55 protein-coding genes (2 of these 55 only partly in view) are annotated in these 57,671 nt (G+C 64.6%); 21 read left to right on the top strand and 34 right to left on the bottom strand.

Annotated elements, in window-relative coordinates; genetic code table 11:
• Positions 1–392, top strand: partial view of a P-loop NTPase gene (locus tag IE92_RS0110830; protein WP_030148516.1) — the end only. Its footprint begins 793 nt before the window's first position; the window shows 392 of its 1,185 coding nt (coding positions 794–1,185); the start codon falls outside the window, past its left edge; the stop codon is at positions 390–392.
• A gap of 110 nt (positions 393–502) precedes the next feature.
• A complete protein-coding gene (locus IE92_RS16725; protein WP_043321542.1) occupies positions 503–3,328 on the top strand; it encodes a hypothetical protein in 2,826 nt (941 codons plus the stop codon).
• Here the strand turns inward: IE92_RS16725 and IE92_RS18960 are convergent.
• Positions 3,325–3,960: a twin-arginine translocase TatA/TatE family subunit gene (locus IE92_RS18960; protein WP_245601259.1), complete on the bottom strand. Its 636-nt coding sequence runs from the start codon at positions 3,958–3,960 to the stop codon at positions 3,325–3,327. The two genes, IE92_RS16725 and IE92_RS18960, sit on opposite strands and share 4 nt — an antisense overlap.
• A gap of 87 nt (positions 3,961–4,047) precedes the next feature.
• Here IE92_RS18960 and IE92_RS0110815 point away from each other — a divergent pair, with 87 nt between their 5' ends.
• Positions 4,048–4,677 carry an O-methyltransferase gene (locus tag IE92_RS0110815; protein WP_030148514.1) on the top strand — a complete coding sequence of 210 codons (630 nt, stop codon included), beginning with the start codon at positions 4,048–4,050 and terminating at the stop codon, positions 4,675–4,677.
• Between the two features lie 113 nt (positions 4,678–4,790).
• Here the strand turns inward: IE92_RS0110815 and IE92_RS0110810 are convergent, their stop codons facing one another.
• The 6 genes from IE92_RS0110810 to dapE all read right to left on the bottom strand — a co-directional run bounded on the left by IE92_RS0110810 (position 4,791) and on the right by dapE (position 11,852).
• Positions 4,791–5,897, bottom strand: a complete 1,107-nt coding sequence (locus IE92_RS0110810; protein ID WP_030148513.1) for a substrate-binding domain-containing protein — start codon at positions 5,895–5,897, stop codon at positions 4,791–4,793.
• A gap of 45 nt (positions 5,898–5,942) precedes the next feature.
• On the bottom strand, positions 5,943–7,199 hold the full coding sequence (gene mmsB, locus IE92_RS0110805) for a multiple monosaccharide ABC transporter permease (protein WP_156027540.1): 1,257 nt from the start codon (positions 7,197–7,199) through the stop codon (positions 5,943–5,945).
• Positions 7,200–7,204: 5 nt separating this feature from the next.
• Positions 7,205–8,755, bottom strand: a complete 1,551-nt coding sequence (gene mmsA / locus IE92_RS0110800; protein ID WP_030148511.1) for a multiple monosaccharide ABC transporter ATP-binding protein — start codon at positions 8,753–8,755, stop codon at positions 7,205–7,207.
• A gap of 196 nt (positions 8,756–8,951) precedes the next feature.
• Positions 8,952–10,007 carry a LacI family DNA-binding transcriptional regulator gene (locus IE92_RS0110795; protein WP_051701595.1) on the bottom strand — a complete coding sequence of 352 codons (1,056 nt, stop codon included), beginning with the start codon at positions 10,005–10,007 and terminating at the stop codon, positions 8,952–8,954.
• A gap of 249 nt (positions 10,008–10,256) precedes the next feature.
• Positions 10,257–10,430, bottom strand: coding sequence for a DUF3117 domain-containing protein (locus tag IE92_RS17855; protein WP_081863887.1), 174 nt, complete (start codon positions 10,428–10,430; stop codon positions 10,257–10,259).
• A 321-nt stretch (positions 10,431–10,751) separates the two neighbouring features.
• Entirely contained in the window at positions 10,752–11,852 is a 1,101-nt protein-coding gene (gene dapE, locus IE92_RS0110785; RefSeq protein ID WP_030148509.1) for a succinyl-diaminopimelate desuccinylase, read from the bottom strand.
• 135 nt (positions 11,853–11,987) lie between these two features.
• Here dapE and dapD point away from each other — a divergent pair, with 135 nt between their 5' ends.
• Both dapD and IE92_RS0110775 read left to right on the top strand, forming a co-directional pair.
• Positions 11,988–12,953 carry a 2,3,4,5-tetrahydropyridine-2,6-dicarboxylate N-succinyltransferase gene (dapD, locus tag IE92_RS0110780; RefSeq protein WP_030148508.1) on the top strand — a complete coding sequence of 322 codons (966 nt, stop codon included), beginning with the start codon at positions 11,988–11,990 and terminating at the stop codon, positions 12,951–12,953.
• 181 nt (positions 12,954–13,134) lie between these two features.
• A complete protein-coding gene (locus IE92_RS0110775) occupies positions 13,135–13,884 on the top strand; it encodes a CYTH domain-containing protein (protein WP_030148507.1) in 750 nt (249 codons plus the stop codon).
• 12 nt (positions 13,885–13,896) lie between these two features.
• Here the strand turns inward: IE92_RS0110775 and IE92_RS0110770 are convergent, their stop codons facing one another.
• The 11 genes from IE92_RS0110770 to IE92_RS0110715 form a co-directional block, all read right to left on the bottom strand.
• Complete coding sequence (locus IE92_RS0110770) at positions 13,897–15,036, bottom strand: hypothetical protein (RefSeq protein ID WP_030148506.1); 1,140 nt, start codon at positions 15,034–15,036, stop codon at positions 13,897–13,899.
• Between the two features lie 76 nt (positions 15,037–15,112).
• A complete protein-coding gene (locus IE92_RS0110765; protein ID WP_030148505.1) occupies positions 15,113–16,156 on the bottom strand; it encodes a hypothetical protein in 1,044 nt (347 codons plus the stop codon).
• Between the two features lie 82 nt (positions 16,157–16,238).
• Positions 16,239–16,628: a hypothetical protein gene (locus tag IE92_RS18360; RefSeq protein WP_030149618.1), complete on the bottom strand. Its 390-nt coding sequence runs from the start codon at positions 16,626–16,628 to the stop codon at positions 16,239–16,241.
• Positions 16,629–17,074: 446 nt separating this feature from the next.
• Positions 17,075–17,785, bottom strand: coding sequence for a hypothetical protein (locus IE92_RS0110750; RefSeq protein ID WP_156027509.1), 711 nt, complete (start codon positions 17,783–17,785; stop codon positions 17,075–17,077).
• A gap of 123 nt (positions 17,786–17,908) precedes the next feature.
• Positions 17,909–19,042: a hypothetical protein gene (locus IE92_RS0110745; RefSeq protein WP_156027508.1), complete on the bottom strand. Its 1,134-nt coding sequence runs from the start codon at positions 19,040–19,042 to the stop codon at positions 17,909–17,911.
• On the bottom strand, positions 19,039–19,332 hold the full coding sequence (locus tag IE92_RS0110740; protein ID WP_030148501.1) for a hypothetical protein: 294 nt from the start codon (positions 19,330–19,332) through the stop codon (positions 19,039–19,041). The genes IE92_RS0110745 and IE92_RS0110740 overlap by 4 nt, the downstream gene beginning before the upstream one ends.
• On the bottom strand, positions 19,329–19,685 hold the full coding sequence (locus tag IE92_RS0110735; protein WP_245601258.1) for an SAV_915 family protein: 357 nt from the start codon (positions 19,683–19,685) through the stop codon (positions 19,329–19,331). The genes IE92_RS0110740 and IE92_RS0110735 overlap by 4 nt, the downstream gene beginning before the upstream one ends.
• A 287-nt stretch (positions 19,686–19,972) precedes the next feature.
• The gene (locus IE92_RS0110730) at positions 19,973–21,280 is read right to left on the bottom strand and encodes a citrate synthase (RefSeq protein ID WP_030148499.1); all 1,308 of its coding nucleotides are present in this window, start codon (positions 21,278–21,280) and stop codon (positions 19,973–19,975) included.
• Between the two features lie 183 nt (positions 21,281–21,463).
• Positions 21,464–22,594, bottom strand: coding sequence for a succinyldiaminopimelate transaminase (gene dapC / locus IE92_RS0110725; RefSeq protein WP_030148498.1), 1,131 nt, complete (start codon positions 22,592–22,594; stop codon positions 21,464–21,466).
• Between the two features lie 2 nt (positions 22,595–22,596).
• Entirely contained in the window at positions 22,597–22,917 is a 321-nt protein-coding gene (fdxA, locus tag IE92_RS0110720; protein WP_030148497.1) for a ferredoxin, read from the bottom strand.
• Between the two features lie 40 nt (positions 22,918–22,957).
• On the bottom strand, positions 22,958–23,473 hold the full coding sequence (locus tag IE92_RS0110715; protein WP_156027507.1) for a DUF6113 family protein: 516 nt from the start codon (positions 23,471–23,473) through the stop codon (positions 22,958–22,960).
• A gap of 201 nt (positions 23,474–23,674) precedes the next feature.
• Between IE92_RS0110715 and efeU the strand changes: the two genes are divergently transcribed.
• The 8 genes from efeU to IE92_RS0110675 all read left to right on the top strand — a co-directional run bounded on the left by efeU (position 23,675) and on the right by IE92_RS0110675 (position 31,428).
• The gene (gene efeU, locus IE92_RS0110710; protein ID WP_030148495.1) at positions 23,675–24,544 is read left to right on the top strand and encodes an iron uptake transporter permease EfeU; all 870 of its coding nucleotides are present in this window, start codon (positions 23,675–23,677) and stop codon (positions 24,542–24,544) included.
• Positions 24,541–25,737, top strand: a complete 1,197-nt coding sequence (gene efeO / locus IE92_RS0110705) for an iron uptake system protein EfeO (RefSeq protein WP_030148494.1) — start codon at positions 24,541–24,543, stop codon at positions 25,735–25,737. Before efeU ends, efeO begins: the two co-directional genes overlap by 4 nt.
• Positions 25,738–25,769: 32 nt before the next feature.
• Positions 25,770–27,059, top strand: coding sequence for an iron uptake transporter deferrochelatase/peroxidase subunit (gene efeB / locus IE92_RS0110700; RefSeq protein ID WP_051701776.1), 1,290 nt, complete (start codon positions 25,770–25,772; stop codon positions 27,057–27,059).
• Between the two features lie 102 nt (positions 27,060–27,161).
• Positions 27,162–28,061, top strand: a complete 900-nt coding sequence (locus IE92_RS0110695) for an aminoglycoside phosphotransferase family protein (RefSeq protein ID WP_030148492.1) — start codon at positions 27,162–27,164, stop codon at positions 28,059–28,061.
• Positions 28,062–28,207: 146 nt separating this feature from the next.
• A complete protein-coding gene (locus IE92_RS0110690) occupies positions 28,208–28,873 on the top strand; it encodes a SipW-dependent-type signal peptide-containing protein (protein ID WP_030149620.1) in 666 nt (221 codons plus the stop codon).
• A gap of 11 nt (positions 28,874–28,884) precedes the next feature.
• A complete protein-coding gene (locus IE92_RS0110685; protein WP_051701597.1) occupies positions 28,885–29,505 on the top strand; it encodes a SipW-dependent-type signal peptide-containing protein in 621 nt (206 codons plus the stop codon).
• A 4-nt stretch (positions 29,506–29,509) separates the two neighbouring features.
• Entirely contained in the window at positions 29,510–30,853 is a 1,344-nt protein-coding gene (locus tag IE92_RS18765; RefSeq protein WP_211250777.1) for a S24/S26 family peptidase, read from the top strand.
• Complete coding sequence (locus IE92_RS0110675; RefSeq protein ID WP_030148488.1) at positions 30,850–31,428, top strand: hypothetical protein; 579 nt, start codon at positions 30,850–30,852, stop codon at positions 31,426–31,428. Before IE92_RS18765 ends, IE92_RS0110675 begins: the two co-directional genes overlap by 4 nt.
• Positions 31,429–31,488: 60 nt before the next feature.
• Here IE92_RS0110675 and typA read toward each other — a convergent pair whose 3' ends face one another.
• From typA to IE92_RS0110630, 9 genes are all read right to left on the bottom strand, one after another.
• The gene (gene typA, locus IE92_RS0110670; protein WP_030148487.1) at positions 31,489–33,405 is read right to left on the bottom strand and encodes a translational GTPase TypA; all 1,917 of its coding nucleotides are present in this window, start codon (positions 33,403–33,405) and stop codon (positions 31,489–31,491) included.
• Between the two features lie 183 nt (positions 33,406–33,588).
• The gene (locus IE92_RS0110665; RefSeq protein ID WP_030148486.1) at positions 33,589–35,256 is read right to left on the bottom strand and encodes an ABC transporter family substrate-binding protein; all 1,668 of its coding nucleotides are present in this window, start codon (positions 35,254–35,256) and stop codon (positions 33,589–33,591) included.
• 31 nt (positions 35,257–35,287) lie between these two features.
• Entirely contained in the window at positions 35,288–37,951 is a 2,664-nt protein-coding gene (nikE, locus tag IE92_RS17370; RefSeq protein WP_051701598.1) for a nickel ABC transporter ATP-binding protein NikE, read from the bottom strand.
• 13 nt (positions 37,952–37,964) lie between these two features.
• Positions 37,965–38,951: an ABC transporter permease gene (locus IE92_RS0110655; RefSeq protein WP_030148484.1), complete on the bottom strand. Its 987-nt coding sequence runs from the start codon at positions 38,949–38,951 to the stop codon at positions 37,965–37,967.
• A gap of 170 nt (positions 38,952–39,121) precedes the next feature.
• The gene (locus tag IE92_RS0110650; RefSeq protein WP_030148483.1) at positions 39,122–39,679 is read right to left on the bottom strand and encodes a hypothetical protein; all 558 of its coding nucleotides are present in this window, start codon (positions 39,677–39,679) and stop codon (positions 39,122–39,124) included.
• A 105-nt stretch (positions 39,680–39,784) separates the two neighbouring features.
• Positions 39,785–41,503, bottom strand: coding sequence for a dipeptide ABC transporter ATP-binding protein (locus IE92_RS0110645; RefSeq protein ID WP_030148482.1), 1,719 nt, complete (start codon positions 41,501–41,503; stop codon positions 39,785–39,787).
• Positions 41,500–42,456 carry an ABC transporter permease gene (locus IE92_RS0110640; RefSeq protein ID WP_030148481.1) on the bottom strand — a complete coding sequence of 319 codons (957 nt, stop codon included), beginning with the start codon at positions 42,454–42,456 and terminating at the stop codon, positions 41,500–41,502. Before IE92_RS0110640 ends, IE92_RS0110645 begins: the two co-directional genes overlap by 4 nt.
• Entirely contained in the window at positions 42,446–43,375 is a 930-nt protein-coding gene (locus IE92_RS0110635; RefSeq protein ID WP_030148480.1) for an ABC transporter permease, read from the bottom strand. The genes IE92_RS0110640 and IE92_RS0110635 overlap by 11 nt, the downstream gene beginning before the upstream one ends.
• A gap of 210 nt (positions 43,376–43,585) precedes the next feature.
• On the bottom strand, positions 43,586–45,202 hold the full coding sequence (locus tag IE92_RS0110630) for a peptide ABC transporter substrate-binding protein (RefSeq protein ID WP_030148479.1): 1,617 nt from the start codon (positions 45,200–45,202) through the stop codon (positions 43,586–43,588).
• A 252-nt stretch (positions 45,203–45,454) separates the two neighbouring features.
• On the opposite strand from IE92_RS0110630, the gene IE92_RS0110625 reads away from it, so the two are divergent.
• From IE92_RS0110625 to IE92_RS18355, 6 genes are all read left to right on the top strand, one after another.
• Positions 45,455–46,255 (top strand): CPBP family intramembrane glutamic endopeptidase, encoded by an 801-nt coding sequence (locus IE92_RS0110625; protein ID WP_030148478.1) that lies wholly within the window; start codon positions 45,455–45,457, stop codon positions 46,253–46,255.
• 50 nt (positions 46,256–46,305) lie between these two features.
• The gene (locus tag IE92_RS17365) at positions 46,306–46,581 is read left to right on the top strand and encodes a hypothetical protein (RefSeq protein ID WP_030148477.1); all 276 of its coding nucleotides are present in this window, start codon (positions 46,306–46,308) and stop codon (positions 46,579–46,581) included.
• Positions 46,582–46,627: 46 nt separating this feature from the next.
• Positions 46,628–46,969: a hypothetical protein gene (locus IE92_RS0110615; RefSeq protein ID WP_030148476.1), complete on the top strand. Its 342-nt coding sequence runs from the start codon at positions 46,628–46,630 to the stop codon at positions 46,967–46,969.
• Positions 46,970–47,824: 855 nt separating this feature from the next.
• Positions 47,825–48,364, top strand: coding sequence for a hypothetical protein (locus IE92_RS0110610; RefSeq protein ID WP_030148475.1), 540 nt, complete (start codon positions 47,825–47,827; stop codon positions 48,362–48,364).
• Between the two features lie 152 nt (positions 48,365–48,516).
• A complete protein-coding gene (locus IE92_RS0110605) occupies positions 48,517–49,203 on the top strand; it encodes an NUDIX hydrolase (protein ID WP_051701599.1) in 687 nt (228 codons plus the stop codon).
• A 288-nt stretch (positions 49,204–49,491) separates the two neighbouring features.
• Positions 49,492–49,929, top strand: coding sequence for a hypothetical protein (locus tag IE92_RS18355; protein ID WP_156027506.1), 438 nt, complete (start codon positions 49,492–49,494; stop codon positions 49,927–49,929).
• Between the two features lie 73 nt (positions 49,930–50,002).
• On the opposite strand, the gene IE92_RS0110600 is transcribed toward IE92_RS18355, so the two are convergent.
• The 5 genes from IE92_RS0110600 to IE92_RS0110580 form a co-directional block, all read right to left on the bottom strand.
• The gene (locus IE92_RS0110600) at positions 50,003–50,797 is read right to left on the bottom strand and encodes an ABC transporter ATP-binding protein (protein WP_030148473.1); all 795 of its coding nucleotides are present in this window, start codon (positions 50,795–50,797) and stop codon (positions 50,003–50,005) included.
• Complete coding sequence (locus IE92_RS0110595; protein WP_081863889.1) at positions 50,790–51,851, bottom strand: ABC transporter ATP-binding protein; 1,062 nt, start codon at positions 51,849–51,851, stop codon at positions 50,790–50,792. The genes IE92_RS0110600 and IE92_RS0110595 overlap by 8 nt, the downstream gene beginning before the upstream one ends.
• Entirely contained in the window at positions 51,848–52,732 is an 885-nt protein-coding gene (locus IE92_RS0110590; protein ID WP_030148471.1) for an ABC transporter permease, read from the bottom strand. The genes IE92_RS0110595 and IE92_RS0110590 overlap by 4 nt, the downstream gene beginning before the upstream one ends.
• Positions 52,729–53,739, bottom strand: coding sequence for an ABC transporter permease (locus IE92_RS0110585; protein ID WP_245601257.1), 1,011 nt, complete (start codon positions 53,737–53,739; stop codon positions 52,729–52,731). Before IE92_RS0110585 ends, IE92_RS0110590 begins: the two co-directional genes overlap by 4 nt.
• Before the next feature lie 61 nt (positions 53,740–53,800).
• Entirely contained in the window at positions 53,801–55,375 is a 1,575-nt protein-coding gene (locus tag IE92_RS0110580) for an ABC transporter substrate-binding protein (protein ID WP_030148469.1), read from the bottom strand.
• Positions 55,376–55,546: 171 nt separating this feature from the next.
• Between IE92_RS0110580 and IE92_RS0110575 the strand changes: the two genes are divergently transcribed.
• Complete coding sequence (locus IE92_RS0110575; protein WP_030148468.1) at positions 55,547–56,116, top strand: Lrp/AsnC family transcriptional regulator; 570 nt, start codon at positions 55,547–55,549, stop codon at positions 56,114–56,116.
• Between the two features lie 93 nt (positions 56,117–56,209).
• On the opposite strand, the gene IE92_RS0110570 is transcribed toward IE92_RS0110575, so the two are convergent.
• Together IE92_RS0110570 and IE92_RS18350 are read right to left on the bottom strand one after the other, a co-directional pair.
• A complete protein-coding gene (locus IE92_RS0110570) occupies positions 56,210–56,602 on the bottom strand; it encodes an avidin-fold protein (RefSeq protein WP_211250776.1) in 393 nt (130 codons plus the stop codon).
• Positions 56,603–56,741: 139 nt separating this feature from the next.
• Positions 56,742–57,014, bottom strand: a complete 273-nt coding sequence (locus tag IE92_RS18350; protein WP_156027505.1) for a hypothetical protein — start codon at positions 57,012–57,014, stop codon at positions 56,742–56,744.
• A gap of 334 nt (positions 57,015–57,348) precedes the next feature.
• Here IE92_RS18350 and IE92_RS0110560 point away from each other — a divergent pair, with 334 nt between their 5' ends.
• Positions 57,349–57,671 carry the 5' portion of a GrpB family protein gene (locus IE92_RS0110560; protein WP_030148465.1) on the top strand. The gene runs 232 nt beyond the window's last position, so only the first 323 of its 555 coding nucleotides appear in the window; its start codon is at positions 57,349–57,351; its stop codon lies off the right edge, out of view.

The following is a 57,671-nucleotide window of genomic DNA, read 5'->3' as shown; positions in this document are numbered from 1 at the left end:
AGGTTGTCGTGGTGACCACCCCGCAACTGGCCGCCGCCGAGGTGGCCGAACGCTCGGGCACCCTGGCCGTGCAGACCGGGCAGCGCATCGCCGGCGTGATCGAAAACATGGCCGGGCTTGTGCAGCCCGATGGCACCATGCTGGACCTGTTTGGCAGCGGCGGCGGTGACCTGGTGGCCGAGCGGCTCTCAACCGTGGCCAAACGCCCGGTTCCGGTGCTCGCCTCGGTGCCGTTGAGCGTCGAGCTGCGTACCGGCGGGGACGCCGGCGTACCGGTGGTCCTATCGGATCCCGAGAACGCGGCGAGCATCGCGATTTTGAAGGCCGCCGACACCCTGCTGACCGGCGGGCGCAGCCTGGCCGGCGTCAAACTCGGCCTCAGCCCGCGCTAGGCTCGGGCCGGTAACCCCGGCAATCTGCGCCGGGATCTTCCCTCACCCCGGCCCAAACCCGTATCGTGGTGTCGTTACGGCTTGGTGTCGTGAAGTTTTGGGAGGATCCAATGGTGGAATCGGCGCGGTTTGAGGCCCTGATCGAGGAGATCGATCGCACGCAGGTCGGTGTGGAGGAACGCAACCTGATCGAGCAGGCCGTGCGCCTGGCCGAGGAGTTGGGTGCGGATGAGCTTGCCTATCGGGCGCGGGTCCGGCTCACCGCCTCCGCGTATATGACACACGATATGGATGCGATGCTTGCCTCGTTCGCCTGGTGCGCGGGCCAGCATGCGGCCGATCCGCAGCGCTTCCCCGCGCTGCTCGGCGATAATCCCCACGCTCCCGGGCTCAACCTTCTGCTGCAGTACAACTGGGCCGCCAAGGTGCTCACCTGGATTCCCGCGATCGCGCTGGCCGAGGTGTACCGCTGCCTGGATGAGATGGCCGAGCGGTATGCCCGCGCCGGCATGAGCCCCCGAACCGCGGTGTTTGCGCGTTTCCGGGTCGCCTATCACGTGGGTGACCTTGCCGCCGCCGATACGCTGCGCCACGAACGGCACCGCTATCCGGTTGAGCCCGAAACCGGGTGTGCCAAGTGTCAGACCGCCGAGGAGGGGTACTTCCTGCACCTCGCCGGGGATCAGGCCGGGGCGGTCGCCCTGTTCGAAGACTCCCTGGAGGATCACGACTGCTCGCTTGAGTACGAAAAGGCACGAATCCTGCTGCCGCTGGTGCTCAACGGAGAGGCCGAGCGAGCCCGCGCCATCCATCTGGAATCGATCCGCTCGCTCATGCGCTCCCCCGATCTGCTGGAACTGCTGCCGTTTGAACTGGTGTTCTGCGCGGTCACCGGAAATGCCGAGCGCGGACTGGCCCTACTAGAACGCGCGCTGGAGACGATCGTCCCGGATCCGCTGAACCAGGACCAGCACTTCGCGCTGGCCACCGCGATCGCCCTCCTGCTGGAGACCCTGAGCGCCGAGGGGCACGGTGCCGTCCGGGTCCGCGGTGCCCAGAATTCGGCCCTGGCGGTGCTCTGGGGTGCCGAGCTGAGCGGCGAGGATACCCGGGCCGATGCGCTGGCCGCCCGCCTCTGGGCGCGCGCGGAAGACATTGCCGCGGTGTTTGACGCGCGCAACGGCAATGCGTTTTTTGCCCGCCGGCTGGAACAGACCCGGGCGCTGTGTGGATCCGATTTCCCGGCGCCGATCCGCACCACCGGGCGATATGAGCCCGCGCCGCCGGCAGTACCCGCCGACCCCGACACCGCCGAGCGGGCGCGGGCGGCGGCCGAGTTCCTGGCGCTCACCGGCGGTCCCGCGGATGCGGCGAGCGCGGTTGAACACGCCCTGGACCTCACCCCGGACGACCTCCCCGCCCGCCTCTTCCTGACCTCCCTCCTGATCTCGATGTACCGAGACCTGGGCCAGGGCGAGCGGGCTCGGGCCATCCTCGAAGCGCGCGTCGATGAGCTGCGTCTGGCGGGCCTTATCGAGCACGCCAAGAACGAGGAGCGGATGGGGATGCTTCAGTTTGGCGCGGCAACCCTCGAAGACGTGACGCTGCTCCGCTCCGAGGCCGATGACCTGCGCGCCGTCGGTGCGCCCGCCGCGGTCCGCGCGCACGCGCTCACCTCCCTGGCCCACGTGCTGGATCGGGCGGACAACCTCGAGGAGGCGCGTGACCTGGCCGCCGAGGCATACGCGCTGGCGGTTGAGGACCCCACCCCCTATGGGTTTCACCCCTCGCTCGGTCTCCACCTGGCCATATTGGAGCGTCGACTGGACCGAGGCGAGCAGGCCCTGGCCCTCCTGGACACGCTGCTTTCCGAGCCGAGCTCGGGCTTTGTCCGCGCCCACACACTCTTCCAACGCGCCACGCTGCACGCCGAGCGCGGGGAAACCGAGGAGGCCCTGCGCGATGGTGAGGCGTTCCTCGCCCAGGTCACCGGGGGCGCGGATCGCGGTATCGAGATCACCGCGCTGGACTTCACCGCCCAGATGCTCAGCACGCTCGACCGCGACGCCGAGGCCGCAGCGCGCACCGCGTATGCGATCGACCTGGCCCGCCGGTCCGAGGATGACCGGCTGATCTCGCTCCACCTGAGTCTCGGCCGCTATCAAAACTGGGCCGGGGCCGCCGAAACCGCGGTGGAAACCCTGGACACGGCCTACCGGATGACCGGGGAGGATGAGCCGCTGCTGGATGCCGAGATCCTGGTCACCCTGGGCGATGCGGCCGCGAGCGCCGAGCAGTTCTCGCTCGCCTATGGGGCGTGGTCCCAGGTGATGGACATCGCCGATCACGTGGAGACCCCCGAGGCCGCCGCGGTGGGAACACGGGCGGGTCTCGCGCTGGGGGCTCTGCTGATGCGGATGGAGGATGAGGAGGCGGTCGAGCGGTTGGAGCGCGCCGCCGCCTGGGCCCGCACGCAGGAAGACCTGGGCCCGATCCTGGAAACCCGGCACCGACTGGGCCTCGCCCGCGCCCGGTTTGGCGATCCCGCCGGGGTGAGCGAGCTGGAGGCCCTGCGCGCGGAAATCCCCGATGGGACCTGGCTGGCCGCCGATGTGACCGACTCGATATCCCGCGCGCTCACGGCGCTGGATCGTGCCGCCGAGGCGCTCCCGCATGCCCGGGCCGCCGGGGCCGCCTATGCGCTAGCCGAGGATCCCGGTGCCGCGGTGGCGAGCGGAGTACACGAGGCACGCATTCTGGTGCGCCTGGATCGCACGGACGAGGCGCTGGAGAGGTACCGCACGCTCGGCGACTCGGTCCCGGCCGAGGCCCCCATCAGAGCACAGATCGTCGAGGAGTGGGCCCAGCTCCTGGAATCGCTCAATCGCCACGCTGACGCCCACACGCTGCGCGCCCGGGAGGCCGGAGGGAACTAGGTCGCGTCGGGGTCGAACGGGGCATTGAGGACGGGCTCGCCGGCCATGATTGCGCGCAGTCTCGCGGTCGCGTCGGCGCTGATCTGCGGGCCCGAGGAGTAGCCACCCGAAGAGTGGCCACCCGAGGCGTGACCACCAGACGAGTAGCCACCCGCCGAGAAGCTGCCCGCTGCGGCCGAGCCGGGGGCTCCGGCACCCGAAGACGCCGCGCCCGCCCCGGAGGACGCACGGTTTGCCGCCGAAGTCGAGGGGTTTGACGCACCCGCCGACGCGGCAAAACCGGCGCTCGCACCGGCCCCCATCGCCGAGGATGCAGAGGAACCGGGGGACGCAGAGGACCCAGCCGAGGCGGAGGCACCCGGCGAATCCGACATCTCATCGGTCAGAGCCTCGCGGATGATGCGGCGCGGATCGTACTGACGCGGGTCGAGCTTTTTCCAGTCGACCTCGTTGTACTCCTCGCCCATATCATCCTTCAGCCGGTCCTTGGCACCGGTGGCCATCTCGCGCAGCGAGCGCACCAGACGGGCCAGCTGCGAGGCCAGCTGCGGCAGACGTTCGGGACCCAGCAGGAACGCCGCAAGCACGCCGATGATCAGCAGCTTGTTGAACGATAACCCGAGGTCAAACACCCCTTCAGCTTACCGCGCCGCGTCGCACTCCGCGCACCCACTCTCCCCTGTAAAGTAGGGGACATCGTTTCCATGGGAGGGAGCCACGTGTCCGAACAGGATTCCAATTGGAAGTACGCCGACGACATCGTTATCGAGTCCGAGGCCATCGGGCGCGCACGCTCGCAGTCGCTTGAGTTTGGGTTGACCCCGGTCTCCCCCGCGCTCGGCGCTCAGCTCGCCGTGTTCGCCGCGGCCAGCCGCGCCGCCAACATCATCGAAATCGGTACCGGTGCCGGCGTTTCGGGACTGTGGTTGCTGGAGGGTTCGGCCACGTCGGTGCTCACCACAATCGATCACGAGCCCGAGCACCTCGCCGCCGCCAAGCAGGCCTTCGCCGACGCCGGCATCCCCTCCTCGCGCCTGCGCCTGATCGGCGGTCCGGCACTCGACGTCCTCACCCGGATGAACGAGAACAGCTACGACATCGTGCTGGTCGACGCCGATCCCGCCCAGGTCATCGAAACCGTCGAGCATGCGCTGCGCCTGGTGCGTCCCGGCGGCACCGTCCTGGTCCCGCATGCCCTGTGGCAGGGACACGTGGCCGACCCCGCCAAGCGCGATGACATCACCACCGCCTTCCGCACCCTGGTGGAGGAGATCGCCGCATCCAGCGCCGTGGTCAGCGCCCTCTCCCCCGCGGGCGACGGTCTGCTGCAGCTCACCATTCGCGCCTAATCGCACACAAAAAAGAGGACCGGCCAGATGGGCCGGTCCTCTTTTTTGTGCCGATACACGCCACAGCGGGCGGGATCCGAAGATCCCGCCCGCTGCGTGTTCGCTACTCGGTGTTACTTGGTGAGCGGTGCGAGGGTGGGGTCGTTGGCGTAGGCCTCGGCCGCGTTGGCCTTGGTCACGATGACCGGGGGCAGCAGGTAAGCGGGAACGATCTTCTTACCGTTGTCGTAGTCCTTGTCATTGTTCGTGGTGACCTTCTTGCCCTCCTGGAGCTCCTTGGTCATCTCGATGGCCTGCTTGACCAGGTTGCGGGTGTCCTTGTTGATGGTCGAGTACTGCTCGCCCGCCATGATGGACTTGACCGACTCCACCTCGGAGTCCTGACCGGTCACAACCGGGATCGGCTTACCGGCGGCCTTGGCCGAGGCGATGATCGCACGGGCCAGGGTGTCGTTCGGGGACAGCACGCCATCCAGCTCGTTGCTGGCGTAGTTCGCCGCGAGCAGCGAGTCCATGCGGTTCTGAGCGTTCTCTGCCTTCCAACCGGCGGTGGCGGTCTGCTTGATGTCGGTCTGACCCGAGACAACCTTCAGGGTGCCGTCGTCGATCTTGGGCTGCAGGACCGACATGGCGCCGTCGAAGAAGACCTTCGAGTTGGCGTCATCTGAGGAACCCGAGAACAGCTCGACGTTGTACGGGCCGTCGGCCTTCTTGGCCTTCATGCCGTCCAGCAGGGCCTCACCCTGCAGCTCGCCCACCTTGAAGTTGTCGTAGGCCACGTAGTAGTCCACGTCCTCGGTGTTGAGGATCAGGCGGTCGTAGGCGATGACGGTGACGCCGGCGTCCTTCGCGGCCTTCACCTGCGGGCCGAGCTGGCTACCATCGGCGGCACCGATGATGATGACCTTGGCACCCTTGGTGACCATCGACTGGATCTGAGCCTGCTGGTCCTGAACGGTGGTCGAGGCTCCGGCGTACTGGACGTCGGACTTGAATCCGGCGTCCTTCAGGCCGTTGGTGAAGAGGTCACCGGCGAGAACCCAGTTCTCACTGGTCTTGCTCGGCAGTGCAACACCGATCAGGGAGTCCTTCGCGAAGCCGGCAGCGTCGCCGCTCGAGGAGGATCCGGGGGTGCCTGCGTCACGGCTGGAGCAGCCGGCGAGGGTGAGTGCCGCAGCAGCCGCGATGGCGACGGTGGCAAGTGCAGTCTTGCGGAACATAGCTTTCTCTTTCTGTTTTGTGATTGTGGTGATGCGAGGAAAAATTTAGGACTTGTTGACCGGGATACCCAGCTCGTCACCCGACTTGTTGCGGCGGGCGGTGAGGGCACCGATCACGGAGAATCGACCGCTGTTCTTGTTGATCACGTCGATCGCGACGGCGGCGAGGAGCACCAGACCCTTGATCATGAGCACCTTGTCGGAACCCACGCCCAGCAGCTGCAGACCGTTGTTCAGGAAGGCCATGACCAGACCACCGATGATCGAACCCGGAACGGTTCCGATACCGCCGGCCACCGCGGCACCACCGATGAAGACGGCGGCAATGGCGTCCAGCTCCCAGTTGATACCGTCCTGCGGACCCGAGGCTCCGGCGCGGGCGATGTAGAGCATGCCGGCCAGCGAGGCGAGCATCGACATGTTCATCATGACCAGGAAGTTGATGCGCTTGGCCTTGACACCGGACAGCTCGGCCGCCCGCTTGTTCCCACCCACCGCGTAGATGTGACGACCGACGATGGTGCGACGCGTCACGAACGAGTAGATCAGGACCAGCAGCACCAGGATGATGCCGGAGTTGGGGAAGCTGGTGCCCACCCGGCCGCCGGCGAACATGAAGGTTGCGAAGGCGATGATCGCGATCAGCAGCACCAGGCGCAGGATGGCGACCCAGATCGGCGCGAGCTCGGCACCGGTGCGGACGGCGGTACGACGGGCGCGAACCTCGCGCCAGATGACCGCGGCGATGGCGATGATCCCCAGCAGCAGGGTCAGGTTGTTGTAGCCGGTGTCCGGACCCACCTCGGGCAGGTAGCCCGAGAGCAGGGCCTGGTAGCCGTCGGGGACGGGAACCGAGTCGGCGTTACCCACGAACTGGTTGAGTCCGCGGAACAGCATCATGCCGGCGAGGGTCACGATGAAGGCGGGGATCCCCACGTAGGCGACCCAGAAACCCTGCCAGGCACCGATGATCAGGCCGAGCACCAGGCCGGCCACGATGGCCAGGCCCCAGGGGACGTGGAAGTCATTCATCAGCTTGGCCACGATGATGCCGGTGAAGGCAGCGATCGAACCGACCGACAGGTCGATGTGACCGGCGATGATCACCATCACCATACCGATGGCCAGAATCAGAATGTAGGAGTTCTGCTGCACCACGTTGATGAGGTTCGTGGGCGAGATTGTCAGCCCGTCGGTCAGCCCGTTGAAGAGCAGAATAATGATGACGAGGCTGACCAGAATGCCGAGCTGACGCAGGCTGGAGGTGTTGCCATTTCCGAAGATTTTCTTCAGATCCTTGATGCCGCTCATGCTGCATTCGCTTTCTTTTGGGTGGCGGTCATGCTCTTCATGAGCAGTTCGGGGTCGGCGTTTTCGGCCGTGAATTCGTTGGTGATGGCACCCTCGAAGATCGTGTAGATCCGGTCGGAGAGGCCGAGGAGTTCGGGGAGTTCGGAGGAGATCAGGATGATGCCCTTACCCTGGGCGGCGAGCTGCTGAATGATCGTGTAGATCTCAAACTTGGCGCCGACGTCGATGCCTCGGGTGGGCTCATCCAGGATCAGGATGTCCGGGTCGGTGAACATCCACTTGGCCAGCACCACCTTCTGCTGGTTTCCACCGGAGAGGGTTTCCACGCCCCGGTCGATGCTCGAGGTCTTAATCCGCAGCTTGCCGCGGTAGTCCTCGCTGACGGTGCGCTCCTCATCCTCGTTGACCACACCGGCGGAGGAAATCTTGCCGAGCTTGGCCGAGACGATGGAGCGCTTGATGTCGTCCAACAGGTTGAGACCGAGGGCCTTGCGGTCCTCGCTCACATAGGCGATGCCGTGCTTGATCGCGTCGGCCACCGACTTGATCTGGATCTCCTTGCCATCCTTGATGATGGTGCCCGAGATGAAGTTGCCGTACGAGCGCCCAAAGACGCTCATCGCCAGCTCCGTGCGTCCGGCACCCACGAGCCCGGCGAGGCCCACGACCTCGCCGCGGCGCACGTGCAGGGTCTCGCCCTTGCACACCAGGCGCTCGCTCGAGGTGGGGTGCTGCACGGTCCAGTCGTGAATCTCAAAGAAATTCTCCCCCACGGTCGCGATGCGATCGGGGAAGCGGGACTGCAGGCTGCGTCCCACCATGCCGCGGATGATCCGGTCCTCATCCACCGCACCCTCGTCCACCCGGAGGGTTTCGATGGCGTGGCCGTCACGGATGATGGTGATCGAGTCGGCGATCTGGGCGATCTCGTTGAGCTTGTGAGAGATGATGATCGAGGAGATTCCGCGTCCCTGCAGGCCCTTGATGAGGTCGAGCAGGTGCTGCGAGTCGGTCTCGTTCAGCGCCGCGGTAGGCTCATCCAGGATCAGCAGCTTGACCTGCTTGGCGAGCGCCTTGGCGATCTCCACCAGCTGCTGTTTGCCCACACCGATGTCCTTGATCTTGGTGTCGGGATCCTCGCTGAGGCCCACGCGGGCGAGCAGTTCGATCGCGTCCAGCCGGGTCTTTTCCCAGTCGATCGCTCCGCGCTTGGTGACCTCGTTGCCCAGGAAGATGTTCTCGGCAATGGAGAGCTCGGGGATCAGGGCGAGTTCCTGGTGGATGATGACGATTCCGGCGGCCTCACTGGCGCGAATGTCGCGGAAGCGCTGAACCTCGTTCTGGTAGACGATGTCCCCGCTGTAGCTTCCAATCGGGTACACCCCCGACAGAACCTTCATGAGGGTCGACTTCCCGGCACCGTTCTCGCCGCAGATGGCGTGAACCTCGCCGGCGCGCACCGCCAGGTTGACCTCGGAGAGGGCAAGAACACCGGGGAATTCCTTGGTGATGTTCACCATCTCGAGGATGTTGGGCTTAGCGGCCATCGGGGAACACCTCCCGGATTCGGGTCGGTGCGATGATGACAGTGAGCATGGCTCCCTTTCGCTGGACAACGTTGTCACTCCCACTCTCGGGTGGGGCTTTTGGTCCAAATGTGACCGTTCACATTTGGTATGAATAAATTAGGCCTAACCCGGTAAGGATGTCAATCTCGGAGAGATAACGATTCTTCTGGGAGGCCTACTCTGGCGAGTTTTCGCGGTTTTTCTCCGGCCAGTTCTGGCGTGTCGGAACCCGAGCGGAGGACTCGCGAACGAGCAGCGGCGCCGGCAAAATCACCGACCGCGCACCCTCCCCCTCGAGCTGCGCGATCACCTCCTGGACCATCCGCCGACCCACGGCGGCAAAATCCTGTCGCACCGTAGTCAGCGGCGGGAAGAAGTGACCGGCATCGGGGACGTCGTCAAACCCCACCACGCTCACATCCTCGGGAACCCGCACCCCGGCCTCCCGAAACGCGTGAATGAGCCCCAGCGCCACCTGGTCGTTGAGCGCAAACACCGCGGTGAACGGGTCCCCGCGCAGCAGCTCCTTGCCCGCCTGGTAACCAAAACTCGCCGTGTGCTCGCCGAGGATCGGCGGATGCATACGCAGCTCGGCCTCCCCGATCGCCGCCAAAAATCCCTGCATCCGCTCATCGGCTTCGATCCAGTTCTGCGGCCCGCCCACGTGCAGGATCTCGGTGTGGCCGAGCTCGATCAGGTGCTGAACCGCCTGATAGGAACCCTGGTACTGGTTGACGGCCACGTTGAACGCCCCGGGTCGATCCAGCGAGTCCGCCACAAACAGCGGCACGCCGGGGGCGGCCGCGGCCACGGTGGACACCAGCTTGGCCTGGGGCGCGATCACCACGATGGCCTCGACCCCCTGGGCGAGCAGGCGCTCGATATCATCCTCGACTCCCAGGCCGATCCCCATTGCGGTGACCAGCGCCAGGCGATACCCGTTGGCGTTGGCGGCCTGTTCCATCGCGATCATGATGGCCTGCGGACCGTACAGCGCGGTCGAGTGGGTGGATAACACCCCGATCATGCGGGTGCGCTGGCTGGCCAGCACCCGCGCCGCCTGGTTGGGCCGATACCCGATTTCCTCGATCGCGGCGAGCACCGCAAGCCGGGTTTTATCCCGGATCTTGGGTGAGTTGTTGAGCACCCGGGACACGGTTTGGTGGGACACCCCCGCGGCCGCCGCGACATCGCGGATATTGGGTGCCCGACCGGCAGGTCGTGCGTTCACTAAGACTCCTCAGAGCGGTGCGGGAAAGCGGCGATGCCACCCGCAAAAAGAATTCCGGGCCTCACAAGGCGAGCTGTGGCCTTCCCGGGAGCAGGGCCGAGTCGGCTCGGCGCGGCTACCTTCCACACGATACAACACGTGTGCACACACGCCACGAACTTTATTGACGACACGGTCGAATCGTTTCGAGGGGACAGACAAATCCGCCCCGGCATCTGAAGCAGATGCCGGGGCGGTTGGTGGGGTGGCCTATGCGGGCGCAACAACCCCCGAGAGTACCTGGTGAAGTTCCTTCGCCTCTTCGTCGTTCACGGAGACCACGAGTCGTCCGCCCCCCTCAAGTGGGACACGCACGATGATCAGGCGCCCTTCCTTCACGGCCTCCATCGGTCCGTCCCCAGTCCTGGGCTTCATCGCTGCCATTCGGTTCCCCTTCCGTGGTTTCCTGTTCCCATTATCAGCTATTTGGGGTGTCCGTGGAAATCCAAGGCGACTTATGACGCGGTAGGTAACCCGACATAACGGACATGGAATGCACCCCTCTCGCACCGCTCGCTGTGCAACCGAGGCGGGATGAAGCGGATTCTGATCGGGCATTTCCCTCGGCGCATCCGAAGCCAGGGGCAAACCCGGAAGCATTCAAATTGCGTCAGGAAATCGGCCCATTGTTAATATCACCGGTACCGCAAAAACCACCCGATTGGGACCGTTTCCCACCCCGGGCCGTCGCCTCGGAGGTGGTTTTTAGTAGGCTTCGGGGGTGTTCAGCCAGGTCCGCAGACCCCGCTCACAGTCCTCGATTTCCGCCACCGCGACGCGCTCATCATCGGCGTGGGCACGCAGCGGATCGCCGGGTCCGTAGTTCACCGCGGGGATGCCCAGGGCGGAGAATCGGGCCACATCCGTCCAACCGTACTTGGGCAGCGCGGGCACACCCAGGGCGGTCAGGAAGCGCTTCGCAAGCGGCGCATCGAGCCCCGGACGGGCACCCTCGGCGCGGTCCACCACGGTGATATCCCACTCACCAAACAGCTCGGTGAGGTGGGCGATGGCCTCATCGGCCGACTTATTCGGGGCGAATCGGTAGTTGATGTGCACCATGCACTCGTCGGGAATCACGTTGCCGGCGATGCCGCCGGTGATCCCCACGGCGTTCAGGCCCTCGCGATAGACCAAACCTTCGACCTCGATCTGAGCGGGACGATAGGCGGCGAGCTTTTCCAGGATCGGGGCGGCCGCGTGGATCGCGTTCTCCCCCACCCAGGCACGCGCCGAGTGCGCGCGCAGTCCGCGGGTACGCACCTCGATCCGCACGGTTCCGTTGCATCCACCCTCCACCTCGGCGCGGGTCGGTTCGCCGAGGATCGCAAAGTCGCCCTCAAACAGATCGGGGCGAGCCTCGGCTAGCAGGCGTAGGCCGTTGAGGTCGCTGGAAACCTCCTCGTTGTCGTACCACATCCAGGTAATATCCACCGCGGGATCGGTCAGCTCGGCGGCGAGCGCCACCTGCACGGCCACGCCCCCCTTCATGTCCACGGTGCCGCGCCCGATCAGGTGGTCGATTCCGTCCACGAGCTCGCGACGGATCGGCAGGTTGTTGTTGATCGGGACGGTGTCCACATGCCCGGCGATGATCACCCGCTGGGCGCGGCCCAGGTTGGTGCGCGCGGTCAGGGTGTTGCCGTGACGGATCAGTTCCAGGTGGTCAAATCCCTCGAGGGTTGCCACCAGACGATCCACCAGGCGGGCCTCGGCACCGGACACCGAGGCTTCATCACAGATCTCACGGGTGAGCTCCACGGTTCCGGCGGACAGGTCAAACGGGAGGGCGGTAGGCGCGGACATACCTCCGAGTCTAGGGCGTGTACGGGGCCCGGTCTGCCCGGATATCGGTGTGGATATCGCCGAAAACCGCGAATTCGCAAGCATGTGCATCGCCACACGCGCGCCAAGATCCCGTGAATTCGCTAGCCTTACACCATGAGTGCAACTGATTCCGCCGCGACCCCCACCAATGCCTGGGGCTATGGCCTCGCGACCATCACCGACGCCGGTACCGTCCTGGACACCTGGTACCCCGCACCCGAGCTGGGCACCCTGCCCGAGGGCCGCGAACGCTGGTTCACCCCCGCCGAGATCGAAGACCTGACCGGACCGGACGAGCGCCGCGGCGTGCGCCTGGAGGCCGTGACCGTGGAGATCACGCTGTCCGAGGCCCCCGCCAGCACGAGCGACGCCTACCTGCGTCTGCACCTGCTCAGCCACCTCAAGGTGGCCCCCAACACCATCAACCTCGACGGGATCTTTGCCTTCCTGCCGAACGTGATGTGGACCACCGGCGGCCCGGTGGAGCCCGAATTCTTCGACGCCAACCGTCCCCGCCTGACCCGCGCGGGCATCAGCCCGGTGGGCCTGGACAAGTTCCCCCGCCTGCTGGACTACGTGAGCCCCGCCGGCGTGCGTATCGCCGATGCCTCGCGCGTCCGCCTCGGTGCCCACCTCGCCCCGGGCACCACCGTGATGCACGAGGGCTTCGTAAACTTCAACGCCGGCACCGTGGGGACCTCGATGGTTGAGGGCCGCATCTCCCAGGGTGTGGTGGTGGGCAACGGCTCGGATATCGGTGGCGGTGCCTCGATCATGGGCACCCTCTCTGGCGGCGGAACCCAGCGCATCACCATCGGCGAGCGCTCGCTGCTGGGTGCCAACTCGGGTATCGGCATCTCGATCGGCGATGACTGCGTGGTGGAGGCGGGCCTGTACGTGACCGCCGGCACCAAGGTCACCCTGCTGGACGGCGACCGTGCCGAACCCCGCCGGGTCAAGGCCGCCGAGCTCTCCGGGGTGGCCAACCTGCTGTTCCGTCGCAACTCGCTGACCGGTGGCGTGGAGGTCCTGCCGCGCTCGGGTGTGGGCATCGTCCTGAACGCCGCGCTGCACGCGTAGGCAGCATTCACAACCGGCCGGGGCGATTCGCTCCGGCCGGTTGTGCGTTTCTCCATCGGTCTCGCGCCGCCCGGCCGGTTGTGCGTTTCTCCACCGGTCTCGCGCCGCCCGGCCAGTTTGTGTGTGAGCTCGCGTCGGTTCGTCCTTGGTGCGGCGCGATGTTTCCCGGCACACTGGAGCCATGACTGCTTCTGGTGCCCGCGAGATCGAACGCAAGTATGACGTCCCGGATGCGGCGGTGCTGCCGGATCTGACCGCCGCGGTCCCCGGGTTGGTGGCCGATGCCCCGCACACGTTTGAGCTGGCGGCGACCTACCTGGACACCGCGGACGGGGACCTGGCCCGCGCCCGCACCGCGCTGCGTCGCCGCGAGGGTGGGCACGATGCCGGCTGGCACATCAAGGCCGACACCCCGCAGGGTCGATTCGAGACTCAGTGGCCGCTGGATGAGCCGATCGCTCCCGGTTCCCCGAACGGCGCCGCCCCGGCCACGGCCGAAGCTGCCGCGGGATCCGAGCCTGATGGATCCACCGGGCTCGGCGGATTGCCCGAAGCCGAGGGTGCGGTCGCGATTCCCGCGGCAATCCGCACCGAGCTGGCTACCCGACTGGGCCTGGCGGACGCGGTATTTGCGCCGATTGCGGTCCTGCGCACCACCCGCACCACCGTGACCCTGCGCGACACCGACGGCAGTGTTCGGGTCGAGATCGCCGATGACACGGTGATCGCCCACGACGTTTCCGCCGATATCACCCGCACCTGGCGTGAGTGGGAGGCCGAGTTCCTACCGCTGCCCGGTGCCACCGCCAATGACGAGGCCGCCGACGCCGAGGCGAACGCCCTGCTCGGGGCGGTCGAGGCACGCCTGGCACGGGCCGGAGCGGTCACCGCCTCCTCACACTCGAAGATCGCCCGCGCGCTGGGCCGCTAGCCGACCCGGGCGCTAGCCCGGCCGATGCTCGGTCGCGGTGATGCTTGTGCCAATCGTGCCCAGGCTCCACGCGCGCGGCGTCGCCACGGTCCAGCTGAAGGACAGCGCCACCGCCGCGACGAGAACCGTCATCGCAAGCACGCTGAGCACCGCTCCGGAGCGATGGAGCAGCAGCGCACCCACCAGGCAGAGAACCGCCGCGGCCAGGAGGGTCGTGATCGGAATCCGCGGAATCTGGTCGGCTGTCAGCGGCTGACTGTCGAATGACATTGCGCCCATCACCCCCTCCGACAGACGCGGCATGGCGAGGATCCATCCGACGATCAGCAACGGAATGGACAGCAGAATCAGGATAATGGTCGCCGCACGCCGGGCGGTGAGTGGGCGTCGGCGAAGATCAAATCCGCGCCATCCCGAATACACCCAGGCGGCAACCAGAAACGCCAATGCCAGGACCCCCGCGATCGCGTATCCAGGCAGAGACATCAGCCCACCCAAGACCGAAAACATCACGCCCCCGGCCAGGTAGTTGGCCACCATGCGATCCGACACCGGGCCCGGGCCGGCGTTCCCCTGGAGCGTGACAACGATCCAGGCAAAAACGAGGAACGGGGCCAGCCAGTTAAAGAGCACCCGCAGCCGATGCACCCACAGAGTCGGTCGCTTCGGGGGCCACCACAGCAGGACCGCCGCGAGCGCGACCAGGATCACCATGACCCCGGTGAGCATCGTCACGGCCATCAGATCCTCGGTGAATTGGTACTCATTCGCCACGATCGGTCGGGAGTCAAGCAGCCGTGTTACCGCCTCGATGGCCGGCAGCACAAGAAAGGGGACAATCAGCGCGGTGCCCACAACCAGGGTGGCGGCGACAACCAGCGGCGCATTCGAATACGACCAGCGTCGGACCCCCTCGGCAACACACGTGGTGACCACCGCACCGGCCATGACGTAGAGGAACATCACATGGAGTACGCCCGCCTTGGTGGAGCTCGCTCCCGAGAGCTCGGGCACCACAAAACCCAGCGCGAGAATAAGGATGCCCGTCCCGAAGCCGAGCATGGTCAGTCGGGTTCCCGGCCAGTGACGCTCCTGGGGAACGGGGGCGGTCCAGCGGGGTTTCGAGTGGAGGACCGGAGAGTCTTGCGTCATCCCCAGAGCGTATCCATCGGGTGCGAAAACCGGTTCCGGCACACGAGCGTTCTCGGGTAATCGTTATCTGGTTCGCCTAGCGAATCCACGCCGCGGCGAGGGCACACAGGACGATCACCGCGGTGGCGATGAGCAGATTAACGGTGGGCCGAGTGCGCCGTATCGCCCAGGCAATCAGGGCATAAACCAGTGCCGCTCCCGCAAACACGGTGATCGCCAGGCTGGGGATCTGATCGGGGCTCGGCACCCTGGGCAGCGGCAGCCCGAAGCCGAGTGTGGCGATCCGATCGTGGGCGAGTAGCCAGGCGATTCCTGCCACCAGGAGGGTCGCCACGCTCAGCGCATACGCCGCCCGGCGGGTTCCGGGTTGGGTGCGAAAGCGAATATCCGGGGCGTCACGATTGGCGATAATGTGGGCGCTGGCGCGCAGGCCGATCCCGAGGTAGAGGGCAAACACGTATCCGGCAACACCCGCCCACCCGGCTTCGAGCATGAGAATGAGCAGCTGGATCACGGCAAAGTCGCCGAGCACAAACGGGGTGTCTCCCACGGACAGGATCATCCATGACGGTACCCCGACCCCGATCACCAGCAGCACGGGAATGGCGATGCGCCAGGCGAGATAGCGGCGGGCCGTGGGTTCGCGGTCGGGTCGACACAGCACCCACGCCATGACGATCCACACGATCAGCGCGCCGCCCCCAACCACAACCGTGGGCCAGCTATTCGACGGGGGCTCCTCCTGCCCGGCCGGGGGAAACAGCGTCTGGGTGGCCGCCTCGATGGTGCTGAGGGTCAGGATCGGGGCCCCGACCGACAGCCCCAGCAGGATCGCGGCAAGCATCACGAGTCGGCGATGGGTATTGCTGAGCCGCCGAATCGTATTGGTGCAGTGTGCCACCACTATCGATCCCAGCAGAATCACCAGGGCGCTCATGCCGACGCCGAACTGGGTGATGACATCGCTCCCGGCGAGCTGGGGCACCCCGAGACCCAGCGCGATGATGACCGTACCGGCGACGGATCCGATCAGGGTCAGACGCACCCCACGCCAGCGTCGCTGGAGCGCGCGATGGTCCCGGACGGACTCCGGGGTGATCGAAACAGTGGGTTCGGCCATGCGCCGAGCGTACAGCACCGCTCCCGGCGGACCGCAACCCCTCCCCCCAAGAAATTCCGGTTTCACGGTCAAATTACAACGCTCACCTTTCCTCGTCGGGGAATGGATCGCTTCTGGTGCGTCGCCCACCCACCGCGGCCAATGCACGCATCGGATCGTTGAGCAGGTACCGCTGTTCAGCATGATCACGGAAATAGATGATGATTTCGGCGACCGTCACCGGATCCGAGGCCAACTGTGATTGTCCACGGTAGTACGTGGTTCCTTCGGCATCGCAAAGTGTCAGTACCCGGGCACGCTTTACTAGGCCTACTGAAACCTCCCGCAGGTCCTCCCACCGGATCACCATCACCTCGGCGCGCTGAGGCTCTCTCCAACGCAGCCCGACGGATGATATCTCCAGTCCACGAGGACCAGCACCCAGCAGACGCCGAAGCAGATAGATCAGCAGGCCACCGCCAGTTCCGATCATGATGATCCCTGGACGAAACCGCCTGAACGGTACTACGGTCCCCCCGGTCGAGTCTGAAAGATCGGTTCCATTCCGGGAGTCATCCAGCTCGCACAAAGCACCATGCCGTACCCGATCACCGCGACCAGGCTCAAAGAGAGGAGGATTCGCGGCACACGTTGCGGGGAGAACTCAAGTGTGCCCGTATCTCTCACCCGAACCGAGCCGGGGCGGATCCTCACTGCCGCGACCAATGGTCCTGCGCCGCTCAATAGCCCAACACAAAAGACCATCGCGTACGCAAGCTGGTAGCTTACATAACTCGTCATGAGCACCCCGGACAGCCCAAAACCGCAAACCATCAACATCCACACGAGGATCAGAACGACTCGTGGCCGTGTGCGTTGATACTCCTGACTCGGCGCTACGGCCGATCGGCCGAATGCACAACTGCGCTCCATGTTTGCCTATGGGTTCCGTGCGTCAATGATCGGCGAGGGCGAACGAGATTCTCGGATTTCGACAACCGCTCGAAGTGCGGTGATCGGATCAACCAGGAGTTCGCGCTGGGACGGATGTCGCCGAAAGTACTCGATGATTTCTGCCACCGTCTCCGGGTCCGAGCCAAACGACATCGGGTACAACGCATGATGCGATCCCGACATCTCCCCAAGCCACAGCTGCCGCGCGCCTCGTTCGGCCCCCAGAGTGACCGATTCTAGATCCTTCCACGAAACACGTTTTTTGCCCCAGCCCCCGGTCCACATCACGCCATCAGCATCGAGGGTGAGTCCATGAGCGACAAAGAGGCGAGGAACCTGGTTCGCCAAGAAAACAAGTCCACCAACGATCAGAATCACCCCACCGCCTCGGCGTCCGACCGGCCCCACCAGGGCCACGGTGCTGGACGAGACCCAGGTGTAAATCACGATTGCGCCAGCCAAAATCAAAAACAGTCCCGCACCAATCGAATACACCAGGATTATTTTCTGCGGGGTAAATCGCAGGGGCCTTCCTGAGGCCACCCTCAAAACTCCCCGGTGTGGTTGGGTAATCCAATAGAGCACCCAGACGAAGCTCAGTCCTATCCCCACCACGGTGCAGAAGATCATGGCACGTAAGTGCACATCACGAGCAGTCAGGACAAGCATGCAGAAGACCGCGAGCAGGAGAACCATACCGCTGATCCTGAGACCCAATCGCGGTTTCGTTTTGAGATACGCGTCAGTGGCGACGACCGTTTCATGCCGGGTCGTCACACGTAGTTTCATAGCGCGACCAATGGAACACCGCGACCATTGCTAACCGAACACATAACCAAAATCTCCACTATCGATCGCTTCCCTCACATCAAGCGGAACATTTCCTTCCCACGCAACCCTCGCCAAATGTCCCCCTGCGACTGCGACCCCAGAAACAATCACTGCAACTACCCATCCTGCAGGGCCCGAGATTAGTGCCCCCGCGGCCAGGCCTGAGGCAAGTCCCCCGGCAAACGCCGCTGCCTCCGAAGATATTGAGCCGCCTGCACCTACCACCGCAAACCCGACCACCACATCGATAGCTGGCCCGGCCAACGGGATGACTTTGGTACCCACGCGGATTTTTTGGAGTTCGGCGCGGAGCGCGCTGCTTCTAATCCCGAGGTCCTGCTTCGAGAGTCCCTTGATAGTGGCACGTCGAGCAGGGTTATTTGAGCGTGCACGGGCGTTGAAGGTTTTGTAGTTTTCCGTTGCGATTCGTGCTTCCTCCGCATAAATCGGTTCATAGGAACTCCACCGACGCTGGGTATCGTCGAGATAGAACCCTCGGACAAATTCGTTGCCGAGCTGAAGTTTCGCGTAGGCGTCGGCGAGGGGTTTGAACTCCTCCAAACGGGCAATGAACCCGCCCAAGTGCTCGGCAATCCACACGTCCAGATCCGAATGCCAGACCTCGACATCGGTCTCGATCTTTCGATACCTGGCTATCGCGATTTGATACATTTCGGACGTCATGGGGACCAGGCACTCGCCGTTTGGACCTACCTCCGTGTATGCCGGTGTTGGCGTACCTGCCGGGGCGATGAATTGTCTCGGGGCCAGGGGCGGTGCAATACTGTTGCCCGCCACAACCAAGTAGCTCTCGAGAGCGTCACTCGCCCAATCGGCAAACTTGTCACGTCCCCGTTCGAGTCGGCGTGCATATGCTCGAATTGCCGAGGCCGCATCGGCGACATAGTTATCAACCGGATCGATGCCCTGCGCGATCACCGCGGCCGCCTGCCGAAAGGCATCCCCGCCCTCGCCCTGCCAATAGTCCAGCGAGTCGATTGACATGTTCAGTAAGCCGTTATGGAGCGTATTAACGGCATTGTTGAGCCCGGGATCAAGCCAATCGGCCAGGGTATACAGCGCCGCGCTATCACCCGGGATCGTCAAATCAATACCCATCATTCGGTCCAGTCTGCGGCAAACCGGTTGAGCGAATCGACGATGTCTTCCTCGGTCCGCATCACGTCATCGAGTGCGGCAGTGGCTACGGCGGTGAGGCCCACCGCGGCGGCGGCACTCATCCGGGCGGCCTCGCTGATGAATTCAACGATTGAAGCGATCTCCTCGGTCGCAGCACCGGCGTCCCCTCCACCGGGAAGTTTATCCCGCGCATCCAGCACGTCCTCGGCGAGGATGCGCGGTTTTTTCAGTACCTCCCCCATGGATTCGCGGTCCGCCTGAATCATCGTCATCGTAGCTTCCCTTCTGCGCGCAGGTGAGCCCCGATAGCCGGGTCAAAACTCACCACATCAAAGGGAAAGGCCTCCTTGATTTCCCCCAGCCGATCCGTCTGAACCACGATCCACGGTTGTTCGGGACCGCACTGTGAGGCGAGGCGATCAAGTGCGGTGAACGCCAGAAGTGCCCGCTTACCGTCACCGTGTGGACGGACCTCCACAAACTGGCGACCCAGCTCATCGATGCGGATCGGGAGATACAGCATCGGCGGAATGATCGTGTCTCGTTGCACGGGCACGCCGTTGACTGCCTCGTAGGGCGATCTTCGCCCTCGAAGAAGCCCCTCACCGATTCGTTGTCCAGACATGGGGACAACGATAGGTGCCGAGCTCACACATGGCCATCCCCCTGTCACCAGCGTGTTGGCCTGTGTCGCATTGAATATGAAACACCGACGGCTCCCGCACGCAACAACGCCACCCTCAACAGAGGGTGGCGTTGTGGTGCGCGGGCTCGTTAGCGCTGCGGCAGATCCCGCTCCGGCTCGCCGATTGTCGGAGCAAGCACAGTACTGCTGCGGCCTCGTTAGCGCTGCGGCAGATCGCGCTCAGGCTCGCCGATTGTCGGAGCAAGCACAGTACTGCTGCGGCCTCGTTAGCGCTGCGGCAGGTCGCGCTCGGGCTCGCCGATGTACAACTGCTGCGGCCGCCCGATCTTGTTCTGCGGGTCGAGGTTCATCTCGCGCCAGTGGGCGATCCAACCGGGCAGACGGCCGATCGCGAAGAGCACGGTGAACATGCGGGTCGGGAAGCCCATGGCCTTGTAGATCACGCCAGTGTAGAAGTCGACGTTGGGGTACAGGCGACGCTCCTTGAAGTAGTCGTCCTCGAGGGCCAGCTGCTCCAGCTCCATGGCCAGATCCAGCATCGGATCCTTGACACCGAGGGCCTGGAGGACCTCGGTGGCGCTCTCCTTAACCAGCTTGGCGCGCGGGTCGTAGTTCTTGTAGACGCGGTGTCCGAAGCCCATGAGCTTGACGCCGTCTTCCTTGTTCTTGACCCGCTCGACGAAGCGCTTCACGCCCTCGCCGGAGTCCTGAATGCGTCCCAGCATCTCCAGCACGGCCTCGTTGGCCCCGCCGTGCAGCGGACCCGAGAGGGCGTTGATGCCCGCCGAGATCGAGGCGTACAGGTTGGCCCCGGTCGAACCGACCAGGCGCACGGTCGAGGTCGAGGCGTTCTGCTCGTGATCCGCGTGCAGGATCAGCAGGCGATCGAGCGCGGTGGAGAGCACCGGGTTGATCTCGTAGTCCTCGGCCATGTTGCCGAAGTTGAGCTTGAGGAAGTTGTCCACGAAGCTCAGCTTGTTATCCGGGTACAGGAATGCCTGCCCCAGCGACTTCTTGTGTGCGTAGGCGGCGATCACCGGAAGCTTGGCCAGCAGTCGGATCGTGGTCAGCTCGACGTGCTCGGGATCGTGCGGATCGGCACCGGACTCGTAGTAGGTCGACAGGGCCGAGAGGGCGCTGGAGATCACCGACATCGGGTGTGCGGTGTGCGGCAGGGCCGAGAAGAAACGCTTGAGGTCCTCATGCAGCAGGGTGTGACGGCGAATCCGCTCGTCAAACTCGCCCAGCTGGTCGGCGGTGGGCAGCTCGCCGTAGATCAGCAGCCACGCCACCTCAAGGTAGGTGGATCCGGCAGCCAGCTGCTCGATCGGGTAACCGCGGTAGCGCAGGATGCCCTCGTCACCATCGATATAGGTGATCTTCGACTTGGTTGCGGCGGTGTTCACAAAGCCGTAGTCCAGCGCGGTCAGCCCGGTCTGGCGAGTCAGCGATGACACATCCAGACTGCTCGCGCCCTGGGTTGCGCCCAGGATCGGGAATTCGGCGCTGCCGCCCGCAAAGGTGAGGGTAGCTTTCTGCCCGGCAAGATCGTTGTGCGCTCCGTTGTCGCCCACGGTGCCTCCTTGGTTGATTTTCGCTCGTGGCCACCTGCGCAGTCGTCTACGCTGGCGGCCCGGGGTACGGCACTCGGGGTAGAGGCCTCATTTGGGGAAGGTTCGCTCCCATCCTAATCGGGTATTGAGATGGAAATTACGCCATCTCAATGTTCGGCTGGGATTCCCCGTTATTTTTTCCGGCTACGCCGCCGGAGTTTGGTTCCCCTCGGTCAAACGTGCACGCAGCCGGGTTGCGGCGCGAGCAATGTCCGCATCACTCGCGGTCAGCGAGAGACGGACGTGCTGAGGGGAAAAATCTCCGTAGAAGTGTCCGGGCCCCGCCATGATACCGAGTTCGGCCAGGTGACCGAGTGATTCCAATGCTGGCTTACCCTCTGTTACCCAAAGGTAAAGACCCGCTTCACTTCCCTCGAGGGTGAATCCGGCGGCCTCGAATGCGGGCAGCAGCACCGCGCGGCGGGCGCGGTAGATGTCGCGCTGCGCGGCCACGTGCGCGTCGTCGCCGAGGGCCACGGTCATCGCGTGCTGAAGAGGCGCGGGCACGATCAGCCCGGCATGCTTGCGCACGGTCACCAGGCGCGCGATCAGGGCGCTGTCTCCGGCCACGATGCCCGCACGGTACCCGGCCAGGTTCGACTGCTTGGACAGCGAGTAGATGGCCAGGCGTCCGGTGCGGTCGCCGAGGCGGTCATCCAGGATGCTGGGGATAGGGGTGTTATCCCACGGCTCATCCCAGCCCAGCTCGGCGTAGCACTCGTCATTGACGATCACCGCGCCCAGTTCGCGGGCGCGTTCGGCACGTAGAGCCAGGTCCTCGATCGACCACACGCGACCGTCGGGGTTCCCGGGGCTGTTCAGCCAGATCAGACGGGTAGATTCGGGCCACTCGGCCGGATCGTCGGCGGCCACAAACTCGGCACCGGCGATGGCGGCGCCGATCGCATAGGTCGGGTAGGCCACGCGCGGTCCCACCACGGTGTCGCCCGCCCCGAGACCCAGCAGGAAGGGCAGCAGCGCCACCAGTTCCTTGGAGCCGATCGTGGGCAGTACCGCGTCGACACCGAGACCGCTGGCCCCGCGGCGACGGGCATACCAGTCACCGATCGCGACCCGGAGATCTTTGGTCCCGATCGTGGTCGGGTACGCGTGGGCGTCGGTGGACTCGGCGAGCGCCGCCCGAATCACATCCGGGGTCGGGTCCACCGGGGAACCGATCGAGAGGTCAATCATCCCCTCGGGGTGCGATTTCGCCGTCTCGATAAACGGTGCCAGCGTATCCCAGGGGTAGTCCGGGAGCGGCTGCAGCGCCACCGTTAGCCCGCCTGCGGGGGCAGGGCGGAGATCACCGGGTGATCAAAGTCCAGCACGCCCAGCTTGGCCGCGCCGCCCGGGGAACCAATCTCCGAGAAGAACTCGACGTTGGCCTTGTAGTAGTCGGCCCACTCATCCGGCAGGTCATCTTCGTAGTAGATGGCCTCAACCGGGCAGACCGGCTCACAGGCACCGCAGTCCACGCACTCGTCGGGGTGGATGTACAGCGACCGTTCGCCCTCGTAGATGCAGTCGACGGGGCATTCATCGATGCAGGCGCGGTCTTTAACATCCACACAGGGCAGGGCAATGACGTAGGTCACGGTGAAACGGTCCCTTCAGAACAAACGAATAGAAAAGGTTTTAGTCGCGGTGCTCGGCGTTACCGGGCACCCCGGGTTGCTCGGGGATCCGACGCACGGGAGCGGTGAAACGCGGCCAGGCGATCACGATCGTGGCGATCAGCACGGGACCCAGGGTCCACACGAGCGAGTAGAGCGACTGGTCGATCAGCACCGCACCGCCGGGGCCCGGCAGGGTAAACAGCGCGATCATGCCAACCAAGCCGATGCCGGTGGCGATCACGGCCCCGCGGCCGGGATAGAGCAGGCGCATGCCCATCATCAGGGCGAGCGAGGCCAGGAGGCCCAGCAGGAGTCCGTAGGGGATCTCCACGCCGGCGATACTCAGCGTATTGGGATGGGCAACCGTCCCGATCGCGCCCATCAGCGCCCCCAGCAGGAGTCCCAGCACCATACTCGGGATGCGTGAGGTCCTCGGCTCGGTTTCGGCCGGGCCCACGACGGAGGCGGGCGTCGTCACCACGGGTCCACTCGGAGTGCTCCGAGAGGGCTGGGGGAAATCGACAGGACTACTCACCCGGCTAGTCTACTCCGCCCTTCCCTGAGAGGCGCGCCGGGCGCCGATCTCGGACTCCGCTCTTCCGTGTCTATTTAGGGCATGCTAGCCTTCATTTCACGGCACCCGTTGACGCCACGAGCGACCGTAATTCCCACTCGTTCCGGCCCTCGGATCCGCGCCCCGGCGCGTTCGACCGCCCTTCGTGAATTGATTAACACGTTGTTTGCTAACTACCTCATCGGTCTGCGTGAGGGGCTTGAAGCCGCCCTCATCGTCGGCATTCTCATCGCCTACCTGGTCAAAATCGACCGTCGCGACCTCCTGGGCCGCGTCTGGTTTGGGGTGGGGATAGCGATTGTCCTCGCCCTGGGCGTGGGCGCGATCCTCACCTGGGGCCCCTATGGGCTGAGCTTCCAGGCCCAGGAAATCCTCGGCGGCGGACTGTCCATCGTGGCCGTCGGCTTCGTGACCTGGATGGTGTTCTGGATGGGCCGCACCGCCGCCGAGCTCGCCGGCAACCTGCGCTCGGGCATCGATAAGGCCGCCCAGGGCGCGGGCTGGGGCATCGTCCTACTCGCCTTCCTCAGCGTCGGCCGCGAGGGCATCGAAACCGCCCTGTTTGTCTGGTCCACCGTGGGACCCAGCACCGCTGCCACCTCGGGATCGGCCTGGGGCGCGTTCACCGGGGTGCTGCTGGGGATCCTGACAGCCGTGGTGATCGAGATCCTGATCTACCGCGGCCTGCTGCGCATCAACCTCTCGCGCTTTTTCACCTGGACCGGTTACGCCCTGATCGTGGTCGCCGCGGGGGTACTCGCCTATGGCATCGGCGACCTGCAGGAGGCCGGCGCGCTGCCCGGCTGGGGTGCCCCGCTCTATGACATCAGCGGCGTGATCCCGCCCACTGGCCCGCTCGGTTCGGTCCTCGGCGGCATCTTCGGGTTCACCCCGATCCCCACTCCCCTGCAGGTGATCGCCTGGATCCTCTACCTCGTCGTCACCCTGATTCTTTTCACCCGGCTGGTGCGTTCGAAGCGACGCCCGGCTCCCACCCCCGTTCCCACCACCCCGCTTGGAGAAACCGCATGAGCGTGTCCACCATCCGCCCCGCCCGCCTCGTCGGCCTGACCTCCGGAGCGGCCCTGCTGGTGCTCGCCCTGGCCGGTTGCGTGCCCAATAACCCGACCTCGGGCGAGGCGCTCACCGTGGAGATTACCGACACCACGTGTGTGGTTTCGGCCAATACCGCGCAGGCCGGAACGGTCAAGTTCTCCGCCAAGAACACCGGTTCCCAGGTCAACGAGTTCGAGATCCTGGCCGCCGATAAGCTGCGCATCGTGGGCGAGAAGGAGAACATCACCCCGGGTCAGAGCGTCGACTATGTCACCCACCTGGAGCCCGGCACCTACTACACCGAGTGCAAGACCGGCATGGTCGGCGAGGGCGTGGGCACCACCAAGTTCACCGTGACCGGCAAGTCCGCCAAGGTGGACGCCAGCAAGCAGCAGCAGATCGACACCGCCGTGACCAACTACATCGGGTACATCAAGGACCGCACCGCGGCCCTGGTCCCCGCGGTCAAGGAGTTCACCGAGGCCTACCGCAGCGGCGACGACGAGAAGGCGCGGGCGCTGTTTGGTCCGGCCCGCGTGAACTACGAGCGGATCGAGCCCACCGCCGAGGCCTTCGGCGACCTCGACCCCAAGATCGACATCCGCGAGGGTGACGCGAGCGAGGACGGCGTGCCCTTCATCGGCTTCCACCGGATCGAGAAGGACCTGTGGGCACCGGCGGGCTTCACCCCGAGCGACCCGGCCGGACGCGCCGAGCTCGCCGACGGGCTGGAGCAGAACATCCAGAAGCTCTACGACCTGGTCCACGAGCCCAAGTTCACCGTGAGCCTGGACGACATCTCCAACGGCGCCATCGGCCTACTCGATGAGGTGGCCACCTCGAAGATCACCGGCGAGGAGGACGAGTTCTCGCACACCGACCTGTATGACTTCCAGGCCAACGTCGAGGGCGCGGCGGTCGCCTACGGCAACGTGCGCGACATCGCCAAGGCCTCGGGGGCCGACGGTGCCAAGCTGGTCGAGTCGATCGACGCCAAGCTCGACGCGCTCAACAAGATGCTGGCAACCTACGGGTCGCTCGATACGGGCTTTGTGGCCTACAACACCCTGACCACCGATCAGGTCAAGGAGCTCTCCGACGCGATCAACGCGCTCTCCGAGCCGCTGTCCAAGCTCACCCACACGGTCCTCGGGGTTTCCTCGAAGTGACCGGCACCGAGCGCGAACCCGCCGACACATCCGTGACGGCATCCCCCACCGAGACTCCCTCGGAAATCGCTGCACCCACGTCCGAGGTCAGCCGGCGAGGCCTTCTGGGCCTCGCCGGGGCCGCCCTGGGCGGGCTCGCGCTCGGTGGTGCCGGCGGCGCGATCACCGCCACCGCGGTGGCCGCCGCCGACACCACCACGCAGTATCCGTTTTATGGCGAGCATCAGTCGGGCATCGTCACTCCCACCCAGGATCGGCTGCACTTCGCCGCCTATGACATCACCCCGGGAACCACCCGGGCCGATCTGATCGCGCTGCTGGAGGATTGGACGGCCGCCGCCGACCGGCTCACTCGCGGGCTCGACGTCTCCGAGACCGGCGCCGTGGGCGGGCCCGCCCTGGCCCCGCCCGATGACACCGGAGAAGCCCAGGGCCTGCCGGCGAGCGGGCTGACCCTGACCTTCGGCTTCGGACCCGGCGTCTTCACCGACGCCCACGGCAACGACCGCTTTGGCCTGGCCTCGCGGAGACCCGCCGAGCTGGTGGACCTCCCCACCTTCGCCGGCGACGCCCTGGAGGAGGCCTCCAGCGGCGGGGACCTGTGCATTCAGGCCTGCGCCAACGATCCGCAGGTCGCCGTGCACGCGATCCGCAATCTGTCCCGGATCGCGTTTGGGCGCGCCTCGATCCGCTGGTCCCAGCTGGGCTTTGGACGCACCTCCTCCACCTCGAAGGCGCAGGTCACCGAACGCAATCTGTTCGGATTCAAGGATGGCACCGCCAACATCACCGCCGAGGAGACCGATGTGGTCAATAAGGACGTCTGGGTCGGTGGCAACTCCTGGCTCACCGGCGGCAGCATCCTGGTTGCCCGTAAGATCCGGATGATCATCGAAACCTGGGACCGCACGAGCCTCGACGAGCAGGAGCACGTCATGGGCCGGGCCAAGGGCACCGGGGCACCGCTCTCCGGCGGCGATGAGTTCACCCCGGTCAGGTTCCATCATGCGGGCCCCGATGGGCGCAAGCTCGCGATGGACTCCCACGTGGCCCTGGCTCATCCCGACCACAACCACGGCGCACGCCTGCTGCGTCGCGGCTACAACTTTGTCGATGGCAACGACCAGCTGGGGCGGCTCAACGCGGGCCTGTTTTTCCTGGCGTTCCAGGCCGACCCGCGTACCGCGTTTATCCCGATCCAAAAGCAGCTCGGCCACTCAGATTTACTTAATGAGTACATTCGTCATGTTGGATCCGCGATTTTTGCGGTGCCACCGGGGGCGAAGCCCGGCGAGCACATCGGGGCGGGCATTTTTGGATAGGGCAAAACCCTGCGTCGATGAGGCGTGTTGCCCCTCACTGGCGTATTCTAAAAACTTCTGCCCTTTATTCCTACCCCGAAAAGGAACGCACGCGCACGCCTCATGACCCACCTTCCCGCCGCCGATATCCGCATCGACGAGGCCCTGGTCTCGGAGCTGCTGCGATCCGGCGCACCCGCACTGGCACACCATGCGCCGGTGGTTTCGGGCGAGGGGTTTGACGCGGTCATGTATCGGGTGGGACCGGCACACGCCGTCCGCCTGCCCCGGCGGGCACACGCGGCGGATCTGATCGAGATCGAACAGCGCTGGCTGCCCGTGCTGAGCGAGGGTGTGGCCACCCAGACGCCGGTGGCACTGCTCGCCGGCAAGGCCTGTGCGGAGTTCCCCCGGCCGTGGTCGATCGTGCCGTGGATCGAGGGCGAAACCGTGGCCTCGCTGCCGGTGGGTGAACGCGCCCAGGTAGCGGCCGATCTCGCCCGTTTTGTGGCCGATTTCCAGCGTGCGGCCCCGGCCAGCGCCCCCGCCAACGCCTATCGCGGGGTCCCGCTGCAAAACCGCGACCACGATGTGCGCCGCCACCTGATGGAGGATCACATCCCCCAGGCGCCCGAGCTGCTCGAAATCTGGGAGCAGGCGCTGCGGGCCCCGGTCTGGAACGGTCCGGCACTCTGGCTGCACGGCGACCTTCACCCCGGCAATCTGATCGCCCTGGACGGGGCACTGACCGGGGTCATCGACTTCGGCGACCTCACCGCCGGCGACCCCGCCACCGATGTGGCCACCGCCTGGTTGACCCTGAATAAGGAAGACCGCGCGGTCTTTTTTGAGACCTTTGAACCCAGCTACGACCTGGACGAACCGCTGCTCGAACGCGCCCAGGGATGGGCCCTGCTGATGGCCGTGGCGATCCTCTCCGCGGCCCCGGATAACGCGGATCTGGTGGGCATTGCCCGGCATACCCTGGACCAACTCCTGACCGAGGAACGTGGACTTTTCTAGCAGGTCGGCCCCCTAAAACGGGGGCATTTTTTCTGTCGCGATGTCCCCTGAACCGGGGCTGGTCTATCGGCGAGACCCTTTTTAGCCTGGGGTGAGGTGCAGCTGTTCTGCGCCTCCACCTCAATAGCTCAACGAAGGAACTCACCATGACCGAGTCATCTTCGACCACGCCGGCTGAAACCGCCGCGGTCTCCCGCACCTCCAAGCGCAAGGCCGTGCGCGCGGTCCTGGCCGGAGGACTCGTCCTGGGTATCGGCGCCGCCGTCACCCTGGCCGCCTGGAACGATTCCGAATTTGTCCAGGGAATCTTTGGGTCCGGTAAATTCGATCTTGAGGGATCGCTGACCGCCGGCGGCACCTACGCAAGCCACGCGACCGCGGGGGCCGCTCCCACCCTGGCGTTCACCGCTCCACTGGCGTCAAACCTGTCGCCGGGGAACGTAACCTATGCGCCCTACTTCGTGCGTCTGGCCGCAGGGACCACCACCGATGCGTCGGCACGGATCGCCAACGCGAGTGCCACCGACTCGGTTTCGGGGGCGGCCAACGCCGCCAACCTGACCTACAGCGTTTACAACCTGGCACCGACCGCCACCTGTAACGCCGCCGGCGTGACCAGCCAGACCCCGATCGCCACGGGAACCAACCTCACCTCGGTCTCCGGCGCTACGGATATCACCCTCACCAAGGGTGCCGATGCGTCCACCGCGGGTGGCTCTCGACTGCTGTGCTTCGTGGTGACCGCGGCTCCGGGCTTGGTCCAGGGCGGCACAACCACGGCGACCTGGCAGATCACCGCGACCTCGCTGTAGTCGGTTTTCTGATGGGCCGACACACTCGGCACTCACGCGCCGCAGCCGGATCCTCCTGGATTCGGCTGCGAGCGCTGCTCGCGGGCGGACTCGTCCTCGGCGTGGGTGGAACCCTAACCCTCGCTGCCTGGACCGACCAGGAGGTGGTCCAGGCGACCTTCAAGGCCGGTACGTTCGACATCATCGGCAGCACAGACGGCACCAACTTCACCTCCCATCCCACGGGGAGCGGCGCCACGTTAACCTTCGTGCCCACGGCCGGAGCCATGATGCCGGGGCAGACCGTCTACGCACCCTTCAGTGTCAAAACCGCGCCTGGGAGCGCCGGCGGCACACTGACCCCCATCGCCTCGGGCACCAACAACACCGGTCTCGGGGCCTACCTCACGTACCAGGTGTCGCGGGTGGCCGCGCCGGCAAACTGCACGTCCGCGGGAATCTCCGGTGGCACCGTCGTGGTCCCGGCCGGCAGCGCACCCACCGTCGGCGGTTCCGAGCAGTTTGCCATCGCCGGTGCCGGAACACAGACGGTCACCTACTGCTTCGCCATCACCCTCCCCTCGAACGCCCCCAACGCCGCACAGGGCGCCACGCTCAATGCGGTGTGGGGCATCAACGGTACCACCGGATAACGTGATGAGTACCCTCACCCCGCCTCCCCCCACTCGCGCCACTCGCGCCACTCGCGCCACTCGCGCCACCACGCATCGTCCACCGGCGAAGCGGCTGAGTTCGCGCCTGGGTAATCTCCTGCTCAATCTGGCCGCGGTGGCCGGAGCGATCTGTATCCTGCTGGTCATCCTGGCGTTTTTCTTCAACATCACCCTGATCATGTTCAAGACCGGGTCGATGGCCCCGACGATTCCCGCGGGATCGGTGGCCCTGGTACGCGAGGTTCCGGCCGCCGAGCTGAAGGTGGGCGATGTGGCGACAGTGGATCGTCCGGGCCAACTGCCAATCACCCACCGCGTCACCTCGATCATCCCCGGTCCCGATGCCGAGGCGCGCACGATCACGATGCGTGGCGATGCCAACGCGACCGCGGATCCGGCACCGTATACGATCCTGCACGCCCGCATCGTGCTCGGGTCGATGCCGGGCCTGGCACACGTCATTGTGTGGTTCGGCAATCCGTGGGTCCTGGGCTGTCTGACGGTCGCACTCTCGGCCCTGGTGACCTGGGCGTTCTGGCCGCGTAAGCCCCCGCCCGCCCGGCGCCGCGGGCGTCACGGTGTCGGTATTGGCTCGCGCGCGGGCACGGGCACCGCCGCGCTGGCGATTGGCGTTTTCCTCGGCGGTTCATTACTGGTGCCGGCACCACCCGCGCATGCCGAAAGTGCAACCGAGCAGACCCTCACCGCGCGCACGTTCACGCTGGTTTCGGTGGCCGATTCGTATCGGATGGCCAACCTCACCCCGGGAGAACCCGTGAACTGGGATCTGGGAGTGCAATCACGCTCCACCGGAGCACTCACGGTTTCGATGACGGCCTCGGGCGAGAGCCGACTGGGACTCGTGGCGGGGATTAGCGAGTGTGCGGAGCGTTGGCAGGGCACCGTGTGTCCGCAGGGTTCGCGCATCGTGACCACGACGGGTCAGTTGGTTCTCGACGGGGTCCAGCGGACCCTCTCCGATGTTCCCTCCGGGGATACCCGCTGGTACCGTATGACCGTCACCATGCCGACCGCACCCGACCGAGCCGTGCCTCCCTCCGCAACCAGTCGGGTGGTTCTGCGTGTCTCCGACCCCGATGGCAACACGATCGAGGTGCCCGGCGAACCCGGAACCCACGTGCCCGGCACCGAACCCGCGGCCCCCGAGGACACACTTACTCCCGCGCCGGGTGCTGCCGGAGGTCTCTCACAGACCGGTGGCGCACTGGACCCAACCCGCATGATGCTCGCACTCCTCGCAATCGGCACCGGCATTCTGATCGCCGGCATCGCCCGCCTACGGTTCGAACGGAAGGACGAACGATGAGCGCGGCGATCCCCGGGAAAACCCCACGTCATGGCAGGCACGCCCGCAGGCGTGCGTCGACGCGTACCCTGACCGCGATCATCGGGGTTGCCTCGGTCCTGCTCTTTGGCGGTGCCGCGGCGGAAACCCAGGCGGCCTGGACCGACTCCGAGTCCGTCTCTGGCAGTTTTACGGCGGTGACCATGCCCGCGGTCACGGGAAACTTCACCTGTGTCAAAAGCAATGGTCCCTTGCTGGGTAGTGGTCTCCTCAGCACACAGGTTGATATTTCCTGGCCCGCTGTCACCAATGCCCCCGAGGGTGCCCAGTATCGGATCGTTGTGACCCGGCAGGGAGTGGCACAGTCCGCCACGATGCCACTCTCATCAGAGCCCACCGTGAATTTCCGAGTTGGACTGCTCGGCGACCCGCTGGGAATCCTGTTGGGCTCGTCGGGAACCCTGAAGATCACCGTGTCGACGGTCCTGGTTGATACCTCGGGCACCGTAACCTGGTCCTCGCCACCCACCGCCGAATACGCGTTTGGATACAACGCCCCGGTCCTCATCCTCGGCGGCGGATACTACTGCCTCTAAACCAACAAACGCCCCGCGACTCCGTTCGGAGCCGCGGGGCGTTGTGGTGAGCCGAGGGGATTAGCCCTTCTGCTCGGCCTGCTTCTTCAGACGCGAGTACTCGCGCTGACGGTCGCCGGCGTTCAGCACCAGCTTGCGGATACGGATCGCCTCGGGGGTAACCTCAACACACTCGTCTTCACGAGCGAACTCAAGGCTCTCCTCAAGCGACAGCACGCGCGAGGGGGTCATCGACTCGAAGGAGTCCGAGGAAGCCGCACGCATGTTGGTGAGCTTCTTTTCCTTAGTGATGTTCACGTCCATGTCGTCGGCGCGAGAGTTCTCACCGATGACCATACCCTCGTACACGTCCTCGGTGGGCTGTACGAAGAAGCTCATGCGCTCCTGCAGGGCGATGATCGCGAAGGGGGTCACCACACCGGAGCGGTCCGAGACGATCGAACCGTTGTTACGGGTGATGATCTGACCGGCCCAGGGCTCGTAGCCGGCGGCCAGCGAGTTGGCGATACCGGTACCGCGGGTCTGGGTCATGAACTCGGTACGGAAGCCGATGAGGCCACGGGCCGGAACAACAAACTCCATGCGAACCCAACCGGTACCGTGGTTCGACATACCCTCCATGCGGCCCTTACGGGCGGCCAGCAGCTGGGTGATCGCACCCAGGTACTCCTCGGGGGCGTCGATGGTCAGGTGCTCGTAGGGCTCGTGAACCTTGCCGTCGACGCGCTTGGTCACAACCTGCGGCTTACCCACGGTGAGCTCGAAGCCCTCACGACGCATCTGCTCGACGAGGATCGACAGGGCGAGCTCGCCTCGACCCTGCACCTCCCAGGCGTCGGGCTGACCGATGTCGAGAACCTTCAGCGACACGTTACCCACGAGCTCACGGTCCAGACGGTCCTTGATCATGCGGGCGGTCAGCTTGTGGCCCTTGACCTTGCCCACGAGGGGCGAGGTGTTGGCACCGATGGTCATCGAGATGGCGGGGTCATCGATTTCGATGGCCGGCATCGGACGGATGTCCTCGGGGTCGGCCAGGGTGTCACCGATGGTGATGTCGGGGAATCCGGCCACCACAACGATGTCTCCGGGGCCACCGGACTCGGCCGGGTAGCGGTCCAGCGCGCGGGTCATGAACAGCTCGGTGACGCGCACGTTGGAGTGGGTGCCATCGGCCTTGACCCAGGCCACGGTCTCACCCTTGCGGATGGTTCCGTTGATCACGCGCAGCAGCGCGAGACGACCGAGGAACGGCGAGGAGTCCAGGTTGGTGACCCAGGCCTGCAGCGGAGCCTCGTCGTCGTACTGCGGAGCGGGGATGTGCTCGATGATCGCTGCGAACAGCGGCTCGAGGTCTTCGCTGTCCGGCAGGCTACCGTTTTCCGGCTTGGTGCTGGAGGCACGACCGGCCTTACCCGAGGCATACACCACGGGGACGTTCAGGATGGCGTCGAGGTCCAGGTCGGGGTGCTCGTCGGACATGTCCGAGGCCAGACCCAGCAGCAGGTCCTGGCTCTCGGCCACAACCTCATCGATGCGAGCATCGGGACGGTCGGTCTTGTTGACCAGCAGGATCACCGGCTTGTTGGCCTCGAGGGCCTTACGCAGTACAAAGCGGGTCTGCGGCAGCGGACCCTCGGAGGCGTCAACGAGGAGGCACACGCCGTCCACCATCGACAGACCACGCTCCACCTCGCCACCGAAGTCGGCGTGGCCGGGGGTGTCGATCACGTTGATGGTCATCGCACCGTTGGTGGCGTGCTCACCCTCATACTGGATCGCGGTGTTCTTGGCGAGAATGGTAATACCCTTCTCGCGCTCCAGCTCGTTGGAGTCCATGGCACGCTCTTCAACGTGCTCGTGGGCGGTGAACGAGTTGGTCTGCTGGAGCATGGCGTCGACCAGGGTGGTCTTGCCGTGGTCAACGTGGGCAACAATAGCCACGTTTCGGAGATTCGCGCGCGAGGCAAGCGCCATGAAAGAGGTCCTTCGCAGGTGTTGACGCCGCGGCGGAAGGGCCCATGCGGCGAGGTGAACGGTGGGGCGCGGCTCGGCCCAACGTTATATTTTACCGCACCACGGAGTATCCAGCCTAACCGGTTCCTGGCTAACTCGGAAACTCCCCGCATTGTTCACCTCGCGCACGGCACCGAAACCCCGCTATTTCCGCCAGCCCACGCGGGTCCAGTCCACGGGTTCAAACTGGGTGGCACCGTAGTTGGCGAGGCCCTTTTTCACCCCCACCACGTTGGGCCGCTGGAACAGCGGGATGATCGGCACGGACTCCCAGAGATCGCGATCGATCTCGTTGATCGTTTTCCGCTGGGTGTCCAGGTCCTCCTCCCCCTCTGCCCGGTCGAAGAGCGGAGCGACGCGGGGATCATCGACCCCGGTGACGTTCTGCGGCGCATCGGCGGCGGCAAACGAGTCCCGACTGTTGGCGATCGGATCCAGCCCGGCCGAGTACGTGAAGATCGTGGCGCTGAACTGGCGCGGCGTCACAAAGTCCTTAAACAGTCCGGCGATCGGCACCTCGTTGGCGGTTACCTCGATGCCCACCTCGGCCAGGTCCGCGGCAATCTGATCCACGCGCTGCCGGCTGGTGGTGACGCCCGAGGGAATCGTGATCTCAATTTTCAGCGGCACACCACCCTTCGAGCGGGTTTTGTCCCCGGTGTAGCCTGCCTTGTCCAGAATCTCGCGGGCGGCGGCCGGGTCATAGGTCAACGCGTCCTTCCCGTTGGGCTGGTAACCCGCCTGCCCCGGAACGTAGAGATAGTTCTCCACCAGGTTTCCGCTGAGCCCCATCGGGTCCACCACCGATTGCAGGATCTGCTTGCGGTTGATCGCCTTGCCCAGCGCCTGACGCACCCGGGGATCCGCGAGCGGACCGGTGGACGTGTTCAGGGTCAGGTGCGTCCAGGCCAGTCCGGTCGAGGCGAATACCCGACCGTCGGATCTTCCCTGGGCGGTTTTGAAGGCGTCCACGCTGGAGGCCACCTCCACCACATCGAATTCTCGGTTGGCGTAGGCCTGGGCTGCGGCGGTCTGATCCACCCCGCGCAGCAGAATCTCGCCCAGTCTCGGGGCGGCCCCCCACCAGCGTTCGTTGCGGACGAGGCGCACGGTGGACGTGTCGGCGTTGGTTTCGGCGATCCGGAACGGGCCCGAGGACGGCGGTGCCTGGGTGCGATAGCCGTCGTTGAACGCCGCCGGGGTGGCCGTGACCGCGGGCGGAAGCAACGGGAAGAAGAGGGATCGCCAGTCCGCATACACCCGGTCGAACACCACCCGGATGGTGCCCGGAGACTCCCCGGCAACGATGTCCGTGATCCGGTCATAACCGGTGGTTCCGGCGGCCAGGTAGTCGGGATTTTTCCCGTTCTGCGCCTGCCAGGTGCCCACAAAGTCGGCCAGACCGATCGGCGTCCCATCCTCCCAGACCGCCTTGGGGTTCAGGGTGTATTCGATCGTGAACGGCTCCCCCGGGAGCCGCTCGATCGAGGACGCAAAGTCCGGATTCACCGTCCGCTGCCCCACCTTATCCACGCGGAAAAGGCGCACGCTGGCCGGATAGACCGCCGAGGCCGTGTCCCCGGTGTTCCCGTCCAGCTGGGAAAGCACAAAGTTGTCGGGGTAGTCCTCAAACGGCAGGGTCAGCGTGCCACCTTCGCGCAGCTCGGCGGGATCGGCCGCGTCGTAGTCGGTGTTGGGGAGGTTTTTGCCCGCCCGAGAATCGGGGGCGTTTTTCCCGGGGCTGCACCCGGCGAGCGCGACGGCGAGCAGCACCGTGAGGGTACCACCGAGAATGCGGGTTGTGACGTTCATGATTTTCTCCTTGGTGTGTGGTGGTGTGAGGTTAGGCGCCGTCGTGGCGCGACGCGGAGGCCGTGTCGACGGTGTCACGGACGGCATCGCCCACGATGGAGACCGCAAGGACCGTGACGACGAGGGTTGCGGCCGGGTAAATAAACAGCCACGGGCGCGTGGTGGCGGCCGGGGCACCGGTGGCGAGCAGGCTGCCCAGGGAGAGGTCCGGGGCCTGGATCCCCAGCCCGAAGAAGGAGAGCCCGGCCTCGGCGAGGATCGCCGCGGAGACCCCCACGGTCGCGTCGATGATCAGCAGCGAGGCGATATTGGGCAGAATGTGGCGGGCGATGATGCGCCAGGTGGGGATCCCCAGGAAGCGCGCGGCGAGCACAAACTCGCGCTCGCGCAGGGACCGGGTTTGGCCGCGCACCACCTGGGCCATGACCATCCACCCGAATCCCGCCAGATAGAGGGTCATGGTGAACCAGGAGGCCCCGCGAAATAGCGGACTGATCAGCGCCAGGAGCAGGAGCCCGGGCAGCACCAGGAGTAGCCGGATCAGGCCCGAGACCAGGCGGTCGGTGAGGCCACCCGCATACCCGGCCAGAGCCCCGAGGACCGCGGCAATCAGCGTGGCCCCGGGTCCGGCGATCAGACCGATCAGCAGCGAGATCCGCAGGCCCGCGACCACCCGTGCGTACATGTCCTGGCCGATATCGTTGGTCCCCAGCCAGTGGTCCGTGCTCGGGCCCACACCGAGCGAGAGGGCGTCGCGCGCCAGCGGATCCACCGGCCACAGCAGCGGGGCGAGATAGAGCCACACCAGGATCGCCAGGAGGGCGCCGCCGCCCACCCAGAATCGCGGCCGGCGCAGCAGACGGTTGAGGAACCGGCCGCCACCGGCGGCCGCATCCAGATAGGCCACGGTCTCAGTCACGGTGTCCGTCCCTTCTGGTGGGGTTCGAGGGGAGGCGCGGGGCACGGATTCGCTCGGCCCGGGGCCGCCGCAATCTCGGAGTACAGGCTCGGAATCGCCCGCGGTAGAAAGGTCCGCGGGGAGGCTCGGGGAGCGCGGGATCGCCCCGATCAGGGTGCGGGTATAGGGGTGTTGCGGTCGGCCCAGCACCGCGGACGTGGGTCCGGATTCGACGATTTCCCCGCGGTACATCACCGCCGTGCGGTCGGCGATCTCCCGCACCGTGGCCAGGTCGTGGGCGATCAGGAGGTAGCCCACCCCGGTGGCTTGCTGCAGGCTGATCAGCAGGTCCAGGACCTCCCCGCGCACCCCCACGTCCAGCGCCGAGAGCGGCTCGTCCAGGACCAGAAGCCGCGGCGACGCCGCCAGCGCCCGCGCCAGCTGCACCCGCTGGCGCTGCCCGCCGGAGAGCTCATGCGCGGACTTGGTGAGCAGGCTCGTGGATAGCTCAACCCGGGACAGGAGGGTGCCCACGTGTCGGGTGCGCGTCCATCGATCGGAGCCGCGGGGCAGGGCCTCGGCGATCAGCTGGTCCACACTCATGCGCGGATCCAGCGCGCCCGAGGCATCCTGGAACACCATCTGCACGTCCGGACGCAGCCGGGCTCGCTCGCGGCGGCTCAGGCTGGCCACATCGCGCCCCTCGATCGTGATGGTGCCCGAGCCCGGGGCCGTCAGATGGAGGATGGCGCGGGCCGTGCTGGTTTTGCCGCTGCCAGACTCGCCCACCAGCGCCAGCGTTTGTCCCCTGTTCAGCGCGAACGAGACCCCGCGCACCGCGTGCACCGGGGCACCGCCGGATCCGCGGGTGCGCGGATACCGCACGTGCAGGTCCCGCACGCTCAGCAGCGTGCCCGCCGGATTCACCGCATCCGGGATCGCCGCATCCGCGTTGTCGGTTGCGGTATTTTGCGGGTGCTGCCCACCCCAGGCGAAGCGGGCGGAGGCGGCAATCAGCGCAGACGTATAGGTGTCGGAGGGGGCCGAGAATATCGCCGCGGTATCCGCACTCTCGCGCACCCGGCCCGCCCGCATCACCACGGTGCGGGTGGCCTCGGCCGAGACGATGCCCAGGTCGTGGGTGACCAGCAGGATCGCGGTCCCGGTCCGCTCCCGAACGCGGCGCAAAACCTCGAGGATGTGGGCCTGCACGGTCATATCCAACGCGGTGGTGGGCTCATCGGCGATCAGCAACGCGGGATCGTGGGCGATCGCCATCGCGATCATCGCCCGCTGCCGCATTCCGCCCGAATACTCGTGCGGATACGCCCGCAGGTTCTGCACGGTCGGTTCGATATCCACCAGGCTCAGCAGTTCCGCCACGCGCCTGGTCACCCGCGCCCGGCTCAGCGTCGGCGCGTGGATCCGGATGGCCTCGCGAATCTGGTTGGCGACCCCGCGCACGGGGTTGAGGGCCAGCAGCGGGTCCTGGAAGATCATCGCGATACGATTTCCGCGCAGCCGGGACATGGCCGCATCATCCGTCACCGGGAGCGGACGCCCATCCAGCGTGATGGTGCCCGATACACGGGCGGAACCGGGCAGCAGTCCCATGATCGCCAGCGCCGTGAGGGTCTTTCCCGAACCGGTCTCCCCGACCAGCGCCACGTACTCCCCCGCCCCAATCCGCAGCGAGACCCCGTCCACCGGCGTCCCCTGGGCGAACCCAATTCTCAGGTTGTCCACCTCGAGCAGCGGCGCGCTCATCGGCTGCACCGCACGCGAGGGTCCGACCATGCAAACTGGGCACTCATCGGGTGCCCCGCACTCGCGGATCCAGCAGTCCAAACAACACGTCCGAGAGGCTCGCGGCGACCAGCAACACGACCGAGATGAACGCGGTTCCCCCGGCGATGGCGTTGATATCGCCCTGTCCGATGCTGGAAACCAGGTAGCGGCCCACGCCGTTCCAGGAGAAGACGATCTCGATGGCCGCCGACCCGGCGATCAGCGTACCCAGGCTATAGGCGAGAAACGTAGACATCGGAATGATCGCCACGCGCACCCCGTGCCGCCAGATCGCCTGCCCGCGCCGCAGCCCCTTGGCCCGGGCCGTGCGGATGTACTCGGCCGAGAGCACGTCGAGCATCGCCGAACGTTGGACCCGAGAGTAGCTAGCGGCACCGATCAGCACCAGCACCAGGGTGGGCAGGACCAGGTGACCGATCCGATCGCCCACCAGCGCGAGCCCGGTCTGGCCAGCCTCACCGCCCTCCCCGGTGAACTCCAGAAACTGCGAGCCGAGCACCGAATTGAGCGCGGTGGCGGCGATCATCAGCAGGATCGCGATCACAAAGGTCGGGGTGGCAAACACCACAAACGACAGCACACCCACCACCTGATCGGAGAGCCGGTACTGGCGCACGGCACCCCACACGCCCAGGCCGATGCCCACGATGGCCGCCAGCAGCGACCCGATCACCAGCAGGCGCAGGCTGGTGCCCGCGCGGCCGAAGATCTCCTGGGTGATGTTCTGTCCGGTGAGTCCCCGGCCCAGGTTTCCCTCAAAGATAATGCCGCGCGCCCAGACCACCAGTCGGCTCAGTACGGGTTCGCGCGGATCCGCGCCGATCTCCGCAAGCTTGCCGGCGATCGCGGCGGGGCTCAGCGGCGGACTCAGCAGTCGATATCGAGCGCCCGGATCCATGACCCCGCTGGCCACCACGTAGGCCAGGGAGGTGGCGAGTACCACCAAGAGCGCGTTGATGCCGAGGCGGCGTGCCAGAAACCCGAGCATGTCTCAGGACTCGCGTGGTGTGAGGTGGGGTCGGTTCATGCCCCCAGCTAACGCCGAAACTGCTGAGTATGGGCGGTGCGCCAGGAACAGAAATACTGGTCAATAAACACCAGAAATTGCCATACTCGTGTGTTAACGTGCGGTGCGTGCTGTGTGCCGCACCGCGGGTGTTAGATCAGGGTCAATCCGCACCAGACGATGAGCACCAGTCCCAGCACAATCGCCGGCACATTCCAGGTGGTCTGGGCACGCTTACCCATCGACAGCCCACGCCCGGTCTGCCACTTATCGGTGAGGTGATCCAGCGGGGTTACCGCGGTGCGGTCCACGGGCTTCATCGTTCCCAGACCGTTGCCCCGGGGACGTCCACCCACCGGGCCGCCCCAGGCCTTGATCGGTGCCCCCTCACGCAGCATGAAAACAAACTGGTGGTGATCGGTGATCTTGGTCACCGCGGCCCACGGAAACTCATGCCGGCGCAGGATGTTGTACACCACCACGGCCCGATCCGAGTACCCGATATAGGGCAGATACGCGGTGATCAGCAGCACCCACAGCACCAGCAGGGTCCACGGCAGCGCCGAGAAAACCACGTCCCACCGGCCGCGGAAGGCCGACTCCCCCAGGAGCAGCGCCCCCAGCGCCGCAAAAACATAAAAGGCGATGACGCCGCTGCGCGCCCGCATGATGAACAGGTTTTCGGGGCGGGGAGGGAAGAAGCGATTCACCCGCCCAGTCTACAGGTCTCCCCCACCCCCAAAATCGCCGGTAAAACGCACACCGCCCGGTGTCTGCCGAGGGCAGACACCGGGCGGTGTGACGAGGCGGACGGGCTACAGGCCCATCTTGATGCCGGAGCCGGGGATGGCATCCAGCAGACGCTGGGTGTACTCCATCTTCGGGTTACCAAACACCTCATCGGTGGTGGCAGCCTCAACCAGCTTGCCCTGCTCCATCACGCAGACGTTGTCGGCGATCACACGCACCACCGCGAGGTCGTGAGTGATGAACAGGTAGGTCAGCTCCAGTTCCTCCTGCAGCTCGGCAAGAAGCTGCAGGACCTGGGCCTGGACGAGAACGTCCAGTGCCGACACGGCCTCATCCAGCACGATGATCTCGGGCTTGAGCGCGAGCGCGCGGGCAATCGCCACACGCTGACGCTGACCACCGGAGAGTTCGTTGGGGTAGCGACCGAACATGGCCTTGGGCAGGGACACCTGGTCAAGCAGCTCGTTCACGCGGTTACGACGCGACTTGGAATCGCCCACCTTGTGAACATCCAGCGGCTCGCCGATGATGTTTCCGATCGACTGCAGCGGGTTCAGCGAACCATAGGGGTCCTGGAAGACCGGCTGCATCTTGCGACGCAGCTTGAACAGACCCTTATTGTCCAGACCCGCAAGCGATTCGCCATCCACCCGGATATCACCCGAGGTAATGGTCTCCAGACCGAGCAGCATCCGTGCGATCGTCGACTTGCCCGAACCGGACTCGCCCACGATTGCGGTGGTGGTGCCCTTCTCCACGGCGAAGGACATCTTGTCCACCGCGGTGAAGTCCACCGCGCGGCCGCTTCCCTGACGGATCTTGAACACCTTGGTCACATCGTCAACCTCGATGGCGTTGGGGCGGGGGCCCTGCTTTGCCTTGAGCTCGGCGCGACCGGCCGCGGCGGCCACGAGGTCGAAGTCAACGGTCCCGGTCTGGGTGCTGACCTCAAGCTCGGCAAGCTGCGCGTCGGCGGACTGGATGCGGCGCGAGGCGAGGCTCGGTGCCGCGGCCACCAGCCGCTTGGTGTACGGGTGCTGCGGGTTCTGCAGGATCTCCACCGAGGGACCGGCCTCCACGATGCGACCCTTGTACATCACCACGAGGTGCTTGGCGCGCTCGGCGGCCAGGCCCAGGTCGTGGGTGATGAAGATCACGGCGGTGCCGAGTTCCTGGGTGAGTGACTCCAGGTGATCCAGGATCACACGCTGCACGGTCACATCCAGAGCCGAGGTGGGCTCATCGGCGATCAGCAGCTTGGGGTTCGCGGCCAGGCCCATACCGATCAGCACGCGCTGACGCATACCACCGGAGAACTGGTGCGGGTACTGCTTCATGCGGCGGTCGGCGTCGGCCAGACCGGCCTCCTTGAGCACCTCAATCGCGCGCTTCTTGACCTCCTTGCGGCCGGTGGCGATGCCGTTTGCACGGACCGCCTCCTCCACCTGGAAACCAATCGACCACACCGGGTTGAGGTTCGACATCGGGTCCTGCGGAACAAAACCGATCTCGCGACCGCGGATGTTCTCCATCTCCTTGCGGCTGAGCGAGGTGAGCTCGCGGCCGTCGAAGCGGATCGATCCACCGGTGATGTGTCCGGTACCCGGCAGCAGGTTGATGATCGAGGTGGCCGTGGTGGACTTACCCGAACCCGACTCACCCACGATCGCCAGGGTCTCGCCGGCACCGAGGTCGAGGTTGACCCCACGGACGGCCTGAACGATACCGTTCTGGGTCTTAAACGCGATCTCCAGATCGCGAATCTGCAGCAGCGGTTCGGTCATCGACGAGCCCTCGCCTTCGGGTCGAGCGCGTCACGCACGGCCTCACCAAGCATGATGAAGGCCAACACGGTGATCGACAGCGCGATGGACGGGTAGATCAGGGTCATCGGCGAGTTACGCAGGTTGTCCTGCGCGGCACCGATGTCGTTACCCCACGACATAATCGTCGAGGGCAGACCCACACCCAGGTAGCTCAGCGTTGCCTCGGCCACGATCGCACCCGCAAGCGAGAGGGTCGTGATCACGATCACCGGGGCGATCGAGTTGGGCAGCACGTGGCGCATCAGGATCTTGAAGTTCGACAGACCAATCGACTTGGCGCTGGTGATGTAGTCGGCCTGCTTGACCCGGATAATCTCGGCACGCAACACACGCGCCGTGGAGGGCCAGGCAAACAAACCGATCGCGAGCGAAATCACCCAGACGTTGCGGTCCTCAGCCTTGAACTGCGACATCACAACGATGGCAGCCAGGATGTAGGGAATCGAGAAGAAGATGTCGCCCACGCGCGAGAGCACGGAGTCAACCCATCCACCGTAGAAACCGGCGATCGCACCGAAGATCACACCGAGGCCGAATACCAGCACGGTCACGATCAGACCCACCGAAACCGAGGTACCGGTTCCGTGGATGATGCGGGAGTAAACGTCACAGCCCAGCTTGGTGTAGCCGAGGATGTGTCCCTCCGAGGGGCCCTGGTTCGAGAACTGCAGGTCACACTTGGTGGGATCCACGCTCGAGAACAGCTGCGGGAAGATCGCGACGATCACGATCAGCAGAATCAGAACGGAGGAAATCCAGAAGGAGATCCGGCCGCGCAGGTCCTGCCAGGCGTCGCGCCAGAGGTTGCTGGGCTTCTCGTCGACGTTGACGGCGTCGACGGCCGCCAGAGGGGTCTCCTCCAGCGGTGCCACATAGTGCCCGGGTCCGGGCGTGTATTCGTTATTTGACATACCGGATCCTTGGGTCGAGCACGGCATAGAGCAGGTCGATCAGCAGGTTCAGGATCAGGTACAGCAGCACCATCACCGTCACGAAGGACACAACGGTGGGTCCCTCGCTCTGCTTGATTGCCTGGAACAGGGTACGTCCCACACCGGGGACGTTGAAGATACCCTCCGTCACGGTGGCGCCCACCATCATCACACCGAGGTCGGTGCCGATGTAGGTGACCACGGGGATCAGGGAGTTACGCAGGATGTGCACGGGGATAACCCGTCCACGCGAGAGGCCCTTACCGTATGCGGTGCGAACGAAGTCCTGGCCCATGGTCTCGATCACGGAGGTACGCGTCAGACGAATAATCTGGGCGACCGATGCCGTGGCCAAAACGATACCGGGCAGGATGAGGTCTCCCCAGGGGGCACCCTCACCTACCGTTGGCCTAAAGATGCTCGTCTGGAAGGTCAGCAGGTACTGGAGCACAAACGCGATCACGAAGATCGGCAGCGAGATCAGCAGCAGGCTGAAGGCCAGGATGATGTTGTCGCTGGCGCCACCCTTGCGCAGACCGGAGAGCAGACCCAGACCGATACCGAAGACGGTCTCGAGGATCAGCGCGATCAGGGCCAGGCGCAGGGTCACCGGGAAGGTGGACTGCAGGACCGAGATCACCGGCTGGCCGGAATAGGTGGTGCCGAGGTCTCCCACGAAGATTCCGCCAAGGAAGCGGAGGTACTGCATGATGAACGGTTCGTTCAGGTGGTACTGCTCACGAAGCGCTTCGAGCTGGGCGGGGGTGGGGGTCTTATCTCCGAACAGCGCCAGGATTGGGTCTCCGGGCATGGCAAAAACCATGAAGTAGATAAGAAGAGTGGTTCCCAGGAGTACCGGGATAGCCTGAAGGAGGCGGAAAAAGATATATCTTGCCATATCGCTTATACCGCCCCGGGTGCGGGGTTACGCATGATGAATGATGGAGCCTCTCTAATGAGGAAAAACACTGCCTCCGTGGGGGCAACAGGTTGAGGGGGGCGAATGATCACCGACCGCAGCCGGTACACACTCGCCCCCCTCGAGTAACAGGAAATAATTACAGAGTCTTCACTCTACAACGATTTTTGTTACATCCGTGAGTCGAAACTACTTCTTGACGATGTCCTCGTAGATCGGCTGGCTGTTCCAACCGAAGACCACATCGGAAACCTTGTTGCTGTATCCACCGTTGACGGTCGAGTACCACAGCGGGATAGCGGGCAGGTCCTTGAAGAGGATGGTCTGTGCTTCCTGGAACTTCTTGTTTGCATCTTCGATGCTGGTAGCGGCCAGACCCTCCTTCAGGAGTGCGTCAACCTGCGGGTTGGAGTACTTTCCGTCGTTCGAGCTGGCGCCGGTGGCGTACAGCGGGGCGAGGAAGTTGTACAGACCCGGGTAGTCACCCTGCCATCCGGTGCGGAAAGCGGTCTGGATGGACTCGTTCACGACTTCCTGACGGAAGGCCGAGAATACCGGAACCGGAGCACCCGAGGCATCGATACCCAGGACGTTCTTGATCTGGTTGGTCACGGCGTCAACCCAGCCGGCGTGTCCACCGTCAGCGTTGTAACCGATCTGGAAGGTGCCGCTCCACGGGGAGATAGCGTCGGCCTGAGCCCACAGCTCCTTGGCCTTCTTCTCGTCGAAGTTCAGGACATCGCTGCCCTCAACGTCCTTCGAGTAACCGTCGATAACCGGCGAGGTGAAGTCGTGTGCCGGGGTACGGGTGTCGGAGAAGATCACCTTGGTGACCTGGTCGCGGTTGATGGCGTGCGAGATAGCCGCACGACGCAGCTCGCCCTCTTCACCCGAGAAGTGCGCCAGGCGCTCCGGGATGGTGAAGGACTGGAAGATAGCGGCCGGCTGGTTGATGGCGCGGTCGCCCAGGTCCTTCTGGAACGAAGCCAGGTCGGCGTCCGGGATTGCGTCCAGAACGTCGAGGTTGTTGCTGCGCAGGTCGGCGTAAGCGCCACCCAGGTCCGAGTAGAAGACAATGGTCAGACCCTTGTTCTTCGCCTCACGCGGGCCCTTGTAGGTGTCGTTCTTGACGAGCTTGATGCGCTCCTTGTGGGTCCACGCCTTGTCGCCATCGAGCTTGTAGGGACCGTTACCGATCGGGTGCTCACCGAAGGCGGTGATGTCCTTGGTAGCGTCCTTGGGCAGCGGCACGTAAGCCGAGTAACCCAGGCGCAGCTCGAAGTCCGAAACCGGCTGGTTCAGGGTGATGGTGAACTCGGTGTCCGAGACGACCTTGAGGCCGGTCAGGGGCGAGTCAGCATCGGCGTTGTAACCCTGGATGTCCTCGAAGAAGGAGGAGTTGTTCTGCTTGTTGGAAACCTGGGCAGCCCAGTTCCAAGCGTCCACGAACGAGGAGGCGGTAACCTTCTCGCCGTTGGAGAATACGCGGTCATCGTTCAGGGTGACGGTGTAGTTCTGCGAGTCGCTGGACTCGATCGACTTTGCAACGTCCATGCGGGGCTTGCCCTTGGCGTCGTAGCTCACGAGACCCGAGAACAGCGAGGTGACGATACGTCCACCACCGGTCTCGTTGGTGTTGGTGGGCACGAGGCCGTTCTGCGGCTCGGAACCGTTTGCGGTCACAATGCCCGCACCGTCTCCGCTGCCCGATCCGTTGTTGTCGCCACTGGTCGAGCAACCGGTGAGCACCAGAGCACTCGCGGCTGCAAGGGCAATGGCACCTACGCCAATGCGATTCAGCTTCATTATTCCTCCTGGAATGTGTCAGAACAGGCACAGAGATATACCCTGTGCGGGTTCTCTTGGATGACACCAGCGTAGATAGGTTTCGCTGGTTTCACCAAATAGACGCTCGGATTGTTACCGAGCGGATACACAGTTGGCATTCGCTTGTAATAAGTGAACAACGTTTGCCACAAACCCGTGCGGTCACTGAGTGGTTCCCAACAGTGTCACGTCCGACGGCTACGATGGTGAGCACTCTGAAGGGATTCCGCCATGTCACTACTTCCCGAGCGGGATGCCGCATTTGCCGCACCACGCCGTCGCCTGGGCATAGAAATCGGCATCGTGTTGGCCCTCTCTTTGGGGGCCTCCGCGCTGTACTCGATCCTGACCCTGATCTCTAGGCTCACCGCCGAAACCTCGCTCGGCAACCAGAGCGCCGGGATCAACCAGGCCACCTCGACCCGCGAATGGCTGGATTTCACCAACCAGTTCCTGGGGTTCGCGCTGGGGCTGGCACCCGTCGCGCTTGTCCTCTATCTCCTGTGGCGTCCGGGATCTAGCCCGTTTGCGCAGCTCGGACTCGACGTGCGTGCGCGGCTTTTGGGTCGGGATTTTGCCCGGGGCCTGTTCCTGGTGGCGGTGATCGGGGTTCCCGGCATCGCGCTCTATGCGGTCGGCCGCCTGCTTGGGATCACGGTGGCCGTGCAGGCCGCCCCGCCGGATCAGTATTGGTGGACGATCCCGATGCTGATCCTCGCCGCACTCAAGGCGGGCCTGCTCGAAGAGGTCATCGTGATCGGCTACCTCTATAAGAGGCTGGATCAGCTCGGCTGGGGCACCTGGAAGATCATCATCGCCAGCGCCCTGCTGCGCGGCAGCTACCACCTCTATCAGGGCATCGGCCCATTCTTTGGCAACGTGGTGATGGGCGTGGTCTTCGGGTGGTGCTATCGCCGCTGGGGGCGGGTGATGCCGCTGGTCATCGCCCATACCCTGATCGACATCATCTCGTTTGTCGGTTATCCGCTCGCCCTGGCCTGGTGGCCGGGGATCTTCGGGGTGAGTAAGTAGGACATGATTGCCGATTCTCGGACCGATCCCCGCTACGGCGAGGTGTAGTTGTGTATGGCACCTTCGCGCTCCTCTTCCTGGGTTATGCCGCCGCGGGCCCCAACGATATCCCGGCCCGACCGGCGGTGCTCCCCACCCACTGGCCCGAATTCCTGGTGCACCACGGAGGCCTGTTTGTGTTGATCGCGCAGCCGGTTATGGCGCTGATTCGGCGACTCATCCGACCCGGGACCGGACGCACGGTCCTGACGGTGCTCCTCCTTCTCTTTCCGATGCTCTATTTCGCCGGGGCGGTCACCGTCTATGCCGACTCGGTCACCCACTAGTGTTGCGTCCCCAGCGCTCCCCAGATCACGTGACGGAGGGCGGGTCATGAGCGAACGGTCTGGTGTCGTGCTGCTCATCCACTGGGTGGCCGGCATCCCTCAGATACTGCTCAATCTGGCGTTTATTCTGGTCATGGTGGTGTTGACGAGCACGCCGCCCACGGATCCCGTCGGGGACGAAACGAGCCCCATGATTGTGCGCAACTGGCCATCTGAACTCGCACTGTTCACGCCCGCACCGGTGATGATCGCGGTTCCGGTCATCATGTTTGTTCAGCGAGCCGCACGTCACCCGCAGGTCCGAAAGGCACTCGCCGTTTCGATGGTGGCGCTCCCGCTGGTTCTCCAGACGATCACGCTGCTCCTCGCAATATCTCGGGGGTTCTAGTGACCAAGGCATTGTTCACCCAGTGGCCGCCGACTACCGTCCTAGCGTTCGGCAATCTGGGACGCTCCCCCGGCAAGCAGGTGGTATCAATGATCTATTGGGCCCTCGTGCGTTTTGATTTACTTCGAACAGGAGTTGCCCCGTGAATTCCGACACTGCTCCTTCGAACCATGGATTTTCCATCTCAAGAATCGTGGCAGGTGTCAGTTGCTTTCTGGCACTGCCGGTGCTCACAATCTTGGGGTACAACATTTTCCCGCCAAGTGGCCTACTGGCGCACGGACCACTACGTGTATTCGGATGGGCACTCTACTTTCTTGTCGTTTTGACCGCATTCACTATATTTGCGACGCGACGTTCATCGTTGGACAGAAGTCTTGTGCCCACCGTTGCGATCACTGCGGTACTCGTGGGAAGTTTGTTTTTTTCTGGGCTATACGCACTCTTCATTTATGCTTTTTCAACCGACCCGCACGCATTACCGTCTCCGATATCTTCAAATAGATGGTTCGAATCACTCGTAACGCTCAGCATTCCAATCGTTCTGGCAATTCAGTCGATCTTCCTACTGGCTGTACGTGTGATCCCAGTTCGCAAGCTCAAGGCGACTGTGGTGGTACTGGCATTCTGTACGCCTCCCATATCGATCGCGATTATGACCGTGCTTCTGCTATCAAATGGGTCTGCTGCACGGATGGCTGGCTAATTGAATGCTGTTTAACACAGAGAGCCGCTCGTGAATGCGCAGTAATGTCGGGATTGACGACCTAGCTCTCGGGGTGCCCAAAACGAATCAGCACTCCACCCCGTCCCAGAAAGTGACGCCAATCTGTCCACCAGTACAAAGGATCTCAGATGTTGCGAACCTCCAACGACAGGTCAGAAAGGATCGGTCGATTCGACCCGCTAGAGATAGTGTGTCGACTCCTTGCGAGTGCAATTTATGTTGCGGCGATCGCAGCCATCTTTAAGTTTGCGGAACGAATCGTTTCGCTTCACGATTTCTACACTGCTGACTTTCATAATGTTTTCATGTGGTCAGCTTTTTACGCCACGGCATTTACTCTGCTCGCCGGCAGCCTTCTCATACCGATTCCCGGTGGGCGAACCTTGGTCCCGTCATACGCCTTGGTGTTTGTTGCCATCCTCAGTCTGACGGCGTTGACGTTTTTCAACAGTATCGATATTCCCAGCGGTATAGTGCCAGGCACCACTGGATGGTGGGGCGTCATCGTCTATCGAAGTGTCTTTGTCATTCATGCGTTGATTGCATCGTTAGGCCTGGCTAGGCAATTTGTCCGAAACAAAAATGCCCGCTTGACACTCGCAATCTCGGCATTGGCCACCGGGCCAATTACGATGATCGCCCTTTCCTTGACCCTGGTATTAACATAAAGCTCGCGTTTGTGGTTCTCGCGCTCGGTCCGGTCACCTTTGCGCTCCTCACGGTTTTGGCCCACCGCGGGGCACCGCCGAGCGGCTTGCACAACTTAGTGTCACTACGACACTAAGCTGAGGTGAAACGCTCACGATGCCCGGAGGCCACCATGATCACGTCCGCACCGATCGAACTCGCCGTGTCCACGGTCATCTTCGCGCTGCGCCCCGGGGACGATTCCGGCCGGCGAAAGGTCTGGCTTCCGCTGGTGCGGCGGATCCGTGAGCCGCAGCAGGGGAAGTGGGCACTCCCCGGCGGCCCCCTCGAACCCGCACAGGAGCTCTCCGAGTCTGCGGCGTTCACCCTGAATGAGACCACCGGGCTCTCCCCCAGCTACCTCGAACAGCTCTACGCGTTCGGCAATGTGGGACGCTCCCCCGGTAACCGCGTGGTGTCCATTATTTACTGGGCGCTGGTGCGTGAGGAGGAGGCGGCCGAGGCGGTGGTGACCGAAAACGTGCGCTGGTTCCCCGCCGATGATCTCCCCGAGCTTGCCTTCGACCACGCGGAGATTGTTGAGTACGCGCTTGGTCGGCTCCGCGGCAAGCTGGAATACTCGAACCTCGGCCACGCCTTCGTGGGTGAGCTCTTCACCCTCTCGGCGCTGCGCGAGGTGTATGAGGCGGTGCTGGATAAGCGGATCGACCCGGCCAACTTCCGCCGCCAGGTGGAAACCAGCGGCCTGGTCCGGGCCACCGAGCAGGTGCAGACCGGCGGGCGGCATCGGCCGGCGCGGCTCTACCGGTTCAGCACGCCTGCGGGGACGTCAAACTCTCTCTCAATCTCTCCCAAGTGAGATTTCACGGTCGATTTCTCAGCCCATTTTTGGGGGTAATCCGTCATGCTTTCGCTATGCGGCCCGCCGTCTTAAGTATCCGAAACGACGACCGTCCATCGCTATGGTGATGGTTGTTCATTTCACGCATAGGGGGGAATTATTTTGAATATATGGGGATCTATACCGGATTGGATCGCAGCAGCCGCCACAATCGGTGCGGTAGTCACGGCGACCTGGGCCATCGTGATGTCCCGACGGCTGTACAGGGTGGAGACAGGGCGCGATAGTGCAGCGTCCACGAGAGAAGTGGCAATCGCCGAACGAGAACGCCGCTCACAGGCCTCCGAAATCACAGCATGGTCGATTTCCCGACACGCAGACGATCGCAAACAACGCCGGGGCCTCTACATCTCCAACGGATCCAATTCCGCGGTATTCGATGTCGAGATTTCCAGCACATACTCGGAATCGTCACAGGCGAATCCCACCGATCTAAGTCCTCTCAACCTGGCCGTGTTGCCACCCGGCGAGTACGTGGTTTTTGGGGGAGAGAAATACGCGTGGGAACTGCCACAGGAACGGGGAAGCTTCACCGATTCGATTTCCCCAATCATGAACAATCCGGGATGGAAGGTCACGCGGATAGTCCTCACCGATTCCCATGGCACCACCTGGCAGCGTGACCACGGTCTCTTGAAGGAAGCTCAATCTTCTCCAAATGCGCCCGCACAAGCTAAATCCTGACTCCTCGGACCGATAGACAGGGCTCCCCGAGTTCCCATCTAATTGGGGACTCGGGGAGCCATGTGAAAGCCGGCTAGTCTTCGGGCAGACCCGGTAGGGTGCCCAGGCCGTCAATGGCGGGGATCGCCGCGAGCAGGCGTCGGGTGTAGGGGTCGCGCGGGGAACGCCACACCTGCTCCACGGGGCCGTGCTCAACAATTTGTCCCTTGCTCATCACCGCTACCTCATCGGCGATGGTGCGCACCACCGCGAGGTCGTGGCTGATGAACAGCATCGACGCGCCGGATTCCAGGGCCAGACGACGCATCAGCTGGGCAACCTTCGCCTGCAGGCTGGCATCCAGCGAGGCGATCGGCTCGTCGCCGATCAGCAGGTCCGGACCCGAGGCGATCGCGCGGGCGATCGCGATGCGCTGACGCTGGCCACCGGAGAACTGGTGCGGGAAGCGGTTGGCCACCTCGGCGGGCAGTTCCACCTCTTCCAACAAACCGGCGACGGTCCAGCTGTCCCGCTGCGGATGGATGCGCAGACCATCGGCGATCTGGCTGCCCACCGTGCGCCGCGGGTTGAGCGAGGCGTACGGGTTCTGGAAGACCATCTGTATCCGCAGCAGCTCGGCCGGACGCGTCCGCATTCCCAGGGTCCGGATCGGCGTGCCCTTGAAGTGGATCGAACCCGAGTGGATCGGCTCCAGTCCGCACACCGCGCGGGCCAGCGTCGACTTTCCACAGCCCGATTCGCCCACGAGTCCCAGCACCTGCTTCGGGGCGAGTTCGAAGTTCACGCCGTCCACGGCGGTCAGGGTTCCCTTGCCGGGCAGCTTGTACTGTACCCGCAGATCGTCCACGCTCAGCAGCGACTCAGTCATTGCCGGCCTCCTTCTCGGTAGCGGTTTCGGCGGCGGGTTTGACGGCGGTTTCGACGGCAGCATCGGTCGCGGACGCCAGATCCGCACCGGCACCCTCAACGTTCACTGCCTCGGCAGCGATTTCGACGGCAGCATCGGTCGCGGACGCCAGATCCGCACCGGCACCCTCAACGTTCACTGCCTCGGCGGCGGTTTCGACGGCAGCATCGGTCGCGGACGCCAGATCCGCGCCGGCACCTTCGTGGCTCGGCAGCGCGTCGATCAGCGCCTTGGTGTACTCGTGCTGGGGGTTCCGCAGCACGTTGTACCGGGTCCCCTCCTCCACGATTTCTCCCCGACGCAGCACCGCGATGCGGTCGGCCAGGCTGCTCATGACCCCGAGGTCGTGGGTGATCAGCAGGACAGCGAGGCCCAGCTCATCACACAGCCGGCGCAGCAGGCGCAGCACGCCCGCCTGCACGGTCACGTCCAGGGCGGTGGTGGGCTCATCGGCGATCAGGATGCGCGGTTCGCAGATGATCGCCACGGCGATCGCGATCCGCTGCAGCTGTCCACCGGAGAACTGGTGCGGGTACTTCTTCAGCGCCGTCTCGGGCAGCGGCACCTTCACCTTGCGCAGCACGTCCAGTGCCCGCTCGCGCGCCTCCTTCTTGGAGACGCCGGTGTGGGCGCGCAGGTGGTCGGTCAGCTGACGCTCAATCGTGAGCATCGGGTGCAGCGAGGCGGTCGGGTCCTGGAAGACCATGCCCACGTGCTGGCCACGAATCTTACCCATCTCCCGCTCGGGGACGGTGAGCAGATCGCGCCCCTCGAAGGTGATCGCGCCGCCGGTCTTGGCATTCTTCGGCAGCAGCCGAAGCATGGCAAGACCCGTGATCGACTTGCCCGAACCGGACTCGCCGGCCAGGCCGGTGATCTGTCCGGGAATCAGGTCGAGGTTGATCCCGTGCAGGATCTCCTTCTCGCCGATCCGAATGGTTAGGTCGCGGATGGTCAGGCCGTCCGAGGCGTTCGCGTGACGAGCGCCGTCGTACTGGTTGTCTAACTGGCTCACATTGCCCTCCCCTGCACCGCATCCTGTGCACGCGGGTCGAGGGAATCGCGCAGCGAGTCCCCAATAAAGTTGAACGCCATCACCACGGTGAAGATCGCCAGTCCCGGGAAGGCGGCGATCCACCAGGCGGAGAACTGCTGCACGCCGTCGGAGACCATCGCGCCCCAGTCGGGCAGCGGCGGGGTAGCACCGAGGCCCAGGAAGCTCAGGCCCGCGAGCAGCAGGATCGCGGTTCCCACATCCAGCATCGCCAGCACAAAGACCGGTGAGAGGACGTTGGGCAGGATGTCGCGGCGCAGCGTGGTGAACGGGCTGTTACCGAGCAACCGACCGGCAACCACGTATTCCTGACGCCGGGCCGAGATCACCAGGGAGCGGGTCACTCGGGCGTAGGCGGGCCAGGAGACGATCAGCATCGCGATGACTGCGTTGGTGAGGCTCGGGCCGAGGGCCGCGGTAATCACCATCGCCAGGATGATGGTCGGGAAGGCGAACACCAGGTCGGCGATCCGCATGATGATCTCGTCCACCGCGCGTCCGAAGTACCCGGCGATGGCACCCAGGGTGCCGCCGACCACCATCGAGGCGACCACGAGGGCCAGGGCGAGCGGCATCGAGATGCGCGCACCGCTGATCACGCGGCTGAGGACATCGCGGCCCACCGCGTCGGTACCAAACAGGTGTTCGCCACCGGGCGGCATGAGCCGGTCAAAGTCCTGGGCGAGCGGATCGAACGGGGCGAGGATCGGCGCGAAGATTGCGATCAGCACCCACAGGGCGGCGATCGTGATGCCGGTGATCGCCAGCGGCGTGCGGAACGCCGGGGCAATCTTCAGCCAGCGGCGCCGCTTGGCGCGCTGGGTCAGGATGTCGGCGCTCATGCGACCCTCACTCTCGGGTCGATGACCCCGTACAAAACATCCACCAGGAAGTTCAGTCCGATGTAGACAAAGCCCACGATCAGACCGACACCCATGATGGCGGGCAGGTCCAGCTTGGTCGCGGCGGCAAACGAGTACTCACCCAGGCCGTGCCAGGAGTACACCTTCTCCACCAGGACGGTGCCGGAAAGCAGCGCCCCAAACGCGAGGCCCAGGACCGTGATGATCGGAACCAGCGCACCACGCAGCACGTAGCCGAAGACCACGGTGCGGCGCGGGAGTCCCTTGGCGGTGGCGGCCTTGACGTAGTCCAGGTCGAGCACCTCCAGCACGGCCGAGCGGGCGAAGCGGGTCAGCAGACCGATCGTGTAGAGGGCCAGCACCGAGGCGGGCAGTACCAGGTGGTAGACGGCATCCCAGAAGGTGCCCCACTGTCCGGCGATCAGCGAGTCCACGGTGTACAAACCGGTGACCTGCGGCGGCGCGATGGACACCGGATCCAGGCGCCCGGAACCGGGGAAGACCCCGAGCACAAAGAAGAAGACGTAGTAGACCACGAGGGCCAGCCAGAAGGTCGGCCAAGACAGACCGATCAGGCTCACCACGCGGATGACCTGGTCGATGATCGTGCGCTGCTTGAGCGCGGCCCAGAGTCCCAGGCCGATGCCGATCAGGGTCGAGAAGACGATCGCGGCCAGGGCCAGTTCGATCGTCGCAGGCACCGCCGACGCGAGCTCATCGGCCACCGGCATCCGGGTCTGGGTGGACACACCGAAGTTCCCGTGCAGCACGTTGTTCAGGTAGGTGAAGTACTGCGCCACGAGCGGCTGATCCAGGCCGTTATCGGCGCGGAACTTGGCCACGATCGAGGGATCGGCGGCCGCCTGCTCCCCCAGGGCCGCCTGCACCGGGTCGGCGGGCACCAGGTTGGTGAGGATAAAGGTGACCACGGTCACCCCGAACATCAGCAGGACACTCAGGCCGAGCCGTATTGCGACGTAGCGCACGAAGGGGGGAATGCCCCTCCGTGCGCTACGGTCAGCCGTCTGAGTCTGGACGGCGGCAGTGTTACTTGATGAGGGCAAGGTCCACGGTCCAGACCGGGTTGGTGGTCACCGAGGTGATGCTCGGGGCGGTGACGATGCTCTGAGCCGGCTGCAGCAGCGGCACGAACGGTCCGCTCGCGTTGAGCTCCTTCTGCCAGGCCTCGTAGGCGGCGGCCCGGGCGTCTCCGGTGGCGGCCTTGGCGGCGTTTGCCAGCTCGGTCACCTTGGGGTCGGCACCCGCGGGCCAGCCTGCACGCAGACCGACGAGCTCACCGGGCGAGAACACCAGGTAGTTCGAGGCGTCCGGGAAGTCCGGGCCCCAGTACCAGAGACCCACGGTCTCGGTGCCGTTGCGGTAGGCGTCCAGCTCGGTGGCCACCGGGGCGGGGGCCAGGTTGATGTCGATGCCGACATCCTTGAGCTGTGCCTGCACGGCCTCGGCCACGTTCTGCAGCGAGAGACCCTGCACGGTGATGTCGTTGGGGAAGTTCAGGGTGACCTTCTCGCCGTTGTATCCCGAAGCCTTGAGAGCTGCCTTAGCGGCCTCGACGTCGCGCTGGTTGCCCTGCTTGGCGTCGACCGCACCTACGAACAGCGAGGGGATCGGACCGCCGGGGCGAACCGAGCCCTTACCGGCCATCTTGACGATCTTGTCGTAGTCGATGCCCAGCTTGACGGCCTTCAGGAAGTCCGGGTTGCTGGTGATCTGGCTGACGTCCTTGTTCTGGTTCAGCAGCAGGAAGATCATGTAGCGCGAGGGGTCCGAGGTGATCTTCACCTTGGAGCCGGCGAGCTCGGCAACCTGGTCGGGGTTGAGGTCGAGGGCTACCTGCGACTCGCCCTTCTCCACGTTCAGCTTCTGGGTCGGGCCGGCCACGTTACGCAGAACCACGCGCGAGTAGGCGGGCCTGGGGCCGTTGTACTCGGGGTTGGCGGTCAGCACAACCTGCTTGGCGGCGTCGAAGGACTCCAGCTTGTAGGGACCCGAACCGGCGGAGGTCTTGTTGAGGAAGGCCTCGGCCTTGTCGCTCTCGGTGTCCGAGCCACCGTTTGCCTCGACCACCTTCTTGTTCACCACCGACAGGGCGGGGTTGGGCAGGATGAAGGGCAGCGCCGGGTTGGGCTCGGCCGAGGTGAGGGTCAGGGTGTCATCACCGGTCTTGGCAACGGTGACGCCATCAAGCAGGAACGAGGGGTTTCCCTTGACGCCCTGGACGCGGGTCAGCGAGAACACGGCGTCGTCCACGGTCACCGGGGAGCCATCGGAGAACTTGGCTCCGGGCTTCAGGGTGAGGGTCATCACGGTGTTTTCGGGGTTCATGGTGTAGCTGGCCAGGCCGTCGACGGGCTTGGTGACGTCGTTGCCCTCGAAGGTCAGCAGCGTCTGGTAGAGCGCCTTGGCGACGATCGACCCGGTGGTCTCGTACTGGCGGTTGGGGTCGGCGGTCTTCAGGTCGAACGAGGCATCAACCACGAGGGACTTGCCTGCGTCACCCCCTCCGGCTGCACCGTTGCCGCCGCCGGCGCAACCCGACAGCGCGAGGGCGGCCGCGACGACCAGACCGGCTGTGGCGGCGCTTTTCCTCGAGAACTTCATGTTGTGGCCTCCTCTTTGTTACCCGAGATGGATAACTATTTACAAAAGTTATGTGATTCGCGATTATTGTGTCAAATACGAAAGAAAATTGCGATATTCGTTCTTTGATTTGCCGAGTATGTGGCATTTCATCCAGGATCCGCAGAATAATTCCATCCCCGGGGAGACAGAATGCAACTCGACGATATTCACATCCGCATGGTTGACCTGCTGCGGCGTAACGGACGACTGTCCATCGCGGCGCTGGCGGACCAGCTGGGGATCTCCCGTTCCAACGCCTACCAGCGTTATGACTGGCTGATTGAGTCCGGTGTGATTACCGGTTTTACCGCCACCCTGGATTTCCGGGCGGCGGGGTTTGGCGTGGCCGCGCTGGTGTTTGTGTCACTCGAGCAGCAGCAGTGGGGTGAGTTTCGTGAGCGTCTGAAAACGGTGCCGGAACTGGAGTATTTCGCGGTGACCGCCGGCGAGCATGACGGCATGCTGTTGGTACGTGCGGCGGACGTCGCGGCAATTCATGAGCTTGTGGCGTTGAATCTTGCGCAATGGTCCTGCATCAAATCCACCGAGACGGTGTTCGTGATGGATGAGCAGTGGGATCGGGTCAGCCTGGGTGCTGGCTTTGCCGGCCGGGCGCTGCGTTCGCCCGGAGAGTGGGCGGGGGAATCCCCGCTGGGTTCCACCCGGCACCTGCGAATCGCGGAGCCGGGTGAGGAGGATGAGGGCGCACCGTTGCGCTAGCTCATCCCCCACCAAATGGATGGATTGCCCGAGGCCTTCCTCGCCGCCGAAATATCATTCGCGGCGGCACCGGAGGCATCGAGCCCACGCGGTTTAGTTCGCGGCGACCTCGCGGCACACGCTGAGCTGCGGCTCGCCGCCTGCACCGACGTAGAACTCGGTCAGGCGCAGCAGGCCGTCGGCCTGACGGGAGATGATCGTGGTGTCGTTGCCGTGCACCAGGTTGCCGTTCTTCGAGCGGTGATTGTAGGACATGTGCAGGGTGTCACCCTCGCGGATGCCGGAGAAGCGACCCTCGATCACGGTGTCACCGGTGTAGTCGCCCCACACCACACCCTCGTTCTCGAAGTAGCGGAACAGGGTCGGCTCGGCAGCCACCACACTGGTGGTGGACGTGACCATTTCGAACACCACGTTGTTCAGCGAAACGTCTTCACGTTCGCCCTCAACGGCGCTGAAATCTACGGCAATATTGGCCTGAATCATGGGATTCTCCAGTCGGAAAATGGGGCTCGCTGAGGGAGCCACGGGGAATGGGATGCCCACTCGGGGCATCGGGGTCAGGTTACACCCACGACGGTGTAAAGCTGCAACTGAAGCATCCGTTCGCGCACAGATCTGCAACTCAGGAATGCGCCGTGTGCCTTCCAATCTTCCCCGTGGGGCGGGTACGCCGCTTCCATTTTTTGGCGTAGTAGACACACGAACCCACACTGAAGATCACGAGAATCCAGGGGAACCAGATATACCCGAAGCTGGTCCACTCCACGTGAACGATGTTGTTCTCTTCATCGCTGTTAAAGCCGCCCGGGCGGTAGCTGGTCCTGACCGTTCCGTCCTCGCCAACCGTTCCGTCGAGTTGGACATCGGTCAGGGTGATGCGGTCGTCATCGCTCACCCAATTGCCAAAGCTTGAGCACCGAGACTTTGTCACTACTTGCGTGCAGGTGTAGGACGTCTCCGTATAGGTGCCCCACAGTAGAGGTTCGTTTGCCGAGACGACTCCACCGATTCCCAGCACCACCGAGACCAGGGCGACAACACCCATGACAAGGAAAAAGATCGTGCGCCCGGCAATCTGACCGATACGCGAGAGTATTCCCAGCCACGCTCGTTTCCGCTTTGGGCCCCCGAGTGCGGCCCGGGATCCCCGCCCGGAATCTTGCTCCGACATCCATCCCCAACCCTGCACAACGAAACGAACGGTTCATCGTATCTGAAAGAATGTCCGCATGAGTGATGAGCGGGACGCGTATCTGGATTCGGTGTTGATCGGCGGACGGGAGATCCCCACCATCGTGGTGGTGCCCTATGACGAGACCTGGCCGGAACGCTTTGATTCGCTGGCGGAGCGAATCCTGGCGGCGCTCGGCCCGGTCGCCCTCTCCGTGGAGCATATCGGCTCAACCTCCGTGCCCGGCCTCGCGGCCAAACCCCTCGTGGACATTCTGCTCACCGTCACCGACGTGGAAAACGAGGATGCCTACGTGCCCGCGATGGAGGCTGCGGGCTTTGTGCTGCGCGTGCGCGAAGACCACCACCGGATGTTTCGCAC

The organism is Mycetocola saprophilus (genome assembly GCF_000718085.1).
GTDB lineage: Bacteria > Actinomycetota > Actinomycetes > Actinomycetales > Microbacteriaceae > Mycetocola > Mycetocola saprophilus.
Note: the sequence above shows the minus strand (reverse complement) of the source record. Positions and strands in the feature narration are given on the sequence as shown.

Coding starts and splice junctions, on each gene's coding strand:
- IE92_RS0110655 (WP_030148484.1), bottom strand. CDS start 38,951: ATGCTCGGGTTTCTGGCACGCCGCCTCGGCATCAACGCGCTCTTGGTG.
- IE92_RS16725 (WP_043321542.1), top strand. CDS start 503: ATGGTGGAATCGGCGCGGTTTGAGGCCCTGATCGAGGAGATCGATCGC.
- IE92_RS0110765 (WP_030148505.1), bottom strand. CDS start 16,156: ATGGCCGAACCCACTGTTTCGATCACCCCGGAGTCCGTCCGGGACCAT.
- IE92_RS0110750 (WP_156027509.1), bottom strand. CDS start 17,785: ATGGTTCTCCTGCTCGCGGTCTTCTGCATGCTTGTCCTGACTGCTCGT.
- IE92_RS0110610 (WP_030148475.1), top strand. CDS start 47,825: ATGTTGCGAACCTCCAACGACAGGTCAGAAAGGATCGGTCGATTCGAC.
- IE92_RS0110605 (WP_051701599.1), top strand. CDS start 48,517: ATGATCACGTCCGCACCGATCGAACTCGCCGTGTCCACGGTCATCTTC.
- IE92_RS0110675 (WP_030148488.1), top strand. CDS start 30,850: ATGAGCGCGGCGATCCCCGGGAAAACCCCACGTCATGGCAGGCACGCC.
- IE92_RS0110775 (WP_030148507.1), top strand. CDS start 13,135: ATGACTGCTTCTGGTGCCCGCGAGATCGAACGCAAGTATGACGTCCCG.
- IE92_RS0110590 (WP_030148471.1), bottom strand. CDS start 52,732: ATGAGCGCCGACATCCTGACCCAGCGCGCCAAGCGGCGCCGCTGGCTG.
- IE92_RS0110770 (WP_030148506.1), bottom strand. CDS start 15,036: ATGACGCAAGACTCTCCGGTCCTCCACTCGAAACCCCGCTGGACCGCC.
- IE92_RS0110690 (WP_030149620.1), top strand. CDS start 28,208: ATGACCGAGTCATCTTCGACCACGCCGGCTGAAACCGCCGCGGTCTCC.
- IE92_RS0110640 (WP_030148481.1), bottom strand. CDS start 42,456: ATGTCAAATAACGAATACACGCCCGGACCCGGGCACTATGTGGCACCG.
- IE92_RS18765 (WP_211250777.1), top strand. CDS start 29,510: ATGAGTACCCTCACCCCGCCTCCCCCCACTCGCGCCACTCGCGCCACT.
- IE92_RS0110740 (WP_030148501.1), bottom strand. CDS start 19,332: ATGACGATGATTCAGGCGGACCGCGAATCCATGGGGGAGGTACTGAAA.
- IE92_RS0110625 (WP_030148478.1), top strand. CDS start 45,455: ATGTCACTACTTCCCGAGCGGGATGCCGCATTTGCCGCACCACGCCGT.
- IE92_RS0110695 (WP_030148492.1), top strand. CDS start 27,162: ATGACCCACCTTCCCGCCGCCGATATCCGCATCGACGAGGCCCTGGTC.
- nikE (WP_051701598.1), bottom strand. CDS start 37,951: ATGGTCGGACCCTCGCGTGCGGTGCAGCCGATGAGCGCGCCGCTGCTC.
- efeO (WP_030148494.1), top strand. CDS start 24,541: ATGAGCGTGTCCACCATCCGCCCCGCCCGCCTCGTCGGCCTGACCTCC.
- IE92_RS0110635 (WP_030148480.1), bottom strand. CDS start 43,375: ATGGCAAGATATATCTTTTTCCGCCTCCTTCAGGCTATCCCGGTACTC.
- typA (WP_030148487.1), bottom strand. CDS start 33,405: ATGGCGCTTGCCTCGCGCGCGAATCTCCGAAACGTGGCTATTGTTGCC.
- dapE (WP_030148509.1), bottom strand. CDS start 11,852: ATGTCCGCGCCTACCGCCCTCCCGTTTGACCTGTCCGCCGGAACCGTG.
- IE92_RS0110580 (WP_030148469.1), bottom strand. CDS start 55,375: ATGAAGTTCTCGAGGAAAAGCGCCGCCACAGCCGGTCTGGTCGTCGCG.
- IE92_RS0110570 (WP_211250776.1), bottom strand. CDS start 56,602: ATGATTCAGGCCAATATTGCCGTAGATTTCAGCGCCGTTGAGGGCGAA.
- IE92_RS0110745 (WP_156027508.1), bottom strand. CDS start 19,042: ATGATGGGTATTGATTTGACGATCCCGGGTGATAGCGCGGCGCTGTAT.
- IE92_RS0110735 (WP_245601258.1), bottom strand. CDS start 19,685: ATGTCTGGACAACGAATCGGTGAGGGGCTTCTTCGAGGGCGAAGATCG.
- dapD (WP_030148508.1), top strand. CDS start 11,988: ATGAGTGCAACTGATTCCGCCGCGACCCCCACCAATGCCTGGGGCTAT.
- IE92_RS0110575 (WP_030148468.1), top strand. CDS start 55,547: ATGCAACTCGACGATATTCACATCCGCATGGTTGACCTGCTGCGGCGT.
- IE92_RS0110810 (WP_030148513.1), bottom strand. CDS start 5,897: ATGTTCCGCAAGACTGCACTTGCCACCGTCGCCATCGCGGCTGCTGCG.
- IE92_RS0110630 (WP_030148479.1), bottom strand. CDS start 45,202: ATGAAGCTGAATCGCATTGGCGTAGGTGCCATTGCCCTTGCAGCCGCG.
- IE92_RS0110615 (WP_030148476.1), top strand. CDS start 46,628: ATGAGCGAACGGTCTGGTGTCGTGCTGCTCATCCACTGGGTGGCCGGC.
- mmsA (WP_030148511.1), bottom strand. CDS start 8,755: ATGGCCGCTAAGCCCAACATCCTCGAGATGGTGAACATCACCAAGGAA.
- IE92_RS18360 (WP_030149618.1), bottom strand. CDS start 16,628: ATGATCGGAACTGGCGGTGGCCTGCTGATCTATCTGCTTCGGCGTCTG.
- IE92_RS0110665 (WP_030148486.1), bottom strand. CDS start 35,256: ATGAACGTCACAACCCGCATTCTCGGTGGTACCCTCACGGTGCTGCTC.
- IE92_RS0110600 (WP_030148473.1), bottom strand. CDS start 50,797: ATGACTGAGTCGCTGCTGAGCGTGGACGATCTGCGGGTACAGTACAAG.
- IE92_RS0110645 (WP_030148482.1), bottom strand. CDS start 41,503: ATGACCGAACCGCTGCTGCAGATTCGCGATCTGGAGATCGCGTTTAAG.
- IE92_RS17855 (WP_081863887.1), bottom strand. CDS start 10,430: ATGGCAGCGATGAAGCCCAGGACTGGGGACGGACCGATGGAGGCCGTG.
- IE92_RS0110685 (WP_051701597.1), top strand. CDS start 28,885: ATGGGCCGACACACTCGGCACTCACGCGCCGCAGCCGGATCCTCCTGG.